General features: G+C 60.7%; 52 protein-coding genes, 2 tRNA genes and 1 riboswitch (1 of these 55 only partly in view). Of the genes, 28 read left to right on the top strand and 26 right to left on the bottom strand.

Going from position 1 to position 56,025, the window contains the following annotated elements; genetic code table 11:
* Window positions 1–525, bottom strand: partial view of an IclR family transcriptional regulator gene (locus tag Mhypo_RS05030; protein WP_119340213.1) — the 5' portion only. It extends 273 nt beyond the left edge of the window; 525 of the gene's 798 nt are visible here — the first part of the coding sequence; the start codon lies at window positions 523–525; its stop codon lies beyond the left edge, outside the window.
* Window positions 526–677: 152 nt separating this feature from the next.
* Between Mhypo_RS05030 and aceB the strand changes: the two genes are divergently transcribed.
* Window positions 678–2,252 (top strand): malate synthase A, encoded by a 1,575-nt coding sequence (aceB, locus tag Mhypo_RS05025; protein WP_186814622.1) that lies wholly within the window; start codon window positions 678–680, stop codon window positions 2,250–2,252.
* Between the two features lie 590 nt (window positions 2,253–2,842).
* Here aceB and Mhypo_RS05020 read toward each other — a convergent pair.
* Both Mhypo_RS05020 and Mhypo_RS18045 read right to left on the bottom strand, forming a co-directional pair.
* Window positions 2,843–3,580 (bottom strand): single-stranded DNA-binding protein, encoded by a 738-nt coding sequence (locus Mhypo_RS05020; protein ID WP_119340212.1) that lies wholly within the window; start codon window positions 3,578–3,580, stop codon window positions 2,843–2,845.
* Between the two features lie 146 nt (window positions 3,581–3,726).
* On the bottom strand, window positions 3,727–3,888 hold the full coding sequence (locus Mhypo_RS18045; protein ID WP_170148216.1) for a hypothetical protein: 162 nt from the start codon (window positions 3,886–3,888) through the stop codon (window positions 3,727–3,729).
* A 538-nt stretch (window positions 3,889–4,426) separates the two neighbouring features.
* Here Mhypo_RS18045 and Mhypo_RS05015 point away from each other — a divergent pair.
* Both Mhypo_RS05015 and pth read left to right on the top strand, forming a co-directional pair.
* Entirely contained in the window at window positions 4,427–5,047 is a 621-nt protein-coding gene (locus Mhypo_RS05015) for a 50S ribosomal protein L25 (protein ID WP_119340211.1), read from the top strand.
* A 68-nt stretch (window positions 5,048–5,115) separates the two neighbouring features.
* Window positions 5,116–5,724 (top strand): aminoacyl-tRNA hydrolase, encoded by a 609-nt coding sequence (gene pth / locus Mhypo_RS05010; protein ID WP_119340210.1) that lies wholly within the window; start codon window positions 5,116–5,118, stop codon window positions 5,722–5,724.
* Between the two features lie 24 nt (window positions 5,725–5,748).
* On the opposite strand, the gene pstB is transcribed toward pth, so the two are convergent.
* From pstB to Mhypo_RS04990, 4 genes are all read right to left on the bottom strand, one after another.
* A complete protein-coding gene (gene pstB, locus Mhypo_RS05005; RefSeq protein WP_119340209.1) occupies window positions 5,749–6,555 on the bottom strand; it encodes a phosphate ABC transporter ATP-binding protein PstB in 807 nt (268 codons plus the stop codon).
* 2 nt (window positions 6,556–6,557) lie between these two features.
* Window positions 6,558–7,775 (bottom strand): phosphate ABC transporter permease PstA, encoded by a 1,218-nt coding sequence (gene pstA / locus Mhypo_RS05000; protein WP_119340208.1) that lies wholly within the window; start codon window positions 7,773–7,775, stop codon window positions 6,558–6,560.
* Complete coding sequence (pstC, locus tag Mhypo_RS04995; RefSeq protein ID WP_119340207.1) at window positions 7,775–8,695, bottom strand: phosphate ABC transporter permease subunit PstC; 921 nt, start codon at window positions 8,693–8,695, stop codon at window positions 7,775–7,777. Before pstC ends, pstA begins: the two co-directional genes overlap by 1 nt.
* Window positions 8,696–8,765: 70 nt before the next feature.
* Window positions 8,766–9,737, bottom strand: a complete 972-nt coding sequence (locus Mhypo_RS04990) for a PstS family phosphate ABC transporter substrate-binding protein (RefSeq protein WP_119340206.1) — start codon at window positions 9,735–9,737, stop codon at window positions 8,766–8,768.
* Between the two features lie 337 nt (window positions 9,738–10,074).
* On the opposite strand from Mhypo_RS04990, the gene mobA reads away from it, so the two are divergent.
* From mobA to Mhypo_RS04940, 10 genes are all read left to right on the top strand, one after another.
* Entirely contained in the window at window positions 10,075–10,635 is a 561-nt protein-coding gene (mobA, locus tag Mhypo_RS04985; protein ID WP_119340205.1) for a molybdenum cofactor guanylyltransferase, read from the top strand.
* 269 nt (window positions 10,636–10,904) lie between these two features.
* The gene (mreB, locus tag Mhypo_RS04980; RefSeq protein ID WP_119340204.1) at window positions 10,905–11,951 is read left to right on the top strand and encodes a rod shape-determining protein; all 1,047 of its coding nucleotides are present in this window, start codon (window positions 10,905–10,907) and stop codon (window positions 11,949–11,951) included.
* Window positions 11,952–12,079: 128 nt separating this feature from the next.
* Window positions 12,080–13,078: a UDP-3-O-(3-hydroxymyristoyl)glucosamine N-acyltransferase gene (locus Mhypo_RS04975; RefSeq protein WP_119340203.1), complete on the top strand. Its 999-nt coding sequence runs from the start codon at window positions 12,080–12,082 to the stop codon at window positions 13,076–13,078.
* A gap of 28 nt (window positions 13,079–13,106) precedes the next feature.
* Window positions 13,107–13,859: a UDP-3-O-acyl-N-acetylglucosamine deacetylase gene (lpxC, locus tag Mhypo_RS04970; RefSeq protein ID WP_119340202.1), complete on the top strand. Its 753-nt coding sequence runs from the start codon at window positions 13,107–13,109 to the stop codon at window positions 13,857–13,859.
* A 174-nt stretch (window positions 13,860–14,033) separates the two neighbouring features.
* Complete coding sequence (locus tag Mhypo_RS04965; RefSeq protein WP_119340201.1) at window positions 14,034–14,996, top strand: Gfo/Idh/MocA family protein; 963 nt, start codon at window positions 14,034–14,036, stop codon at window positions 14,994–14,996.
* A gap of 102 nt (window positions 14,997–15,098) precedes the next feature.
* Window positions 15,099–15,542, top strand: a complete 444-nt coding sequence (gene fabZ, locus Mhypo_RS04960; protein ID WP_119340200.1) for a 3-hydroxyacyl-ACP dehydratase FabZ — start codon at window positions 15,099–15,101, stop codon at window positions 15,540–15,542.
* Window positions 15,539–16,324 carry an acyl-ACP--UDP-N-acetylglucosamine O-acyltransferase gene (lpxA, locus tag Mhypo_RS04955; protein WP_186814621.1) on the top strand — a complete coding sequence of 262 codons (786 nt, stop codon included), beginning with the start codon at window positions 15,539–15,541 and terminating at the stop codon, window positions 16,322–16,324. Before fabZ ends, lpxA begins: the two co-directional genes overlap by 4 nt.
* Before the next feature lie 99 nt (window positions 16,325–16,423).
* Entirely contained in the window at window positions 16,424–17,593 is a 1,170-nt protein-coding gene (locus Mhypo_RS04950) for a glycosyltransferase family protein (RefSeq protein WP_119340199.1), read from the top strand.
* 59 nt (window positions 17,594–17,652) lie between these two features.
* Entirely contained in the window at window positions 17,653–19,326 is a 1,674-nt protein-coding gene (locus Mhypo_RS04945) for an ABC transporter ATP-binding protein (RefSeq protein ID WP_119340198.1), read from the top strand.
* Between the two features lie 262 nt (window positions 19,327–19,588).
* The gene (locus tag Mhypo_RS04940) at window positions 19,589–20,251 is read left to right on the top strand and encodes an RNA-binding protein (protein WP_240637118.1); all 663 of its coding nucleotides are present in this window, start codon (window positions 19,589–19,591) and stop codon (window positions 20,249–20,251) included.
* A 279-nt stretch (window positions 20,252–20,530) separates the two neighbouring features.
* Here the strand turns inward: Mhypo_RS04940 and Mhypo_RS04935 are convergent, their stop codons facing one another.
* Window positions 20,531–21,229, bottom strand: a complete 699-nt coding sequence (locus tag Mhypo_RS04935) for an alpha/beta hydrolase (protein ID WP_119340196.1) — start codon at window positions 21,227–21,229, stop codon at window positions 20,531–20,533.
* Between the two features lie 182 nt (window positions 21,230–21,411).
* Between Mhypo_RS04935 and Mhypo_RS04930 the strand changes: the two genes are divergently transcribed.
* From Mhypo_RS04930 to Mhypo_RS04920, 3 genes are all read left to right on the top strand, one after another.
* Window positions 21,412–22,197, top strand: a complete 786-nt coding sequence (locus tag Mhypo_RS04930) for a DUF4388 domain-containing protein (protein WP_119340195.1) — start codon at window positions 21,412–21,414, stop codon at window positions 22,195–22,197.
* A gap of 14 nt (window positions 22,198–22,211) precedes the next feature.
* A complete protein-coding gene (locus Mhypo_RS04925; RefSeq protein ID WP_119340194.1) occupies window positions 22,212–23,588 on the top strand; it encodes an alanine/glycine:cation symporter family protein in 1,377 nt (458 codons plus the stop codon).
* 142 nt (window positions 23,589–23,730) lie between these two features.
* Window positions 23,731–24,321, top strand: a complete 591-nt coding sequence (locus Mhypo_RS04920) for a UbiX family flavin prenyltransferase (protein ID WP_119340193.1) — start codon at window positions 23,731–23,733, stop codon at window positions 24,319–24,321.
* On the opposite strand, the gene Mhypo_RS04915 is transcribed toward Mhypo_RS04920, so the two are convergent.
* Complete coding sequence (locus tag Mhypo_RS04915; RefSeq protein WP_119340221.1) at window positions 24,318–25,094, bottom strand: undecaprenyl-diphosphate phosphatase; 777 nt, start codon at window positions 25,092–25,094, stop codon at window positions 24,318–24,320. The genes Mhypo_RS04920 and Mhypo_RS04915 overlap by 4 nt on opposite strands.
* A 138-nt stretch (window positions 25,095–25,232) precedes the next feature.
* On the opposite strand from Mhypo_RS04915, the gene ispD reads away from it, so the two are divergent.
* The 5 genes from ispD to Mhypo_RS04890 all read left to right on the top strand — a co-directional run bounded on the left by ispD (window position 25,233) and on the right by Mhypo_RS04890 (window position 31,013).
* The gene (gene ispD, locus Mhypo_RS04910; RefSeq protein WP_119340192.1) at window positions 25,233–25,871 is read left to right on the top strand and encodes a 2-C-methyl-D-erythritol 4-phosphate cytidylyltransferase; all 639 of its coding nucleotides are present in this window, start codon (window positions 25,233–25,235) and stop codon (window positions 25,869–25,871) included.
* Window positions 25,859–26,686 carry a 4-(cytidine 5'-diphospho)-2-C-methyl-D-erythritol kinase gene (gene ispE / locus Mhypo_RS04905; RefSeq protein WP_119340191.1) on the top strand — a complete coding sequence of 276 codons (828 nt, stop codon included), beginning with the start codon at window positions 25,859–25,861 and terminating at the stop codon, window positions 26,684–26,686. Before ispD ends, ispE begins: the two co-directional genes overlap by 13 nt.
* A gap of 35 nt (window positions 26,687–26,721) precedes the next feature.
* Window positions 26,722–26,821, top strand: a riboswitch (TPP riboswitch).
* Window positions 26,822–26,869: 48 nt separating this feature from the next.
* Entirely contained in the window at window positions 26,870–27,925 is a 1,056-nt protein-coding gene (locus Mhypo_RS04900) for a thiamine ABC transporter substrate-binding protein (protein WP_119340190.1), read from the top strand.
* 116 nt (window positions 27,926–28,041) lie between these two features.
* Entirely contained in the window at window positions 28,042–29,592 is a 1,551-nt protein-coding gene (locus Mhypo_RS04895; protein ID WP_119340189.1) for an ABC transporter permease, read from the top strand.
* A gap of 137 nt (window positions 29,593–29,729) precedes the next feature.
* On the top strand, window positions 29,730–31,013 hold the full coding sequence (locus Mhypo_RS04890) for an NAD(P)/FAD-dependent oxidoreductase (RefSeq protein WP_119340188.1): 1,284 nt from the start codon (window positions 29,730–29,732) through the stop codon (window positions 31,011–31,013).
* A 284-nt stretch (window positions 31,014–31,297) separates the two neighbouring features.
* Here the strand turns inward: Mhypo_RS04890 and Mhypo_RS04885 are convergent, their stop codons facing one another.
* From Mhypo_RS04885 to Mhypo_RS04830, 12 genes are all read right to left on the bottom strand, one after another.
* The gene (locus tag Mhypo_RS04885) at window positions 31,298–32,365 is read right to left on the bottom strand and encodes a 3-dehydroquinate synthase (RefSeq protein ID WP_119340187.1); all 1,068 of its coding nucleotides are present in this window, start codon (window positions 32,363–32,365) and stop codon (window positions 31,298–31,300) included.
* On the bottom strand, window positions 32,346–32,891 hold the full coding sequence (locus Mhypo_RS04880) for a shikimate kinase (RefSeq protein ID WP_119340186.1): 546 nt from the start codon (window positions 32,889–32,891) through the stop codon (window positions 32,346–32,348). Before Mhypo_RS04880 ends, Mhypo_RS04885 begins: the two co-directional genes overlap by 20 nt.
* A 185-nt stretch (window positions 32,892–33,076) precedes the next feature.
* Window positions 33,077–34,228, bottom strand: a complete 1,152-nt coding sequence (aroC, locus tag Mhypo_RS04875) for a chorismate synthase (RefSeq protein ID WP_119340185.1) — start codon at window positions 34,226–34,228, stop codon at window positions 33,077–33,079.
* Between the two features lie 569 nt (window positions 34,229–34,797).
* A complete protein-coding gene (locus Mhypo_RS04870; RefSeq protein WP_119340184.1) occupies window positions 34,798–36,330 on the bottom strand; it encodes a secretin N-terminal domain-containing protein in 1,533 nt (510 codons plus the stop codon).
* Window positions 36,331–36,339: 9 nt separating this feature from the next.
* Complete coding sequence (locus Mhypo_RS04865) at window positions 36,340–37,419, bottom strand: hypothetical protein (RefSeq protein WP_119340183.1); 1,080 nt, start codon at window positions 37,417–37,419, stop codon at window positions 36,340–36,342.
* Entirely contained in the window at window positions 37,416–38,069 is a 654-nt protein-coding gene (locus Mhypo_RS04860; RefSeq protein ID WP_240637117.1) for a type IV pilus inner membrane component PilO, read from the bottom strand. The genes Mhypo_RS04865 and Mhypo_RS04860 overlap by 4 nt, the downstream gene beginning before the upstream one ends.
* Window positions 38,050–38,715 carry a flagellar protein FliT gene (locus Mhypo_RS04855; RefSeq protein WP_119340181.1) on the bottom strand — a complete coding sequence of 222 codons (666 nt, stop codon included), beginning with the start codon at window positions 38,713–38,715 and terminating at the stop codon, window positions 38,050–38,052. The genes Mhypo_RS04860 and Mhypo_RS04855 overlap by 20 nt, the downstream gene beginning before the upstream one ends.
* Window positions 38,708–39,844 (bottom strand): type IV pilus assembly protein PilM, encoded by a 1,137-nt coding sequence (gene pilM / locus Mhypo_RS04850; protein WP_119340180.1) that lies wholly within the window; start codon window positions 39,842–39,844, stop codon window positions 38,708–38,710. Before pilM ends, Mhypo_RS04855 begins: the two co-directional genes overlap by 8 nt.
* Window positions 39,845–40,084: 240 nt before the next feature.
* Window positions 40,085–41,092, bottom strand: coding sequence for an isocitrate/isopropylmalate dehydrogenase family protein (locus tag Mhypo_RS04845; protein ID WP_119340179.1), 1,008 nt, complete (start codon window positions 41,090–41,092; stop codon window positions 40,085–40,087).
* A 78-nt stretch (window positions 41,093–41,170) separates the two neighbouring features.
* The gene (locus tag Mhypo_RS04840; RefSeq protein ID WP_240637120.1) at window positions 41,171–41,626 is read right to left on the bottom strand and encodes a DUF5317 domain-containing protein; all 456 of its coding nucleotides are present in this window, start codon (window positions 41,624–41,626) and stop codon (window positions 41,171–41,173) included.
* 44 nt (window positions 41,627–41,670) lie between these two features.
* The gene (locus Mhypo_RS04835) at window positions 41,671–43,059 is read right to left on the bottom strand and encodes an HD domain-containing phosphohydrolase (RefSeq protein ID WP_119340178.1); all 1,389 of its coding nucleotides are present in this window, start codon (window positions 43,057–43,059) and stop codon (window positions 41,671–41,673) included.
* 487 nt (window positions 43,060–43,546) lie between these two features.
* Window positions 43,547–43,897 (bottom strand): hypothetical protein, encoded by a 351-nt coding sequence (locus tag Mhypo_RS04830; protein ID WP_119340177.1) that lies wholly within the window; start codon window positions 43,895–43,897, stop codon window positions 43,547–43,549.
* 149 nt (window positions 43,898–44,046) lie between these two features.
* Here Mhypo_RS04830 and Mhypo_RS04825 point away from each other — a divergent pair, with 149 nt between their 5' ends.
* Window positions 44,047–44,715, top strand: coding sequence for a sigma factor-like helix-turn-helix DNA-binding protein (locus Mhypo_RS04825; RefSeq protein ID WP_119340176.1), 669 nt, complete (start codon window positions 44,047–44,049; stop codon window positions 44,713–44,715).
* A gap of 27 nt (window positions 44,716–44,742) precedes the next feature.
* Here Mhypo_RS04825 and Mhypo_RS04820 read toward each other — a convergent pair.
* Together Mhypo_RS04820 and Mhypo_RS04815 are read right to left on the bottom strand one after the other, a co-directional pair.
* Window positions 44,743–44,819, bottom strand: a tRNA-Val gene (locus Mhypo_RS04820).
* A gap of 44 nt (window positions 44,820–44,863) precedes the next feature.
* Window positions 44,864–44,938: transfer RNA gene (locus Mhypo_RS04815), tRNA-Cys, on the bottom strand.
* Window positions 44,939–45,025: 87 nt separating this feature from the next.
* Between Mhypo_RS04815 and Mhypo_RS04810 the strand changes: the two genes are divergently transcribed.
* Window positions 45,026–46,456, top strand: coding sequence for an ATP cone domain-containing protein (locus Mhypo_RS04810; RefSeq protein ID WP_119340175.1), 1,431 nt, complete (start codon window positions 45,026–45,028; stop codon window positions 46,454–46,456).
* A gap of 130 nt (window positions 46,457–46,586) precedes the next feature.
* Window positions 46,587–47,486 carry an aldo/keto reductase gene (locus Mhypo_RS04805; RefSeq protein WP_186814641.1) on the top strand — a complete coding sequence of 300 codons (900 nt, stop codon included), beginning with the start codon at window positions 46,587–46,589 and terminating at the stop codon, window positions 47,484–47,486.
* 324 nt (window positions 47,487–47,810) lie between these two features.
* On the opposite strand, the gene Mhypo_RS04800 is transcribed toward Mhypo_RS04805, so the two are convergent.
* Both Mhypo_RS04800 and Mhypo_RS04795 read right to left on the bottom strand, forming a co-directional pair.
* Window positions 47,811–48,821 carry a S41 family peptidase gene (locus Mhypo_RS04800; protein ID WP_119340173.1) on the bottom strand — a complete coding sequence of 337 codons (1,011 nt, stop codon included), beginning with the start codon at window positions 48,819–48,821 and terminating at the stop codon, window positions 47,811–47,813.
* Between the two features lie 350 nt (window positions 48,822–49,171).
* Entirely contained in the window at window positions 49,172–51,331 is a 2,160-nt protein-coding gene (locus Mhypo_RS04795) for an AAA family ATPase (RefSeq protein WP_119340172.1), read from the bottom strand.
* Between the two features lie 186 nt (window positions 51,332–51,517).
* Here Mhypo_RS04795 and glgC point away from each other — a divergent pair, with 186 nt between their 5' ends.
* The 4 genes from glgC (at window position 51,518) to Mhypo_RS04775 (ending at window position 55,304) form a co-directional block, all read left to right on the top strand.
* Window positions 51,518–52,759: a glucose-1-phosphate adenylyltransferase gene (glgC, locus tag Mhypo_RS04790; protein ID WP_119340171.1), complete on the top strand. Its 1,242-nt coding sequence runs from the start codon at window positions 51,518–51,520 to the stop codon at window positions 52,757–52,759.
* Between the two features lie 66 nt (window positions 52,760–52,825).
* Entirely contained in the window at window positions 52,826–53,515 is a 690-nt protein-coding gene (locus tag Mhypo_RS04785; protein ID WP_119340170.1) for a SagB/ThcOx family dehydrogenase, read from the top strand.
* Between the two features lie 4 nt (window positions 53,516–53,519).
* Window positions 53,520–53,948, top strand: coding sequence for a gamma-glutamylcyclotransferase family protein (locus Mhypo_RS04780; protein WP_119340169.1), 429 nt, complete (start codon window positions 53,520–53,522; stop codon window positions 53,946–53,948).
* 15 nt (window positions 53,949–53,963) lie between these two features.
* A complete protein-coding gene (locus Mhypo_RS04775) occupies window positions 53,964–55,304 on the top strand; it encodes a glycogen synthase (protein WP_119340168.1) in 1,341 nt (446 codons plus the stop codon).
* A 9-nt stretch (window positions 55,305–55,313) separates the two neighbouring features.
* Here Mhypo_RS04775 and Mhypo_RS04770 read toward each other — a convergent pair whose 3' ends face one another.
* Window positions 55,314–55,808 (bottom strand): cupin domain-containing protein, encoded by a 495-nt coding sequence (locus Mhypo_RS04770; RefSeq protein WP_119340167.1) that lies wholly within the window; start codon window positions 55,806–55,808, stop codon window positions 55,314–55,316.
* Window positions 55,809–56,025: the final 217 nt, after the last annotated feature.

Here is a 56,025-nt window from a genome sequence, read left to right as displayed (position 1 = left end):
CTTGAATGGTCCTGCGCCCACAATGCGCCGTACCTCGGTCTCGCTGTGCTCCAGTAACAGCGCCTTGCCCACCCCGGTGCAGTAGATGGGAGCTCGGGCCCCGATGCGGGTAAACATGCGGATGAGCTGCCGTCCTTCTACCTGAGCGATGTAGATGACCTCGTGGCCGTCCAGTACCGCTAAGTTGACGGTCTCGTTGAGTTCGTCTACCAGTTTTTCCATCTCCGGGGTGGCCGCCTCGATCAGCCCGCCCCGGGTGAGAAAGGCCGAGCCCACCTGGTAGGCCCGCAGGCCCACCTTCCACAGGCCTTTGGCTTCGTCCCAGTCGGCAAAGCCCCTGCGGCGCAGGGTTTCCAGGAGCCGGTAAGCGGTGCTGGGGGAGAGGTCGGTTTTACGGGCGAGTTCCGAGAGGGAGAGGGTCTCGGCCTCGGACAACACCTCCAGCAGGTGCAGGCCGCGCTCGAGGGTACGTACCTCGCTTACTTCGGTAGAGCGGCTGCGCCCTGGGCGACGCTTGGTTTCCATGACTTTAGCTTAGGATAGTGGGAGATAATTTTCAATAGATGCAAAATAATCTCACTGGTTGACAAACTCATTTTCCAGGGGCTAGGCTTGGGCTTGGAAAGGGGCAGGGAGTTCTGTGCCCCGTTCACCTTACCCCTTATCAGGAGACCCCAATGAGCGAGATGCCCCAAGGTGTACAGATTATCGGCCCCAAACTTCCCGCCTCCAATACCGTGCTGACCCCAGAGGCCCTGGCCTTTATAGCCGGACTCCAGCGTGAATTTAACGCGGTTCGTAAAGGTTTGCTGCAGCGCCGCGCCGAAGTTGCCAGGCGCATCGAGGCAGGCGAGAAACCGGGTTTCTTACCTCATACCCGCTTCATGCGCGAAGGCGATTGGAAAGTGGCGCCTGCTCCGCCCGACCTCAACGACCGCCGGGTTGAAATTACCGGCCCCACCGAACGCAAGATGATGATCAACGCCCTCAACTCGGGGGCTAAGGTCTTCATGGCCGACTGCGAGGACTCCCTTTCGCCGACCTGGGAGAACGTGGTGCAGGGCCAGCAGAACCTGATGGATGCGGTGCGCCGCACCATTAGCCTGAGCACGCCGGAAAAGGAATACAAGCTGGGCGAGAAAATCGCTACCTTGCTGGTGCGCCCTAGGGGCTGGCACCTGGTGGAGCGACACGTGCTGGTGGATGGCGAACCCATGTCGGGGAGCCTGTTCGACTTCGGACTGTACTTTTTCCACAACGCCCACGAGCTACTGCGGCGGGGTAGCGGGCCCTACTTCTATCTGCCCAAGCTCGAGAGCCACCTCGAGGCCCGCCTTTGGAACGATGTCTTCAAGTTTGCCCAGAGCTACCTGGGCATTCCTCAGGGCACCATCCGGGCCACGGTACTGATCGAGACCATCCTGGCCGCCTTCGAGATGGAGGAAATCCTCTACGAACTGCGCGAGCACGCCGCCGGTCTTAATGCCGGGCGCTGGGACTACATCTTTAGCTGCATCAAAAAGTTTGCCACCCACGAGGTACTCTTCCCCGACCGGGCCCAGGTCACCATGACGGTGCCCTTCATGCGGGCCTACACCGAGCTGCTGGTACGCACCTGCCATAAGCGCGGCGCCCACGCCATTGGGGGTATGTCAGCCTTCATCCCCAGCCGCAAAGACCCCGAGGTCAACGCCAGGGCCATCGAGCAGGTCACCAGGGACAAAGAACGCGAATCGGGCGATGGCTTCGATGGCACCTGGGTGGCCCACCCCGATCTGGTGCCGGTGGCCCTGGCAGTTTTCGATAAGGTGCTGGGTGACAGGTCCAACCAGAAAGACCGCCTGCGCGAGGACGTGGATGGCAAGATCAAGTCCGAGCACCTGATTGACTTCAATGTGCCAGGCGGCAAGATCACCGAGGCCGGGATTCGCAACAACATCAGCGTGGAGCTTCAGTACATGGCGGCCTGGCTGGGCGGGAGCGGGGCAGTGGCTATTTTCAACCTGATGGAAGACGCCGCTACCGCCGAAATTTCTCGTTCGCAACTGTGGCAGTGGCTGCGCAAGGGGGCAAAACTAGAGGACGGGCGTACCTTCACCCCGGAGTTGTATACACAGCTCAAGCAGGAAGAGATGGCCAAGCTAGCAGGCATGAAGAACCTCGAGCAAGCCGCACAGCTCCTGGACGAACTGGTGTTGCAACCCGAGTTCAAGGAGTTCCTGACCCTGCCCGCTTACGAGCGACTGGACTGAAGTTGAGCTGTTCTGCTCCAGCGCAGATGCCCGACTGGGTGGGGGTATGAGCCGAAAGCGCAATATGGCTTATGAAGGGTGATGGTTGAAACCCCCGGTGACGACTCCCCACTCTGAAGAGCAGGGCTTCTCGGGCATGATGGAACTGTTTGCACAGCGCCCATCCCCGAAGGCTCCGTCCGAGCCCAGAAAGAACCTTGACTCCGTATCGGCAGGCGAGCGCAATGCTTCTAGCTCTGCCACGGGTGTTCGTTTGGAGTTTTACCCATCGGACTACCCGATGGAACCCCCTACTCCAAGTTTCAAGGTGCGCGGGGAACGCTGTCCCCAAGGAGATTGTACAACACATCCACCGCTCACCATGCTGTGTGCTCCCTCGGAGCACGTGGGGGAGTCCATGTATCCCCGGTTTGAAAACTGGGGGATTATAGCTCCCCCACACCCCCTCCTTTTTCTAAAGGCAAACTACTTGAGCAACTTTGAATCATCGCGGATAGATTTCACCGTTAAGCCGTCCGCAAGAAAACATAGAGGCGCACGGGTTGTGCGCCTCAACGGCCTTGACTCAGCGATGCATCTGTAGCAGCAATCTAGGCGGCTTTGGTCTTGGTTTTTACCTTGTTGCCTTTGACCATAGGGGGCTCTTCTGGGCTGCGCTCGGCGCTGCGGATGCGGGCTAGGGGGGTCACACGCTCTACTTCCAGAAGGCGCTTGTAGCGCTTGGCTTTGCTTTCTTTGTCTTCCCAGACCTCGGTTTTGAGTGAGCCTTCCAGGAGTACCTGCGAACCCTTCTTGAGATCGGCAAACTGCACCGCCAGGTCGCGCCAGGCTTCCAGCTCGATATAGTGGCTCCGGGCCTGTCCTGCCGAAGCGTCCCAGCTCGAGAAGCCCAGGCTGGCCCTGGCCACCGGGGTTTTGAGTGAGGTCTGGCGAATCTCGGGGTCGGCGGTCAGGCCGCCCGACAAAATCACCCGGTTCATGGCCCCGTATAGCACCGGGCCTTTTTCTTCCTCGCGCACGTCGGCGTTTTCCAGCTTGAAGAGTTCCTCGCCCACAATGCGCAAGCGCGAGCCCTTTACGCCGTCTGCCTCCCAGGACTCGTAAACCAGCCGGCCCATGGCCTGGTAGGCTTGTCCGTCTGCCAGTTGATCGGCCCAATGCTCGGCCAGCTTGCCATAGAAGGTGAGGTCGGCGCGGGAGAAGAGATGGTTCTCGCCGACGGCCCGCTTGCCGATGAGGGAGACCTCGAGCACCGGGGTGCCTTTGGGGGTATAGCGAAGCTCGCGCTTGCTGAGGACGCCGCTGATGAGGACTAGGTTGGTGGGCATGTTTTTCTCCTTGTGTGTTACGGTCAGATTTTGCAGGTAGTTTTTGGGGTTCTGAAGTCGGGTTTGGTGGTTCAGCGCCCTATCCGCAATGGTTTCTGGCGCTTGACCCTTGATGCTTAACTTGCTTTCTTCAGCTTGCGCTGCTTCTACAGATAGGCCCTGGCGTTGGCTGTACTGCCCTCGAGGCCATCGTCGTGCATCAGCTTTTCGTTTTCGGGTTCCCAGTAGAACACCACCTGGGGGGCATCGACGGGGTAGCCAAAGATGCTTTCCAGATAGGGGTACAGGGGGAGCTTGAGCTTTTTCATCATCCACTTCCGTTTCGGTCTGCGCCACGGGGGCGCTTCTGCTAGGGGCTTGGTGTTTCGGGCGGCTCGTTCGTGCGTTGCGGTCAGTTCTTCAGTTCGTCTACGTTTGATTCCTTCCCCCGTTTGGTTTTGTACCAACTCGGATAAGCTAAGAGTAAAACATAATTGCTCTTTTGTCTAGCCGGCTTGACCATTTCATTTATAAAAACGTTCAGAACTTGATTTTCTGCCCAACCATGTAGGGCTGCTACCCCTGGACAGGGCCTCTTGTATCACTTATAAAAAGCTGTATTCTGTTTTTATCATAAAGTCAGGCCTTGCTCAAAGCCTTGAAACGCAGCCGCCATGCCCTGCTGAACCAGGCCACAGCCCGACTGATGGCGGCACAACTACCCTAAATCCGGCTTTTCTAATGACCAGGGGTTATGGTACACTTTGAAGGCTTGTGTTTTGACCCCCACACGAATGCTGTGGTGTGACCAAAGCAAAATCCTGGACTGGCCAATGTGCAGCCAAGAGAAAGTTTCGGAGGAAGGCAATGGAATACCGCATCAAAGCTCAAAGCCGTGGGAATGAAAATCCTTCGGCACTGCGCGACGCCGGCAAACTGCCCGGTGTGGTCTACAATCGGCAAGAAAACTACAAAGTGGCGGTGGATCTCAAGGAGTTTAACAAGGTCTTCATGGCCGCAGGCATCCACCACGTGATTACCCTCGAGCTCGAGAACGGCAAAACTGTAGATACCCTGGTGCGCCAGGTTAACCTGGACAAGCGCCGTCGCCGCCCCGACCATGTAGACTTCTACGCCCTCTCGGATGAACCTGTACAGATGTGGATTCCGGTCAAGATTGTCGGTACCGCCCAGGGCGTGCGTGAAGGGGGTGTGCTCCAGCTTGTCAACAACGACATCCAGCTCAAAGTTTCGCCTAAGGCCATTCCGCCTTATATTGAGGTTGACGTCAGCAACCTGCGCATTGGCGACAGCATCCACGCCGACGAGCTAACCCTGCCCCAGGGCGTCAAGCTGGCTATGAACCCCCGCGATACCGTTGTGGCGATTGTACCGCCCGAAGATGCAGAAAAGCTGGCCGCCCAGGCCGCAGCCACCCCCGCCGAAGTGGAAGTCATCAAGAAGGGCAAGACCGAAGAGGAGAAGTAGGCCCATAACCCGGTGCCAGGGGCCGAAGGCTGCGGTTTTCCCGGCTTTCGGCCCTCGACATTTTAGACATGTTCCTGATTGTTGGACAGGGAAACCCGGGTTTGCAGTACGCTCGAACCAAGCACAATGTGGGGTTTTGGGTGCTCGACCGGCTTGCTTCGGATTTCCGGCACAAGGGCAAAGCCCTTATTGCTGAGATCGAGTTTCTGAAGGCTTCCGGAGAGCGGGTTTCAGGTCTACTGGTCAAGCCCACCACTTTCTATAACGCTACCGGGGAAGCCGTGGCACCTCTGGCCCAGTTTTACAAGATTCCGCCTGAGCGAATACTGGTTGTGCACGACGAACTGGATTTGCCGCCGGGCAGGTTGCGCTTCAAAGTGGGGGGCAGCAATGCCGGCAACTACGGTTTGGAATCTATTGCAGCCCACCTGGGTACCCGCAATTTCCACCGCCTGCGAATAGGGATTGGTAAACCTCCCACGCCCGAGGAGGGTGCAAACTGGGTACTGTCCGGTTTTCATCCAGCGCAGGCTCGATTGATGGAAAAGGTAATCAAGACCGCTGCCGAGGCTGCGCAAGCTTGGGCTATTGAGGGCATTGAGGCTTGCCAAAAAAAGTACAACGGACTCAACCTTGCTGTCGGCGAACCCACCGACTCCGAACAGGCGGGTTGTTAGCCGGGCGTTGGTGTAACGGGTGTTTTATCCGAAACGACCGGTGATGTAGGCTTCGGTGCGCTTGTCTCTGGGATTGGTGAACATTTGATTGGTAGGGCCTTCTTCAATAAGCACGCCCAGGTGCATAAAAACAGTACGATCTGCAATGCGTGCGGCCTGCTGCATGTTGTGCGTAACAATTACCAGAGAGTAATGTTGCTTGAGTTCAATCAAAAGTGACTCAATCCGCTCAGTTGCGATGGGATCGAGGGCGCTGGTAGGTTCGTCTAAAAGAAGCAGAGGCGGCTCGGTGGCAATGGCCCGCGCAATGCACAGACGTTGTTGTTGACCACCGGATAGGCGCAGAGCGATCTCACCAAGCTTGTCTTTGACCTCATCCCAAAGAGCGGCTCGCTCTAGAGCCCTTTGCGCAACCTCGTCCAGGCCTGTTTTCTGACCTTGTAGACGAAGCCCGAATACCACATTCTCGAAAATGGTTTTTGGGAACGGGTTGGGTTTTTGAAAAACCATCCCAATGTGCCGGCGCACTTCCACAGGGTCGACCTGAGTGTCGTAGATATCGACCCCTTCATAAATTACTTTGCCCTCTAAGCGCACACCTGGCACCAGGTCGTTCATGCGGTTCAAAGAGCGCAATAAAGTGGACTTTCCGCACCCGGAAGGCCCGATGATTGCCGTAATTTTGTTGCGGGGAAAATTGACAGATACGTTGTAAAGGGCCTGGTGCTTACCGTAAAAAAGGTTGAGGTTTTGCACCTGAACTACCGCATCTTCGGCGGGCACTGGCTCCCACCGTACCGTTTCGTGACCAATCGCAACTTCCTGAACCATGTCTACCACTCCACTCTATACTTGCGCCGAACCCAGAAGGCCAGGGCATATAGCCCGCCCAGCGTAAGCAACAACACCACAATCCCGGCGGCTGCAGTATTGGCAAACTCACTCAGGTTGGCAGAAATCCAGAGGTAAATTTGCACCGGGAGAACCGTATACTCGGAGAGTGGCCCTCTGGGTATGAAAGCCACATAGGCGGCTGCACCAACCATTAGCAAAGGTGCTGCTTCACCAATCGCTCGAGCGGCCGCCAGAATGACCCCGGTGGCCACACCTGGAATGGTCGCCGGAAGTACGACTTTTGAAATCATCTGCCACTTGGTGGCGCCAAGCGCATATGCTGCCAAGCGCATGGAGTCTGGAACAGACCTCAAGGCCTCCCGAGCTGCGATGGAAATGGTGGGCATGATAAGCAAAGCCATGGTCAAGGCTGCCGCCATTAGGGTTGGGCCAAGCTGCATGCCTCGAACAAATACCGCCAATCCCAACAGCCCGAACACAATACTCGGAACACCGGCCAGGTTGCGCAGGTTGACCTCGATAAACCGTGTAAGGCGGTTTTTGGGTGCGTACTCCTCGAGATAAATGGCGGTGCCCACCCCAATCGGGATGCTTATCAAAAGGGTCATGGTGAGTAACCAAATGGTGCCGAACAGCGCCACGCGAAGTCCAGCAGAGATGGGGTTGCGAGAAGGGTCACGGGTTAGAAAAGAGTAGTCGAGCCAGGGGTTGAGCCGGAGTTGCTGGTTTTCATTCAAACTCTGCTTGAGCTCGTTCCACTGACGTAAACCCTCTATTAGGCTCAAGTTTTTTATGCGGGTGTCGTCCAGGCTGCTCACTACCCAACGCAAGGGGCCATCCTGGGTTGCCCACATCAACTCAACGCGGTTGCGCAAGCGGAAAATCCGCATTTCATCAGGGTCGCTCATGAAGGCAGCAATTTCTTGCTCGGATTTGCCTTGAGCAGCGAGCTCGAGCCGGATTACCTGATCAGCGGTCAGGGCTTGACCAAGCGCGAAGCTCTTTCCACTTGTTTCGGTAACCTCTACGACCTGAACCGAGACGGTGTCGTAGAGCGTATCGAGAAGCAAGACCGCGATCAGAGCGAGAGCGATTACGGTGGGTACGACTACGGCTCGAGCGAAGACGCGATTGATGCGGTCGCGCTGCTGCTTCTGCGGATTTTGCGACGAATCTTGGATAAGGCCTCGTTGCATTATTCGTACCTCTCGCGGTAGCGCTCTACAATGCGTTGGGCGAGTATGTTGAAGCCCAGTGTGAGCAGGAAGAGGGTGGCCCCTACGGAGAAAAGGGCGCGCGAGGCCAGCGAACCTGCCGGCTGGTCGCCGGTGGCGGCCTGCACGATGTAAGAGGTCATGGTGGCAATGGTCTCGCGTGGATCCAGGGTAAGGATGGGGCGCTGCCCAGCCGCAATGGCCGCAATCATGGTTTCACCGACGGCCCGACTGGTAGCCAGGATGATGGCCGCCACAATGCCCGAAACAGCGGCAGGAAAAACCACCTTAGTGACCACTTCAAACTTGGTTGCGCCCAGCGCATAAGCGGCTTCGCGCAGGCTGCGCGGTACAGCCATCATGGCGTCGGAGGCTACGTTGGAGATATAGGGCAAAATTGCAAAACCCAAAACCAAACCGGCCGAAATGGGATTGAAGAGGTTTAGGCCGGGAATAAGGTTTTGCAGTATGGGCGTTAAGAACAGCAGGGCAAAGTAGCCAAAAACCACTGTGGGTACGCCCTCGAGCAGTTCCATGATCCCTTTGACCCTGATGCTTTGCTCATGGGGGGCGTATTCGGCAAGATAGGCAGCCGTGAGCAGACCTAGCGGAATGGCTATCACCAGACCGATGGCTGTGAATAAAAAAGTGCCGGCCAGCAATGCACCAATGCCATATCGGGGCTCGGCAAAAAGCGGGGTCCACTCCGGGGCAAACAAAAACTCGGTTAGGGGTACGCGAAGAAAAAATTGAAATGTCTCGCTAAAAAGCACCACTATCACTGCAGCGGTGGTGAGCACTGAAACCAGCGAAGTTGCAAAGAGTATAGCCTCGACCAGCCGTTCCCCAGGGCTTCGGCCCGGCTTTTTGGAAGCCCATGTCGTTGAAGTGGATGTGTTCATACAAGTCTTCTACTCTTTTAACTTTCAAAATAATACCCTGCCCTCCGCGTGGAGGGCAGGGGTAGTAAGACTACTTGGCCTCAGCCTCGAGCTTCTTCATGATTTCGACCAGGGGGGTACCGGGTTCAATACCGCTAAAAACCGTACCCTTAACCCGCTTGTCTACCAGCACCTTTCCAATGCGGTAAGCTTCATCGGGCAGAAGCACATAGCCGGTTTTGCGAATAGCGGTGCGGGCACGGCTGTTGGTCAGCAAGAAGTTCATAAAATCCTGCAGAGAGCGCTTTTCGTTGAGGCTTTTGAGGTTCACGTAGATGAACAGGGGCCGCGAAAGGGGCGCATAGGTACCGTTGTTGATGGTGGCATCGGTAGGCGCAACGCAGCCCTTGCCGTTGTCGATGGCCAGCGCTTTGAGCTTGCCCTTTTCTTCCACGTAGTAGGCGTAGCCAAAGAAGCCCATGGCATTAACGTTACCCTCGACCCCGCGCACCAGCACGTTGTCGTCTTCAGATGGGAAGAAGTCCTTGCGGATGGCCTTAGCTTTACCGTTGATGGCCTCGGTGAAGTAATCAAAGGTACCGGAGTCGGTGCCCGCACCGTACAGAACAAGCTGGCGCACAGGGAAATTGGGGCGTACCTGATTCCAGAAGGACACTTTGGAATCGGGCTCCCAGATTTTTTTCAGCTCGGCTACGGTTAAGCACTGTGCCCAGGTGTTTCGGGGGTTTACCACCACCGTGAGGCCGTCAAAGGCTACGGGAAGTTCAATGTACTCGATGCCATTTTTACGGCACTCTTCAATTTCTGCCTTGGTGATGGGTCGGCTGGCGTTTTGCAGATCGGTTTCACCTACACAAAACTTTTTGAAGCCACCCCCCGTACCCGAAAAGGCTACCGTGACCTTTACGTCGGGCCGCACGATGTTGAACTCTTCAGCCACCGATTGGGTAATCGGATACACCGTGGAAGACCCATCGGCGCGGATCTGCTGGGCTTGGGCCAGGCTAAACAGAGCTAGAACTGCAACGAGGACTTTCTTCATTCTTGCTACCTCCGACCTAAAGTATGGCTGGTGTGCGTCAAGGCCTTGTCAAACGCAAAGTTACTAGGCCTTTTCAAGCCGGGTAGGGGTATCCTGACCCCCAACCATAACAGTCGGCCAAATATGTCATGAGAATGTCAGCGCTTAAGCGAGTACCGTTCTAAATATTCGAAGCGGGGGCATGCGGTTTGATTGGCGCTGTGCCGGGCTGATAGACGCGAGGTTTTGGCTTGATTTTGTGGGCCCCCAGCAAATACTGGTGGTGGATATGGGTTGATTATGAGATGATAGCCAGGTCGGCGGGTCAGCCTGTACAGGACATTATGATGATAGCAAGATGAAACCAGCGACCTGGAGCGGGGCAGTGTTGGCGGGAGGGCTTTCCAGCCGATTTGGGCAGGATAAGGCTTTGTATGTGTACCGAGGTAAGCCCCTGATCGGATGGGTGCTGGAGTCGATGAGCGGGGCGTCGGAGGTCTTTGTGGTAGCCAACCGCCCCTACCCTGGCTTTGGGACGGTATACCAGGATCTTCGGCGGGGTGGCGATACCCTATCCGGGCTTCATGCTGCGCTAGCTCACGCCAAACACGACTGGGTGGCGGTTGCAGCCTGTGATCAGCCTTTTTTCAACGCAGACTTCTGGGATTTTATGTTGGGGCAAATAAAGCCCGGAAGCCTGGCTGTGGTGGCTGTCGAGCGTGGTTTTTTTGAGCCGCTTGGATCGCTGTATCATAAGTCCCTCGAGCCCGAGGTGTTGCGCAGGTTGGGGGCCGGGGAACTCAAAATGCAGGCGCTTTTACACAGCATTCCCCATGTGGCGCTGGACAAGGCCGAGCTAGAAGATCGTTTTGGGCGGTATTTGTTTATTAATGCCAACTACCCAGAAGACTTGCCTTGAGGGCGCTCGAGGCCACAAATACCTAATCAGCAACACTGCTTCGGTTGGGCGGATCTTGTTGCAGATTGATATCTCTTTGGCACCTGGCTTGTGGTAACGGGTTGTTCAACTATCGCGGCTCCCTCTATATTCGCTGCTAATCCTGGTGGTAAAAATTGCTTCTGTACAGTTTTTTGCGCCAGGAGATTGCTGGGTTCCTTCCCAGAACCGCTTTAGTGGCCAGGCGCTGTGTTTTGCGCTTCTAATGCAAACCTGTACAATGAAGCGCTATGGCTGGGATGTTCTCGTTTCGTGGGGAAGATGTGGGTATTGACCTGGGCACCGCCTCGGTGCTGATTTATGTGCGTGGCAAAGGTATTGTGCTGCGAGAGCCTTCGGTCATTGCGATGGTGAGCGACACCAAGGAGGTCAAAGCGGTGGGGGCCGAAGCTTACCGGATGCTGGGGCGCACGCCTGGCAACATCGTGGCGGCCCGCCCGCTCAAGGATGGTGTAATTGCTGACTATACCCTAACTGAGCGGATGCTCACCCTCTTTATCAAAAAAGTGCTGCCCCCCCTGCGTTTTTTCAGACCGCAGGTGATGGTGGGGGTGCCCTCGGGGGTAACCGAGGTGGAGCGCCGGGCGGTGGTACAGGCCATTGTGGAGGCCGGTGCCAAGCGGGCCTACCTGATCGACGAACCTCTGGCGGCGGCCATTGGGGCTGGTATCAAGATTGCTGAACCGACCGGCAGCATGGTGGTGGATATTGGGGGGGGATCCAGTGATATTGCGGTGATTTCGCTGGGTGGCATTGTGCGCGCCACGAGTCTGCGGATTGCTGGTAACGAGTTCGACGAATCCATCATTCGCTACATCCGTAATAAGTACAACTTGTTGATCGGAGAACGCACGGCGGAAGAGCTCAAGATCAAAATTGGCGCCGCCAAGCGTTCGCCTGGTGATCAGGGTGCGGTGGCCGAAGTCCGTGGTCGCGACCTGATTTCGGGCCTGCCCAAGAGCATTGAAGTGACCACCGACGATGTGGTGGATGCTTTGAAGGAACCCCTGGAGAAAATCGTCCAGGGGGTGAAGAGCGTGCTCGAGACCACCCCGCCTGAACTGGTGGCCGATATCATCGACCGGGGCATTTTGCTTACCGGTGGGGGGGCCTTGCTTCGCAACCTGGACCTGTTGCTCCAGGAGGCCACGGGGGTACCGGTGGTGGTGGCCGAAAATGCGGTGGAAGCGGTGGCGCTGGGCACGGGTAAGGCGCTGGACATGTTGCATGTGCTGCGCGATGCCCTGGTCACCTCCGACAACGTATTGAAGCGGTAATGCTGAGCCAAAAGCCGGAGGGGTCGAGCGCCTAGCGTTGAAAGTCAAAAAGGTTATGGGCTTTGCATCACTTGCTATGGACTATCGACCATTGGCCATTGATGTCCTGCAAGGCTATCGGCTAGCCTATGTTGCTCTCTGAAATTGCCCGGCAGGTTGGGGGGCACCTTGAGGGCCCCGATCTAGAAATTCAGCGCCTGGCAGCCCCCGACCGGGCCGGGCCGGGCGAGCTGGCGGTGGTGCGCGAGGCGAGGTATCTCGAGGTTGCCCTGGCCAGTGGTGCAGCTTTAATACTGGACGAAACCAGCCCTTGCCCAGATACCATCAGTCGGATTCGTGTGTCGGCGGTACATCAAGCCTGGCCGCGGGTCCTGGCCCTTTTTGATGAGCGCGAAACCTGGGCCGGTGTGGGGGTTCACCCCAGCGCCACCATCGAAGCCGGGGCTCAGGTAGACCCCACCGCCTCGGTTGGGGCGTATGTACTGGTGTGCCGGGGAGCTCGAGTGGCTGCGGGAGCGGTAATTGCACCGTACTGCTATGTGGGCGAGGGGGTGGAGGTGGGCCCCCGGACGGTGCTCGAGCCCCGGGTAACCCTCTACCGCAATACCTGGCTTGGCGCGGATTGCAAAATTGGGGCAGGTTCTGTCCTGGGGGTGGCGGGGTTTGGGTTTCAGAATGGAGAACGGCTGCCCCACACTGGCCGGGTGGTCCTGGAGGATGGGGTCGAGCTGGGGGCCAACTGCGTGGTACAGCGCAGCGTGGTAGGGGAGACCCGCATCGGGGCCCGAAGCAAAATCGGCGACCTGACCGATATCGGCCACAACGTCCAAATTGGCAAAGGTGTGGTGATGGTGGGTAGTAGCGCGATTGGTGGCAGCTCGGTCGTGGAGGACGACGTGCTGATGGGTGGGTGGGTGGTGCTCTCCGACCATGTGCGGATAGGTAAAGGAGCCAGGCTAACGGGCGGCAGCGGGATTTCGAAAGACGTACCTCCGGGCGAGACCTGGGCCGGCGGCATTCCTGCCCAGCCCCTCCGGAAGCACTGGCGGCGCCTGGCCGTGCTGGACTGGTTGGCAACGGCGGAGCGCAGTCTGCGGCAATTCTTGAAAGAGCAGCTGCAAAAATAACCTCTGACATCATTTGACTGGAACCCCAATGACGATTCGTGGCATAGGCCTCCACAGTGGCGAACCCAGCTCGGTAAGGTTTCATCCAGCCGAGGGGCCGGTGCGTTTTCGGGTGGGGGGGCTCGAGTTTCGCCCTTTGGCTTCTACTGTAATTGACACTACGCGCTGCACGGTGCTGGGCTACCAGCACCAGCGCTTGATGACGGTTGAACACCTGCTGGCAGCCTTCTACATTCGGGGCATCTGGGAGGGCCTGATGGTTGAGGTAACCGGCCCGGAGATTCCCATCCTGGATGGCAGCGCCAGGGAATGGATGACGGCCCTGGAGGGCTTTTCGGCGCTGGGCCCCCCACCGGTTTCGGTATCTGGAACCATCCGGGTGGAGGAGGGGCGCAGCAGCGTAATGGCTCAGCCGGCCGAGGGTTTTTCCCTGGCCGTCACCATTCTTTTCACCCACCCCAAAATCGGCTACCAGCAGGTAGAGTGCCCACCTACGCCGCTGGAAGAGCTGGCCTCGGCCCGCACATTTGGCTTTTTACAGGAGGTGGAGGCCATGCGGGCCCGCGGGCTCATTAAAGGAGCCTCACTGGATAACGCTCTGGTCTTTAGCGAGCACAGCTTTGTCAATACCCCCCGTATGCTGCATGAGCCGGTCTGGCACAAGGCCCTGGATTTTCTGGGCGATTTGTACCTGGCCGGTCGGCCCTACCTGGGCCGTTTCGTGGCGCACCGCAGTTCCCATCGGCTGCATGTGGAGCTGGCCAAGCTACTCCAGAGCTAATTTCTTGGCCGGATGACCCACTGCCCTCAGGGTTTGGGGGCCTTCTTTTCACAAGGCTGTGACTTTCCTGAGCCATTGCTAAAGGCCAGCCCCCCAAAAATTGGTTGTAAATAGGAGTTAAGTGTATCATCCTGCTTGGAACGCAGGGTTTGTGCATCACGTTACGAGGATTCTATGGAGCTAAATGTGGGCGTTGTGGGCGTGGGGGTGATGGGCACGTACCACGCTCAGGTCTATGCAGGGTTGCCAGGGGTTCGGCTGGTAGGGGTGGCCGACCCCGATCCTTTTCGCCAGGCCGCCATCGAGCAGGATCTGGAAGTACCGGCCTATGCCAGCCCGGAGGACCTGCTGGGCAGGGTGCAGGCGGTCTCGATTGCGTCGCCGACCTCCTTTCACTACGAGCAGGCCCGAATGTTTTTAGAGGCTGGGGTACATGTGCTGCTGGAAAAGCCCATGACCCGCACCATGCATGAGGCGCGGGAGCTGGTACGGTTGGCCGAACAGCGGGGGGTGATTTTGCAGATAGGGCATATTGTGCGCTTCTACCGAGCGGTGGGCGACCTCATGAATATGGTCAACACCCCCTGGGTGCTGGAGGCCCGCCGCATGGGCAACAACCGACGTATACGCGACATTGGGGTGGTGCTCGACCTGATGATCCACGACCTGGACCTGGTACTGTTGCTTTTGCGGGAAAAGCCGCTGCGCTACAGCGTGGTGGGACGGCAGGTAGAAGGGCTGGACGAGTTTGCCCAGGCCGTGGTGGATTTCCCTTCGGGCGCGCGGGCCCTGTTTACGGCCAGCCGTATTTCCCCTCAGGCTGAACGCTCCCTGACCATTACCCAGCCCGGCGAGGTGCTGCGGTTGGATTTTAACAGTGAGTTTACCGAACTGTCGCTGCACCGCTCGCCACCGGTACAACCCGACCCCGACCGGGTGGAGCCCAACGGGCGCACCCAGGTACAGACCGAGCGCATTGCCATCCACAACGATAATCCCTTGCGCCGCCAGCTTAAGCATTTTGTGGATAGGATTCAAAAAGGAGAGCCTTCGCTGGTCACCCTCGAGGACGACCTGCAAGCCCTCGAGCTGGCCCTCGAGCTCTCCCACGCTTTGCAACCGGTAATGACCCGCTAAAAAGCCAGCTCAGAACGCCGAAAGCCCAAAGTAAACCAAAAAACGTCATCTACTGCGGTGGGGCGGTTTTTCCCCCTCGCGCCAAACCCTTAGTATTAAGCCGTGGACATTTACGAAATCCTCAAGTTTCTGCCCCATCGCTACCCCTTCTTGCTGATAGACCGGGTTCTGGAAGCCGACGAGAAGCGCTTTCGGGCCCTTAAAAACGTGACCTTCAACGAACCCCACTATCAGGGGCACTTTCCGGGCTACCCCATCATGCCGGGGGTGCTGCTGATTGAGGCCATGGCCCAAGGCTCGGTGGCGGTGGTCACCCAGCAGCCCGAGTACCGGCCCGGGGGGCTGGTGTTTTTGGTGGGGGTTGAGGAGGCCCGTTTCAAGAAGCCGGTGATCCCAGGCGATACCCTCATCTTAGAGGGGGAACTGCTGGCCTACCGGCGGGGATTGGGCAAGGTCAGGGTTGAGGCCCGGGTGGAAGGCGAACTGCGGGCCGAGGCCACCCTGACTTTTGTGCTACGCTCCGACACAGGGGGCGCGGTCTCGTGAGCCGGCTGGCCATCCACCCCACCGCGGTGGTCTCGCCCCGGGCCCTGCTGGCCTCCGATGTGAAGGTAGGGCCCTATGCGGTGATTGAGGGGCCCTGCGAGATTGGCCCCGGGGTCGAGATTGGGGCCCATGCGGTGATCCACCCCTTTGTGCGGCTGGCGGTAGGCGTCAAGGTAGGGCCACACGCGGTGCTGGGGGGGGAGCCGCAAGACCTGAGCTTTCGCGGCCAGGAGACCTGGCTCGAGGTGGGGGCCAACACGGTCTTGCGTGAGGGGGTGATACTGCACCGTTCCACCAGAGAAGAACAGCCCACCCGTGTGGGTTCGGATTGCTACCTGATGGGCCATGTGCACGTGGGGCACGACGCCCAGGTGGGTAACGGGGTGATTTTGACTCAGAGTGTGGCCGTGGCAGGGCATGTGGAGATCGGCGATTATGCTGTGGTGGGGGGGCTGGCCGGTATCCACCAGTTTGTACGCATTGGAACCCGGGCCATGGTGGGGGCCCTCTCCAAACCCACCCGGGATGTCCTGCCGTTCTCGCTGGCGGAGGGCAGCCCGGCGCTGCATTACCGCCTGAATACGGTGGGTTTACGTCGGGCCGGGGTGAGCGGCGAGCGCTACCGGGCCCTCGAGCAAGCCTTCCGGGCGGTACGCGAAGGCAGGCCCCTCGACAACCTGCCCGATACCGAAGAGGTGCGAACCCTGAAGGCCTTTTTGGCAGCCCCTTCCAGACGCAACCTGTCGGGTTTTGTGCGGGGGGAGCCGAGTTTTGAGGGGTAATGCAGTCCAGCAAGCTGCACATAAAGTTCAAAGCTAGATGCCGATGCTTGGGCAAAAACCTGCGGCTAGATGCTGGAATGACGCCGAACCGAGCGCAACATGCTGGATGAAATCCTGCTCCTGACCAACGGCCCTGGCGAGCTTTCGACCTGGGTGCCGCCGGTGCTGTCGCGCTTGCGACGAGAAGCACCGGGAGCTCGGATTGAGCTCTTTCTGATCCGGGATCAGTTTGCCGCCGGAACGGAGCAAACCAAAGCCAAAGCGCTCGAGCTCGATGCGATCTCGGGGCGCTCGGAGCTGACCCGCAGGCTTCTGCGGGGAAAAGCCAAAGGGCGGGGGTTGGTGCTGATGCTGGGGGGCGCCCCGCGCGATGCGGTTCTGCTGAGCAGGGCTACCGGCTATCCGGCTTTTTCCTATACCTTCGATGCCAAGGCCCATCACCCCGGGCTGCGGGCAGTGCTGGTCGACTCTGAGCGCACCAAAAGCGCCATGCAAGCCCGGGGAGTAGACCCTAGCCGCGTAGTGGTGGTAGGAAATCTGGTGGTGGATGCCCTGAACCAAGCCTCCAGGCAACCCACCCAGCCCGCCGATGTGTTGCTGTTTGCGGGCAGCCGCCCTTTTGCAGCCCGCTACCTGTTGGGGTTTTTGCTGGCGGCAGCGGAACAGATGGCGAAAGAGAAGCCACAGCTTCGCTTTGCCTGGGTTAAGAGTCGCCTTTTACCAGAAGCGGTTGTGGCGGAGGCTTTGCAAGCGCATCGGGTGCAGGACATCGGGGGTGTGGGGGCTAGCTGGGAAGGGACGGGTTTGCGTACCCTGCATGGCCTCGAGGTGGCCGTGCTGGATGAACCTGAGCGCTATGCGGCCATGCGCCGGGCCTCGCTGGCCATTACCATTCCCGGCACCAACACCCTCGAGCTGGCCCTGGCCGGCCTCCCCTCGCTGGTGCTGTTACCCTTACACAAGCCGGAGATGCTGCCGCTGGAGGGTCTCTGGCACTGGCTCCTGAGCCTGCCCGGGGCCCGGCCCTTCAAGCAAAGGTTTGTGCGGGGCCTGGTCTCGCGCATTCCCCACCTGGCCTTGCCGAATCAGTGGCTGAATGAGCGGGTTTTCCCGGAGCTGCGCGGAGTCTTTAGCCCCACCGAGGTGGCGGTGGCTGGTTTGGAACTGCTAGTTCCCCAGCGGGCCCAGGAAGTTCGGGCCAAGCTAAGGCGCCTGGAAGCAGAGCCCGGAGCCGATAAGCTGGTGGCGTATGTGCTGGCCAACTCCTGAAGTCGAGTTTTTGCGCCTGAGCATTTAGCCTCCATCGCCCTGCCCCCTATCCCCTCTATATGAACCTCCTCCGACTCCTGCGCTCTTTTTGGCCACACATCCTGCTGGCGGCAGGGCTGGCGGTTTTGCCCGCTGTGGCGCAAGCCTGGCTGCCGGGCCGGGTGGTCAAGCCGCTCTTTGACCAGGTGCTGGCAGGGCAGTTTGACCGTTTGGGCGAGGTGCTCTGGGTGGGAGCGGGGCTATTGTTGCTGCTGGTGGTGAGTGGGTACGCGCTGGAAGCCTTTATGGGCTACCTTTCGGTTAAGGTTCCGGCAGTCTGGCGGGAGCGGGTCTTCGAGCACCTGCTCAAGACCCACCTGATGGCCCTGCCGACTTCGCCCGGTGGGCTGACGGGGCGCCTCATTGCCGATTTGAAGGAGCTCGAGGGTTTCCTGTTCTACAGCCTGGGGGGTCTTTTGGGGCAGGGGGTTCTGCTCCTGGCTTTGCTCTGGCAACTCCTGCTCCATTACACCGAACTCACCTTGTACCTGCTGCTCGTGCTGTTACCGATGGCGCTGCTGCTGGGCTGGATTGGAACCTGGGTGACCCATTACAGCCGGCGTACCCAGGCCGCCCTGGAGCGGTTGGCTGGCCGCATGGCCGAAGGGTTTGGGCGCCTGGAGCTGATTCGGGCCTTGCACCTCGAAGACTTCATGCGCGCCCGGTTTCGCCATAGCAACCTTCAACAATACCGCTTGGGGCGTACCCGCAGCCTGATTGCGGCCCTGAATCTGCCCCTGGGACAGCTTGCTACCACCTTGCTTTTGGGCCTGCTGCTCTTTTTGGGGGTGGGTGCGGTGCAGCGGGGGCAGATGACCCCCGGCGACCTGACCGCGTTCCTGACCTTGCTGGCCTTGGCCATTGCCCCCTTGCAAGTATTGAGCCGGGTGGGCACCGGGTTTGCCCAGGCCGAAGGGGCGGCGGCCCGTGTGGTGGACTTGCTGGGCCTTCCCTATGCGCCCCCCATGGGTGCGCTTCGCCCCGAATCCCTGGAGGGGAGGCTCGAGCTTCGCCACCTGAGCTATAGCTATCCGGACAGTACGGCCACCCTGCAAAACCTGAAACTGTGCCTGGAGCCTGGCTCCTTCACCGCTATTGTGGGGCCCTCGGGGGCGGGCAAAAGCACCCTCCTGCGGGTGCTACTGGGCCTCTACCCGCCGAGCGAAGGGCAGGTTTTGCTGGACGGACGCGACCTGCAAAGCTACGATGCCGCCTGGCTGCGTGCTCGCATGGCCTGGGTGCCCCAGGAGCCCATGCTCTTTGCCGGAACTGTACAGGAAAACCTGGCGGTGCTGGCCCCGGGCGCAAGCCCGGAGGCCATGCAAAATGCCCTGCAGACTGTGGGCCTATATCCCGAGGTAAGCCTGCAAACCCTGCTGGATGACGAAGGGGGCGGGCTCTCGGTGGGACAGCGGCAGCGCCTGGCAATTGCGGCGGCGCTCTTACGCGAGGCCAAAATTCTCCTGCTCGACGAGATTACCAGCGCCCTGGATAAGCAGAGCGAGGGGCAGGTGGTAGCGGCTTTGGAAGCCGTCCGTCGGGGTCGTACAGTGGTGGTCGTGGCCCACCGCCTTTCTACCGTGCAGCACGCCGACCAGATTGTGGTCATGGAGAATGGCCGCATTGTGGAGCTGGGCACCCACGCCGAGCTGATGGCCCTTGGGGGGGTGTACGCGGGGCTGTGGAGGGGTTGAAATAGTCGAAAGCGCAAAGAAAGATGTCTATGGTCGATGGTCTATAGCCTGTAGCCAGGGGTAAAAGTCCAGCAGTATATCGGCTCACCCGGCGGGTCGAATGCCGCTCAAGCGACCATAGACCGTTACCGCGTAACACGTGCTCGCCGTGGGGTGACAAACATATATGGGCACCTCGAGTTGAACCCCAGCCAGTTGAACTACTTTTGGACGCGATATGCGACTTTAGACCTGTGACCTGCGAAAAGCTATGGAGGAGATCATGCAGGAATACCTGAAAAAAGCCCGGGGGGGACGGGTGGTGCAGACCCCCTTTATGGAGGCCGATGCGCTGGACGAGTTGCGCCGACTGGCGAAGCAAGAGGGGGTTTGCCTCGAGACCTTTGGGGGCCTGCCGATGGCCTCCCGTCGGGTGGCGGTGCTGTTCCCCGAGCATATCCCGGCGGTGGCCGACCCTACCCTGGTGTTGCTATTGCGCTTTGAGGGCGACCTCGAGGCCCTGGAAGATAAGCTCCGGGCCCTATTGGAGCCGGGTCTGCTGGGCGACCTGGAAGAGAGCAAAGAGGGCTTTTTGCTGGCGACGCTGCTAAAAGGGCTCAAAATCCTGCAAGAGGCCGGCTTCGAGGCCCAGCTCGCTACCCCTGAGCAGTTGCCCCAGGTGCGCGAGCGCACCCGCAGCGTGGTGGTGTCCAGTCTGCGGGTGGATGTGGTGGGGGCCAAAGGCTTCGGGGTTTCGCGCACCTACTTTGCTCAGGGGGTCAAGGCGGGCAAGGTCAGGTTGCGGGGCAAAACCGCCTCGGCCAAGGACGAACTAACCGAGGGCGACACCCTGCTGGCCGAAGGGCTGGGCAGCCTGGTGGTCAAAAAGGTGCTGGGCCATACCAGGCGGGGCAACGTGAAGCTCGAGCTCGAGGTTCGCCGCTAGCCGATGGAGAAAGTCTTAACAGATGGGCTCGAGCGGGGCTTTTTATGCCGGATTCAAAAAGACAGTTTACAAAACCAAAAACACTAGAGGCTGTCTTTTTGAATCCTAGAGCACTCCCTTCGGTCGGGTTAGTTCGTCACCCTTTGGTGACGAACTAACCGAATCTGGTATTATTTTGCAGCATAGTTTGAAGCACGTTGATTGCCCATAATTGCGATGTGCGGCTCATTGAGAGGGACTGCAGTGTATACCGAAATTCCTGGTTACCAGACGGGTTTGCTATTTTTGCGCCGGGAGTTTTTCCCGTAGCCAGGCCGCAATATCGTCGGAGATTTGCTGGGCCAGGGGGTCTAAGAGCATGTCGTGCTGGCTGGGGTAGCTACGGTACTCCTTGTGCGGGCCGCCGATAAGAGCAAAATAGCGGCGCACGGCGGCCTCGGGTACCGTGTCGTCCTGGGTAGCCTCGAGCACCAAAGCAGGCGCCCAGACCCGCGGCAACAGTTCCGGCACACGCTGCTGGAGGGCAACCAACTCGGCCAGCGCCCTGGTGGGAAAGTTGGGGTAGTTGGGGCTTTTGGCTCGTCTTTTGGCCTCTTCGGTAGGGTCGGTGCTGAAGGCCCAGGGTTTGAAATAATGCAACAGGGGGGCCAGGTAGGCCATGCGGTTCTTTAGCCCCAGGGCGGGCGCCAGGGCCACCAGCGCGGTGGTTTTGTGTTCAGCGGCCAGCCAACCCGCCAGCAGGCCGCCCATGGAGAGCCCCACCACAGCCCTGGGTTCCGGCAGCGCCAGGTAGGCCTCGCGGGCGGTCTGGAGCCAGTCCTGCCAGCGTACGCCGCGCAGGTCTTCGGGCCTGGTTCCGTGGCCGGGAAGAGCGGGTTGAGCAACGTTGAAGCCGGCCTTCCGCAGCGTTTCGGGCAGCGGCCCCATGGTCAGGACGGGGTGAGAGGTAAAACCGTGCAAAACCAGAACGTTCGACATGGGCAGCTCATAGCTTATCGCAAGCCTTGTGCCAATTCCCAATGGAGGTAGTCCCGGGTAATCCTGTCCTGGACGTATACCTGGCCCATTTGAACCAGGCGATTGAGCTTCTTGCGGTTACAATAACCTTGCGCCCGATTATAGGAGCACAAGCGGGTTTTCAAGCTACGGGAGGCGAGAGAGTGTTGAGCGGTAACCTGGCGGAGTTTCCCCTTTTGCGGCTCCTGGAGACCCTTATGGGAGCGGCCAGGGGTGGGGCTTTGTTCATTGAGCACCCCAACTTCTCAGGGTGTATCTACTTGTCTGGAGGGCATCCGGTACATGCTGAAGCAGGTTCGCTGCGGGGTTTGGAGGCCCTCGAGCTTCTGGCCGGCGTTCAATCGGCGCCGTTTCGCTTCGAGTCCGAAAGGCAAACCCAGGAACGCAGCATTGAGCCCAGCCTCGAGACCCACCAGCTCATCCTGCACCAGTTTGAAGCCTGGAAGGAAATCAGCCTGCCCGAGAACTGGGGCCTGATCCTCAGGGGAAAGGGGGCACCGGAGAAGACCAAGCTAAGCCCGTTGGAGCTGGCAGTGCTCACCTACGCACAGGGGCAGAGCATTGCAAAAACCCTTATGAACCCGCGTCTTTCGCCCCTCGAGACCGCCCAGGTACTCAGCAAACTCTTGCGGCAGGGGCTGCTCGAGGCCCGGTTGCACCTGGAAATCAGACCCGAACCCCTGGTAGTACTCTCTTTATACGGCGGAGGGCAGGGGGTGGCGGTGATAGACGAAGATCTATATGCACAGTGGCAAGGTTTGCTGGGAGGCCCGTTCCGGGTGCGGCTGCGTACCAAAAGCCAGGAGACCACCCTGCGCGCCGAGCCTCGCACCAACATGAAGGGCCGGCTGGGGCTTTTTGAGCGCGACTTGCGTCAACTGCGTCTGGGTCGGGGAATACTGGTAGAAGCCTGGCCGGAGGCCAGGTAATACAAGGGCAAGCTATGGATATTCTTGCGTTCAACGATTTTGTCAACCGGGCCGTTTACGGCGAATGGATGATGCTCATCTTTATCCTGGTGGGCCTTTATCTCTCTTTTCGCACCGGCTTTCCCCAGTTCAGCCGGTTGGGTATCGCCCTGCGTGAGACGTTTGGGGCCATCCGCGAGCGCTTCCAGAGCTTCGGGGGCCAGATCACGCCCTTTCAGGCCGCTATGGTCGCTATGTCGGCCACCATCGGAACCGGCCACCTCATCGGCATGGTGGGTGCCGTGCTGATGGGCGGGCCTGGGGCGGTGCTGTGGATGTGGGTGGCCTATCTGGTGGGCATGGCCACCAAGTTCGCCGAGGCGGTGCTGGCAGTCCATTTCCGCCGCCAATTTACCGATGGTTCGGTCATGGGGGGGCCCATGCTCTACATTCGCTATGGCCTGGGCAGGCGGTTTGCCTGGTTGGCTGGGCTATTTGCCTTATTTACAGCCATAGCTGCTTTTGGTATTGGCAATCTTTCGCAAGCAGGTGCGGTGGGTGCTGCCTTCGCACAAGAGTTTAATGTACCCCCGGCCATCACCGGCTTGCTGGTAGCACTGCTGGTAGGGGTGCTGCTGGCCGGGGGCATTCGCTTGATTGCCCGCTTTGCCCAGGTGATGGTACCGCTCAAGCTGCTCCTGTTCCTGGCGGGGATTCTGCCCCTGCTTTTGATCCACCTTGGGGATATTCCTGGTGCGCTGGCCCTGATTGTCTCCTCGGCTTTTAGCTTTCAGGCTGCTGCTGGGGGCGCTGCCGGCGCTGCCGTGTCGCTGGGCTTGGCCGAAATTCTCAAAGCAGGCGTGGGGCGGGGCATTTTTGCCAACGAAGCGGGGCTGGGCTCGGCAGCCATCGCCCACGCCCAGGCCCAGGTCGACCATCCGGTGCGGCAGGGCTTCTGGGGCCTAACCGAAATGCTCGTGAGCCTGGGGGTAACCACCCTGATGGCCCTGACCTTTATTGCCAGTGGCCTCTGGCAGCGCTTTTTGGGGGGCGACCGGGTAGAAGCTGCCCGCTTCTTGTTTGCCGAGCATCCCCTGGGGGTGGCAGTGCTGGGGCTGATGCTGGCTATTTTTGCCCTGGGAACCATGGTTTCCTGGGGCTTTTATGGCGAGGAAGGGGCGGCCTATCTGTTTGGCGAGGGCATCCGCTGGCCTTACCGCCTGACCTTTGTGGCCTTTGCCTTTGTGGGGCCGCTGGGGGGGCTGGCAGCCCTGACCAGTGTGGCCGATACCCTGAACGGTCTGATGGCCATTCCCAACCTGATTGCTCTCTTGGCTTTGGGGGGACTGGTGGGTCGGCTGGTGCGGGAGTTCTTTAGCGGGATGCCCTGGCAGCCACCCGAAGAAGATTGAGAAGGGCCGGAAGCCCGCGGCTGATGGCCCAATGCTAAAGCTCAAACAAAGTGGATGGCGAGAGTAAAAGTCTCGGATTGGCCTGCATGCACCTGCGGCCCGTGCTGCATTTGCAAGCCTTGCCAGCCAGTACACTTGGCCCATGAGCGTACCCAAGCGTCTGGTGGTGGGGCTTTCGGGGGCTTCCGGGATGCCCTATGCCCTCGACCTGTTGCAAACCCTGCGCCGTATTCAGGGCCTCGAGACCCACCTGGTGATGACCCAGGGGGCCAAGCGGGTGCTGGTGGAGGAAGCCGAGCAAAGCGTGGAGGCGGTGGAAGCCCTGGCCCACGTGGTACACCGCAGCAGCGACCTGGGCGCGGCGGTGGCCTCGGGCAGTTTTCGCACTGTGGGCATGGTGATTGTGCCCTGTAGCGCGACCACCCTTTCTAAGGTGGCCTATGGCCTGGCCGACAACCTGCTGACCCGTGCGGCCTACGTTACCCTGAAGGAACGCCGCCCCCTGGTGCTGGTGCCGCGCGAGGCGCCCCTGCCTTTGCCCAGCCTCGAGGCCATGGTCAAGGCCGCCCAGGCCGGAGCCACCATTCTGCCGGCTGCACCGGGCTTTTACCACAAGCCCCGGCAAATAGACGACTTGCTGGCCTTCATCACCCAGCGCATCCTGGACTTGTTTGGGCTGGATTACCCCCGGGCGCCGCGCTGGAAGGAGATGGCCGAGCTCGAGCTCGACTAGCGCAAAAAGAACACCGCGTACACGACGCCAATCACAATGCGATACACGGCAAAGGGCACAAAGCTATTGCGGCTCACAAAGCCCAGCAACCAGCGTACCGTAAGCAGGGCCGCCACAAAAGCAGTGATGAAACCCACGGCCAGTAGACCCCAACTGTCCGCCCTGAATTCGTTCAGGTTGCGCAACAGGGAAAATCCAGTGGCCGAGAGCATGGTGGGCACGGCCAGAATGAAGGAAAACTCGGCGGCTGCCTTGCGCGAGAGCCCCAGGGTCATGCCCCCCACAATGGTGGCCCCACTGCGCGAGACCCCTGGCATCATGGCTATGGCCTGAAACAGGCCAATCAACACCGCCTGAGGCACGGGCATCTGGTTCACATCGTCGTAGCGCTTGTGGTGCTGCAGCCAGCGATCCACAAAGAGTAAAAGAACACCCACCCCAATCAGGTTCACCACCACAATCAGGTCGTTGCCCAGGAATACATTTTCAATCACATCGGCCAGCAAAAACCCCAGGATGCCGGTAGGAATGAAGGCTACGATTATGCGCTTCCACACCTCCATATCCCGCAAGAAGCGCTTGAAGTACAGCGCCAGCACGGCCAGGATGGCCCCAAGCTGAATCACAATCACAAAGCTTTTGATAAAAGGGTTGTTCTCGATGTCCAGGCCCATGAGGTGAGCCGCCAGGGTCAGGTGGCCGGTGGAAGAGATGGGTAAAAACTCGGTCAGGCCCTCCAACATCCCCAGAATGAATGCCTCAAAAAACGTCACGCCCCAGAGAATACCACGCAAGATGAAGGCCAGATGGAGATTTGGGCATTCAAGACCGAGCTGCCAACATTGACGGGAGCACCAAGCCTTTGCTGCCGGGTCGCCTGTCTCCCTGCTTTTTACGGTACGATTCCAGGCGTGAAGGTTTCGGTACTGTTGCCTGCTGCTGGCTCGGGCGAGCGAATCGGGCGGGGGCCTAAAGCGTTTTTGAAGGTGGACGAAAAAACCCTTTTGGAGTGGGTACTGGAGGGTTTTGCCTGGGCCGATGAGATCATTGTTGCTCTGCCGAAGGGGTTTGAGGACACGGGCCTATCTGTTCTGACCGTGCCGGGAGGAGCAACCCGCCAGCAAAGCGTGTGCAATCTGGTGCAGGTGGCTACGGGCGAAATTGTGTTGGTGCACGACGTGGCCCGGCCCTTTGTGGTGCGAGCCGCCGTCGAGCGCTTGCTGAGCGAGGTGCGGACATCGGGTGCAGCTACCCTGGCGGTTCCGGTGCCCGATACCCTGGTGCAGGAGCAGTCGGGTCGGTATGGAGCAGTCATTCCCCGCGAGCACCATCGGCTGGTACAGACCCCCCAGGGTTTTCGGCGCGAGGTGTTGCTGCAAGCCCATTTGAAAGCCCGGGTGGAGGGCCTCGAGTTCACCGACGATGCCCAGCTGGTGCGCTGGCAAGGCCACCCCGTAGCGCTGGTGGAGGGCGACCGTAGGATGTTCAAAATCACCTACCCTGAGGATTTGCTGCTGGCGGAAGGACTGGCGCGGGTATGGAACTCCTAGCCCCGGCCAAGGTCAACCTGGGCCTCTCGGTGTTGGGCCGGCGGGCCGATGGCTACCACGAGCTTCACACCGTGTTTGCGGCTTTGCAGGTGGCCGACCGGCTTTTTTTGGAGGCCATTCCCGAGGGGGTGGAGCTGGAAGTGCGGGGCTCTAACCTGCCGGCCAACCCCGATAACCTGGTCTACAAGGCCGTGGTGGCCTATCTCAACGCCGTGGGCTGGCCGGGCGGGGTGAAGGTGGTGCTGGAGAAGCACCTCCCCCTGGCCGCCGGGCTGGGTGGGGGCTCTTCGGATGCGGCGGCGGCATTGCGGGCGCTCTCGAAACTTTATCCAGCCCCTGTCAACCTGCCTGCCCTGGCCCTGAAGTTGGGGGCCGATGTGCCGTTTTTTCTCGAGGCCAGGTTGGCTGAAGCGCGCGGGGTGGGCGAGCAACTGAGGCCGCTGGAACCGCTCGAGGCCTCGGTGGTGGTGCTCAATCCGGGTATTGCGGTCTCGGCAGCCGAAGCCTACCGGGAGCTTCGCCCCGAGGAATGGCAGCCCGAGCTGGACGTGCCGGGCATCCTGGGTGCGATTCGCGCTGGAGAGGAGCCCCCGTACTGGAACACCCTCGAGCAGCCGGTTTTCCGGCTGGTGCCCTATTTGCAGGAACTGAAGCTCGAGCTGCGCCGAGCCGGGCTACGTGGGGTCTTGATGTCGGGGTCGGGCTCGAGCCTCTTTGGTCTGGCCCGCGATGCCGAGGAAGCCCGGTTTGTGGCCCAAAAACTGCGAACCAGGTACCCCCGCTTCTGGGTGGTGGCTACGCAAACCGTAAGCTGAGGCTTTGCAGTAGAAGAATTTGATAATATCATCAAAGTTGTCACCGGGGGTGCTTGCGCAACTGTGCAGGCTGAGAAATACCCTTGGAACCTGAATCGGCTAACACCGACGTAGGAAGCGTGACAGGGGCTAACCACCCGCCGCTCAGGTTCGTTCCCCTCCCGGTGATAGGAGGGGATTTTTATGTGGATAAAGCTGTGGATAAGTGTTTTGGTGCTGGGATTGCAGATTACGGCAGCCCAGGCCACTACCCTGACCGTCCTGACCCACGATAGCTGGGCCCTGGACAAAAACCTGATAGCCCAGTTCGAGCGCCAGTCGGGGATCCGCCTGCGCTTTCTGAAGGGGGGCGATGCCGGGGAGATGCTCAACAAGGCCATTCTGAGCAAAGGGGCGCCCATCGCGGACGTAATTTACGGCTTCGACAACACCCTGCTCTCCCGCGCCCTGCGGGCCGACATCCTCCAACCCTACCGCTCCCCCGAACTACCGGCCCTGCGCCCCGAACTCCTGCTCGACCAGACCTTCCGGGCCACCCCGGTGGACTTCGGCTACGTGGCCCTCAACTACGACCGCGATTACTTCAAGGACAAGCCCCTGCCCGAGCGCTTTGCCGACCTGGCCTCGCCCGAGTTTGCCCGCCTGCTGGTGGTGCAGAACCCCGCCAGCAGCTCCCCAGGGCTGGCCTTTTTGCTGGCCACGGTAGCCGCTTTTGGCGAAGACCGCTACCTGGGCTTCTGGGAAGACCTGCGCAAGAACGGCGTTCGTGTGGTGAGCGGCTGGAGCGATGCCTACTACACCCACTTTACCCGCGCCGGGGGCGATCGACCCCTGGTGGTCTCCTACAGCACCAGCCCGGCGGCCGAGCTTTACTACAGCGAGGCTAAACCCAAACCTGCCGAGCCCCCTACCGCCAACCTGTTTTTGCCCAAGAGCTCGTTTTTCCAGGTGGAGTATGTGGGCATCCTGAAGGGTACGCGCAACCTGGGGGCGGCCCAGCGCTTTGTGGACTGGCTGATTTCCAGGCCAGCCCAGGAGAACATCCCCACCCAGATGTGGGTCTACCCGGCCCGGCGCGAGGCCCGCTTGCCCGAGGTGTTCCGCTTCGCCGAGGTGCCTTCTGAGCCGGCCCGCCTTTCGCCCCAGCAGATCGCCCAGAACCGTGAGCGCTGGATTCGAGAGTGGACGCAGGTAGTTGTACAAGGCCAAAGCGCCGATGCGGTCAGGGCGCGGCGGTAAATTGGGCTCAGGCTCTTCACGCTAGGGGCCCCGTTGGTGGGATAACGTTAGCCCTGGGGCCAATCGAAGTGTCCCCCTGGCTATGAGCTATCGGCCATCGGCATTTCCTTTCAAGTATGCAGACCCCCAAGGGAACCTCGAGGCCCCACGCCAACCTGCACGGGTGGCTGGCCCTGCCGGTGCTGCTATTCCTGGCCCTGGCCCTTGTTTATCCACTGGGGCGCATTATGACGCTTGGCTTGGGGGAGGGGTTGCAGGTGGCTTTGGCCAACCCCTACTACGCTTCGCGGCTGGTGTGGAGCCTGGCCTACGGGCTGGGCTCGTCGCTCTTGTGCATTGGGCTGGCCCTGCCACTGGCCTATGCGTTTCGCTATCGCTTTCCTGGGCGGGAGTTTCTGCTGGGCTTTTCCACCGTGCCGTTTGTGCTGCCTACCCTGGTTGTGGCGATGGGCTTCCTGAGCCTGGTGGGGCCTAAGGGGGTGCTGGGTCTCAACCTGTATGGCACCGCCTGGGTGCTGCTGTGGGCCAGTGTGCTCTATAACCTGGGCCTGGTGCTGCGGCCCCTGGTGGCTTTGCTGCCGGCTCTGCAAACCCCCCTGGCCGCTGCCCGCACCCTGGGTGCTACGCCACTGCGGGCCTACTGGCGGGTAGGTATTCCACTGCTGGGGCCTGCCCTTTTTTCGGGGGGCAGCCTGGTGTTCCTGTACAGCTTTACCAGTTTTGGGGTGCCGCTCTTGCTGGGTGGGCCCCGCTGGGCGACGCTCGAGGTCGAAACCTATTACGCCCTGGCCCAGCGGCTGGCCTTTCCCGAGGCCACCGCCCTGGTGCTGATGCAACTGGCCGTTACCCTTGTGGTTTTGACGGGCTATCTGCGCCTGCAAGAACGGCTGGCCCTGGGCATTGGCGGCTATGGCACCCCCTTGCCGCTGGCACCCCGCAAAGCGGCGGGTCTTGCGCTCCTGGTTTGGGGGTTCTTTCTGGTGCTTTATAGCCCCCTCTGGAGCTTGCTGCTGCGGGCCCTCGAGCGACCCCAGGCCTGGGTGAGCGTGTGGCACAACCCCGACTTCACCCCTGGCATGCTGGCCCTGCTCAACACCCTGGGTTTTGCTGGCCTGGCCCTTCTGCTGGTGCTGCCCCTGGGTGTCCTGTATGCCTACGCGGTCTGGCGCGGACACCGCTTGCTGGATGGGCTGGGCCTGCTACCCCTGATGGTCTCGCCGGTAGCCATCGGACTGGGCTACCTGCTGGCCTATCCGGGGTTGCGCGGTTCGCTCCTGGTTCTGATTGCAGCCTATGCGCTGCTCAGCTACCCCTTGTTGGGGCGGGCCTTGCTGCCCGCTTTGCGGGCCATGCCCAAAGGGGTTGTGGAGGCAGCTCGGGTGCTGGGCGCGGGTCCCTGGCGTCGCTTTGTACGGGTGGAGTGGCCCCTGGTGCAAAAATCAGCGTTTTCCGGGGCGGCGCTGGCCCTGGCCGCGATTATGGGCGAGTTTGGCGCCACCCTGACCCTGCAACGCCCCGAATGGGCCACCCTTTCTCTGGCCATCTACGAGCGCCTGGGTAGGCCAGGCGCGTTGCCTTTTTATGAAGCCGTGGTCTTGGCGGTGGTGCTGATGGGTTTGTGCATGCTCTTATTGACCCTGATCGAGCGGGGTTTTCAGCAGCGCTAAACGGGCAGCTTGGGCGCAAGTGCAGGGCCACAAAATGTAAGGAAGCTTTCCTGGTGTCTTGTGAAAAGAAGTACAATCAGTCTAAAGGGACAAAAGTCCCTGGCTAAGCCCAGGGCGGTGTCCCGAGGAGGATCCAGATGAGTGGTAAACACGTGGTGGTGCTGGGAGCTGGTTTTGCTGGTTTGCACGCGGTGCGTGTGCTTTCCCGCGAACCAGGGGTGCAGGTCACGCTGGTAGACCGCAACAACTACCACCTGTTTCAGCCGCTGTTGTACCAGGTGGCCACGGCGGGCCTCGAGGCCCCCCAGATTGCCTTTCCGGTACGGGCCTTTCTGCGCAAACACAAAAACGCCCGCTTCCTGCTGGGCACAGCCGAGGGGGTAGACCCCAAAGCGCGGGTCTTGTGGGTGGAAGGTCGTCCGGTGCCCTACGACTATCTAATTGTCGGCACCGGCACCCGCACCAACGACTTTGGCTTACCGGGCGTCGCCAGGTACGGCTATGGCCTCAAAGACCTCGATGATGCCATGAAAATCCGCGACCGGATTCTCTCGGCCTGCGAAGAGGCGGTGCGTACCTCCGACCCTGAGAGGCGCAAGGCCCTGCTGACCTTTGTGGTGGTAGGCGGTGGGCCGACCGGGGTGGAGTTGGCCGGGGCGCTGGGTGAGGTGCGCCGCCATGTGATTGCCCGCGACTACCCCGACCTCGACCTCTCCGAAATCCGGGTCATCCTTATTGAAAACAGCACCCGTCTGTTGGATGCTTTTGCGCCTTCATCGGCACAGTATGCGCAGCGTTTCCTGGAAAAGCTGGGGGTGGAGCTGCGGTTTGGCGAGCGGGTGACAGAGGTGACCCCGGATGCCGTCCGGCTGCAAAGCGGATCCACCATCCCAAGCTTTACCGTGGTCTGGAGCGCAGGGGTAACCGGCCAGGCCTTGCCGGGGCTGCCCATTACCCGGGGCAACCGGGTGGCAACCACCCCCGAACTGTACGTGCCCGAGCACCCCTCCGTCTATGTGGCGGGCGACATGAACTTTTTGGAGCACAAAGACGGTCGGCCTCATCCCCAGGTAGCCCCCACTGCCATGCAGCAAGGGGCGCTGGCAGCCCAAAACATCCTGCGGGAGCTACGCGGGCAAGAGAAACAGGTCTTCCGATACAAAGACAAGGGCAGCATGGCGACCCTGGGGCGCAGCCATGCCATCGCCGAGATCGGCCACCTGAAAATGCGCGGCTTTCCGGCCTGGGGGGCCTGGCTGGCGGTACACCTTTATTACCTAATTGGTTTTCGCAACCGCATGATGGTGCTGTCCAACTGGGCCTACAGCTACTTCACCTACGACTTTGCAGTGCGCATTATGCACAACCGCCATAGCTTCCCGGTGTTGAACGAACCCGCCCAGGAGCCAGTGAAGTCGTAGGTTTCGCAAAACTCGTACCAGATTCGGATTCGCTACCGAACGGTAACGAATCAACAGGGCCGAAGTTATCCGCGTAGCGGAGGGCGATACCGCCCCTTGGAAGTTATCCGCGTAGCGGAGGGCGATACCGCCCCTTGGAAAGGAGACGCTCTCTTCGCCGACCGACAGTGAAGGGCCATCGGCCCCCGGCTAGCGCCGGTACTCAAGGGAGGGGTGTGCTCTAGGATTCAAAAAGACAGCCTCTGGTGTTTTTGGTTTTGTAAACTGTTTTTTTGAATCCGGTATCAGACCTGCTCGGTCTGGCTTTTTGGGGTGGGGCTGCTTTGCAGGGTAGACACCAGACTGAGGAACTCTTCGTAGCAGCCCAGCAGTACCTCCTGCAGTACCGGGTGAATCTCGAGCCAGCCCATGTCCTTGGGTACCACCCAGTTAAGGGCCTTGCCCACCTTTTTCTTGTCGCGGCTGAGGAAGGAGGTCAGGTCGTCCCAGCTAAAGCGGGGGGGCAGGGGCGGGGAGAGCCACCGCAAAAGCTTGAGTACGGTGGGCACCAGGTCGTTGCCGCCGTGGGCACGGCCCAGCAGGGCCGCAAAGAGCAGGCCGTAGGCCACCGCGACGCCGTGGGGCATGGTGCCAAAGGTGGCGCCCTCGAGGGCATGGGCCAAGGTGTGCCCCAGGTTTAGCTTGCGGCGCTCGTTTTGCTCGGTGGGGTCGGCCTCCACAATCTGCAACTTGACCGAGATGGCGCGGGCCAGATAGTTCTCCAAGCCCTCCCACTCCAGTGAAAGGGGCTCCACATTCACCAGCAGCTCGTCCCCGGCGATGAGGCCGTGCTTGAAGGCTTCGACCAGCCCCTGCTTGAAGGTGGGGAGAGGAAGGGTTTGAAGGGTCTCGAGATCGGCATAGACCCCCTCGGGGGCATGGAAGGCCCCCACCAGGTTTTTACCCTCCGGCAGGTTGATGCCGGTTTTGTTGCCCAGCGAGGCATCTACCATGGCCAGGGTGGTGGTGGGCAGGCTGATGTAGTTCACACCCCGCAGGTAAGTGGCCGCAATAAACCCTCCCAGGTCGGTGAGGGAACCACCGCCCACAATGTAGAGGGTGGTGTCGCGGGGGAGGGCCTGCTCTGCCAGCCAGGACAGGGCTTTTCCGTAGGTGGCCAGGCTCTTCACGCCCTCGCCGCCCGACAGGCCCAGGCCCGCTGGAATATCCAGCCGGGCGGCCAGCTTCTTGGCGTAGTCCTGTACGGCCAGGTCGAAGATCATTGCCCGGGGGCCTTCGGCCTGGGGTACCTCGAGGTCGAACCCGATATGGATCGGGTAGGGGATGGGGTGTCTAATCTTTAGCTTCCGCATAATCCCACAGTCGGTCAATAATCTCGTCTACTACGTCGGGAATCCGTCGTCCATCGGTAGAGACATGTATGGTGGCCTGGCGGTAGATAGCCTCTCGTTCGGCCAGGAGCCTCTGGATGCGCTCGAGGGGATCGGGGTTATCGAGCATCGGGCGCTGTCCGGGGCGGCGGCTGACCCGCTCGAGGATGGTCTCCGGGCTGGCCCACAGTGCCACCACCGGCCCCCGCCGCAACAGCCGCTGGCGGTTTTCTGGGTTCACAAAGGTGCCCCCTCCCAGTGAGAGTACCAGAAAATCTTTTTGGGCAAGTTCATTTACGGCCTCGGCCTCGAGCTGGCGAAAGGTGGGCTCGCCGAGGTGGCGGAAAATGTCGGCAACCGAGAGGCCCATCTCGCGTTCGATGTACCGATCCAGGTCGATAAAGTGCAGCATTAGTTCGCGGGCCAGTTCCCGCCCGATGCGGCTCTTGCCCACACCCATAAAACCCGTGAGGGCCACCCAGGTCACGGGGCGCTCAATTTCAATCATAAAAGGGGGCTGAGGGCCAGGGGTTGGGGGTTGGTGAGAGAAGATGTGCAATGCAGATGGGCGCAGACGAAGGGTTCAGTCCAAAGCCAGCGCCCCCCTTGTGTTGCTGTTTTTTGCTGTTGTTCACGAATATTTCCTTTTATACTTCCCCGATTTCTCGGGAATTGCGAGCACTCGAGCAGAACCTAGTACAACAGTACCCGCTTTTTGTATCGTTCGACCCGCTCGACCAGCTCGTCCAGGGTGTCGCCGCCAAACTTTTCCAGGTAGGCCTGGGCCAGCACGATACCCACCAGCGCTTCTAGAATTACGCTGGCTGCGGGTACGGCTGTCACGTCGGAGCGCTCGCGGGCCGCATCGGCGGGCTGGTGGCTAACCACGTCCACCGTGGGCAGCGGCTTCATCAGCGTGGCAATAGGTTTGAGGGCGGCCCGCACGACCAGTTCCTCTCCGGTGGTCATGCCGGCTTCGGTGCCGCCGGCGCGGTTGCTCTGGCGGTAGTAGCCTCGGCCCTCCTCCCAGTAGATGGGGTCGTGGACTTGCGAACCCGGTTTCATGGCGTTACCAAAGCCGGTGCCGATTTCCACCCCCTTAATGGCGGGGATGCTCATGACCATCTGGGCGATGCGCCCGTCGAGTTTGCGTTCCCAGTGCATCTGGGAACCCAGCCCCATTACCAGCCCCTTAAAGCGGGCCTCGATAATACCCCCCAGGGTGTCGCCGCCGGCCTTGGCCTCGTCCACCCGCCTGATTACCTCGGCTTCGGCCTGGGGGTCGGTCATTCGTACCGGGCTGGCTTCGACGCGTTCCTTCAGGTTCCAGTCGAACGGTACTTCACTCCAGACCCCGGCCATGCCATCTACAAAAGAGGCACTCTCTACCCCAAAAAACGATAGCAGCTTATGGGCAATAGCTCCCACCGCAACGCGCATGGCGGTTTCGCGGGCCGAGGCCCGCTCGAGCACATCGCGCAAGTCCTTGTGCCCATACTTAACCCCGCCCGCCAGGTCGGCGTGTCCGGGCCTGGCAGCGGTGAGGGCCTTCTTGCGCGGCTCATTGCCGGGGGCCGGATCCATAATCTCGAGCCAGTTGCGGTAGTCGGTGTTTTTGATTACCAGCGTCACCGGGGCGCCGGTAGTGCGCCCAGCCCGTACCCCACTGGCGAACTCCACCGTATCAGCCTCTATGACCATCCGTCGCCCACGCCCGTACCCCCCCTGGCGTTTCTTGAGCCAGGGGTTGATATCTTCTACCGTCAGGGGTAGCTGGCTGGGCAGGCCCTCCACGATGCCGGTAAGCTGCGGCCCGTGGGATTCTCCAGCAGTCAGAAAACGCATGAACAGAATCTAGCACAACCAGCCGTGATGTCCAAAATAAGAGCGTCCAGGGTCTATGGTCAATGTTCGGTGGCGCGCTTTATAGAGATACAGGTTCTGAAGAGAACTGTGGCCTCGGATGGGCGGCCATGTCTGTGAAGGGCGTTTTTTGGGGGCTGATACCAGATTCGATTGATTCGTTACCATTCGGTAACGAATCAACAGGGCCGAAGTTATCCGCGTAGCGGAGGGCGATACCGCCCCTTGGAAGTTATCCGCGTAGCGGAGGGCGATACCGCCCCTTGGAAGTTATCCGCGTAGCGGAGGGCGATACCGCCCCTTGGAAAGGAGACCCTCTCTTCGCCGACCGACAGTGAAGGGCCATCGGCCCCCGGCTAGCGCCGGTACTCAAGGGAGGGGTGTGCTCTAGGATTCAAAAAGACAGCCTCTGGTGTTTTTGGTTTTGTAAACTGTCTTTTTGAATCCGGTACGGGATAGCTCGAGGATCCAGCTCAGGGCAGTACCGGCGCGGGGCTCGAGTCAAACAAAAAAGCCGGGACAAAACCCGGCTTGTACGGCGGAGCGATGCTTTAGCGTTGGGCAGCGTCCTTGACGATGTTGCCGGTAATAATCACGATCAGCTCGTCGTCCTTAATGGAGGAGGTGCGCTGTTTGAAAAGCTCGCCCAACAGGGGAATGTCGCCCAATAGAGGAACCTTGCTCTCGGAGGTGTCGGTAACCTTTTGTATCAGGCCACCCAACACCACCGTCTGGCCGTCGCGGATGCGGAGCTTGGAGAGGGTGGATTGTTGAGGGATACGGATGCTGCCTGCGGGGCCATCGGCAGGGTCGCCGCCGGTCTGGGTGTAGACCTCGAGCAGGATATTGCCATCGGCCGAGATTTGCGGACGCACCCGCACCAGCAGCCCATAGTCGAATTCGCGTACCGAAACCTGGTCACCAATGGTAATGGGAATCAGAAGACGGCCGCCTACCTTAATCTCCGCGCCCCGCGCCCCAGTGGCCCGCAGGTCGGAGGTATCAGCCCCGTAGTTGTCTTCTACCAGCACGTTGGCATCGCTCAAGCGGCGGGAAAGCTGCTGCTTCTCCAGGGCATCCAGCACCGCCCGGATGTTGAGCGAGGCCAGGCTGCGGGTGGCATCAAAAATCAGGTTGAGGCCCGTGGAGAGGAAGCTGGCAATCAGGTTGCCCCCCGAGACGGTCTCCCATTTGATGCCGAGGTTGCGGATGACCTCGCCCGAGACGGCCTGCACCCGAATTTGCAACTGGACTTGCTGAACAGGGCGATCCAGGGTGGGAATCAGGCGCTCGGCCAGGGCAATCTGCTCGGCTGAGCCGGTCACGATAATCGTGTTGGTGCGGGGTTCGGCCACCACCGTGACCTGGGGCGCGGCAGGGGCCGCGGCCTGGGCCTGCCCTTGCGCGGGCGCAGCCTGGCCTTGGGCCTGGGCGGCAATGGCCTTGCCCAGTACATCCGCTAGCTCACTGGCGCGGGCATGGGAAAGGGCAAAGGATTTTTGTACCACAGGCACGGTGGCCACGGTGGCCCTGGGTACATCTATGCGCTGCAGGAAGTTGAGGGCATCGGTCACCTGGCGGGCGGGGCCGCTGATTGAGAGGACGTTTTGGCCGGGCACGGCGCGTACCGTAACGCCCGGGACCTCTTGTTGCACGAAGTTGGCAAGCGCAGCCGGGTCGCCCGAGCGCACCTGATAGAACTCGCGCGCAACCGGCTCGCTGGGTTGTGGGGTAGGCTGGGTGGTTTGACCACGGGCCCGATCTACTACTTCCTTCGGCCCTACCACGATGACGTTGTTCTCCAGGAGGGCGTAGGTGATGCGTCCGTCCCCGTAGGTGTTGATTAGCAGTTCCCAGACCTGACGGAAGGGCTTTTTGTCAATGTCTGCCGTGACGTTGACATTAGGCACATCGCGCAGGATGGGGGAGAGCCCCACACTGCGGGCCAGGGCGTCGAGCAAGGTGGGCAAGGGGAGGTTGGTGCCAATGTTGCTTACGGGCTGGTCGAAGCGCGCATCCCGGGGCAAAGTACCCTGGGCCAGCGCCAGACTCAACACCACCAAAAGGGCAAGAAAACGCTTCATATTCACCGCCTAGGGGTTATCCATCGTCAGGTTCAGGGTTTCCGAACCTTGTACCAAGAGGGCTTCTTTGGCGCTCAGGCTTCTGAGCAGCACATCGCTTCCGGGAAGGGTGCGGCCCACGGGCAGCACCGTAAAGCCATCTTTGCTCTGGAAAATGGCCACGCTGGTTGGGCCCAGTACCACGCCCGAGAGCTTCAGGTTTTGCTCGCGCACGAAGCGGGCCAGGTTGCTCTCCTGTACAGCTTCCTGGCCTCTGGCCAGGCTGCTGCGGGGCTCGAGCACCTGGGTCAGCCGGGCGTCAATCTCGGCCCGCGCGAAGTCCAGGTTCCCACTGCCAGCGGCAGTGGCCGCCCCAGGTTCGACATCCAGGGCCGCTGCTTCCTTGGGGGTTTCGCTCACGCTGGTGGTCAGTTCACGGTCCAGGGGCGCCAGTCGGATGGGCAGCGAACCCGAACCCAGGCTGACCAAGCCAGGCAAGCTAGCACGGGAAGTCCCCTGAGCCAGGCGAGCCTGACCGGAGGGGGGGGAGGGCGTGGTTGCGGTGGGAGGGGTCGTGACCCCAGGTGTGGGCCGGGTGCCCGGCAGGCTGGGGCGCGGCAACGGGGTGGCGGGCTGGCGCACCTGCACCCGGGCCGTCTGGCTCGGGATGGGTTGCGAAACCACCGGAGGGGTAGGGGTTGGACGGCTGACGATAGCTGGGGCCGGCCCGGTGGGCTGGGCCACGGCAGGCGGCGTGGTTTCGATGACCAGGGGTACAAAGGGGTTGGGCGGCACCGTTACCCGAGGTCGGGCCAGGGCGGCGCTGGCAGGGGTTTCGTCCCGATCAGCTGGCTCTGTGGGTCGGGTGGCTTCCGTGACCAGGAAGGGCAAGGGAAGCACCTCGAGGGGCCGGGCGGTGGTTGGAGGTGTAGGGGGGGTGGTGGCCGTGCCTGGCTCCACCGGCGCAGGTGTGGGGGTCGGGCCGGTGGGCTGCTGCGCAGTCTGGCTGGGCCGGAAAAAGCCCAGATACCAGGTCGCCACGGCCCCCACCAACAGGGCTGCCACCAGAGCCACCTTGGCCGATTGGGGCATGCGCTGGAGGAAGTTCATGGCTGACCTCCCGGCTGGCCAGGCTGACCCGGCTGTGTGGGTTGTCCACCCTGGGCCGGCTGGGCCTGCCCGGTGTAGGTGTAGACCGTCATGGTCAGGCTGGTGTTGATGGTGGGGTTGGTGGCCTGGGCCACCGTAGCGGCAGGCCCGCTCCCCCCGAGGGTCAGGTTGAGCCCCGAGACCGTAGCGAAGCGCTGAAAGCCCTCGAGGTTGCGCAAGAACACATATAACTCGGGGAAGGGAGACTCGACCTGTATGGCCAGGTTGGTAGCCCGCACGTTGGCTACGCCCTGGTTGTCGCCTGCCCCCCGGCTTAGGGTGCGCAGGATCACCCCGCTCTCGCGGGCGGTCTGGGCCAAGGAACTCAGCACCCGGCCTAGCTGCTCGGTGGGCGGCAACTCGCGCAGGAACTGCTGGCGTTCAGCGTCCAAGCGGGCGATGGTTTCGCGCAACTGAGGCAGTGCCCGTTGGGCTGCGCGACCCCGATCCCGTTCGGTGGTCAGGCGATCAACTTCGGCCTGAATCTCCGGGATGCGGCCCTGCAGGGGCTGGGTTACCAGGAAGTACCACATCAGGCCCAGCAACACGGCCGCCACAATGGCGACAATGGCCCACTCACGCTGGCCCATTCTAGCGAGAAGGGCTACCACTGCCTTCACCTCCTGTCGTGTTACTCGCGGTTGCCGGGGCTTGGCCGACCAGACCCACGGTAGCTCCAAAGGTGTATAGCTGCCTTTGCTGGTCGAGACTGGCGTTCTGGAAGTTGATGCCAAAGCGCGGCGAGGTCTCGAAAGCCTCTACGAAACGAATCAGCGCATTCTGGCCGATGGCCTCGCCCTGGAGGTTGAACTCCACATTAACCGGTTTGCCATCATAGACCCCGTTTTGTACGTTGCTCTGGGTCTCTTGTGGGGTGAGGGCTTTGGTGCCAATGCTGCGCAGGGCCACTCCAAAGCGGCGGCCCTCCCGTGGAATTTGGTTGATGACCTGGGCCAGGTTGTCCGACCAGGGCACGAAGCGTTCGCGCAACTGGTTGCGCACCGATAGCAACTGCTCGAGCTCGCGCTGTTGCTGGTTCAGGCGGTTTTGCTCGGCGATAAAAGGCCGCAGCACATCTACCTCTACCTGAAGCTGGTCGCGCTGGTTCTCCAGGGCCTGTACCCGCGAGAGGGTGGAGAAGTGGAGAAAGGCGACCGTCCCCAGCACGGCCAGCACCACCGCAGCAGCGGCAAGCCGCCACCAGCCGGGCTCGACCCGGCGGCGCAGGTTTTTAGGGAGGAGGTTGAGTTTAATCAAGCGGGTTCACCCCCCGTAGGGCCAGCCCCACCGGAACCGTGAACTCCGGCGACAGACTGCGCAGGTATTCCAGGTCGAAGCGGCTCTTATCAATCTGGATGCCCTGCCAGGGGTCGGCGATTTCCAGTGGAATGCCCAGTGTATCGGCCAGCAGGGGTACCAGGCTGCGCAGCTTGCTGCCCCCCCCGGCCACAAAGCCCTGATCTACCCCCAGGTCACCTACTTGCACCCGGAAGAACTCGAGGCTTCGGCGCAACTCGGTAGTGAGTTCGACCAGCACCGGCCGAATGGCGTCGTACATGCGGGCCGGGTTGAAGCGCTCGCGCTCGGCGTCGAAGTCCAGGAGCAGGTCTTCATCCTCGGTGGGGATGGTGGCCAGACCGTAGTTTTTCTTGGCATCCTCAGCGGCGACTGCATCGAGGTTGAAAGCCTTGGAGATGGCGGCGGTGAAGTCCTTGCCCGACAGGTTGATGACGCGGTTGAGGAGCAGCCGCTCACCCCGGGTAAGCACCAGAGCCGAGGACTCGGCGCCAATCTCAAGAAACAGGGTGATGGGCTCTCGGTCGGTAGCGACCAGCCGCCCGCTCAAGGTGCGCAGCCCGGCGAAGGGCTTTACGTCAATGATCAGGGGTTCCAGACCGGCCGCCTTGAGGGCCTCGACCAGGCTGGCTACGGTTTCTTGCCGGGCCGCCCCCACCACCACGTCCATCTGCTCGCCTTCTGGGATGCTCTCGAGGGGGTCCAGAGGCGCGTAATCTAGGACGACCTCGTCAATCGGGAAGGGGATGTAACGCTCGGCCTCCCAGCGCACCGCCTCTTCCATCTGCTTGAGGGGCATCTTGGGTACCTGCAAGGTACGGGTAATGACTGCCAGGTTGCTGGCAGCCGTGACCACGTAGCGCTTGCGGGTACGCATTTCGGTCAGCATCTCTTTGATGGCATCGGCCAGCGCACCCGGCTCGGTGATCGAACCCTCCTGAATAACCCCCAGCGGGGTGGGCCTGATGCTCAAGTTCTTCAGGCTGGGGGGAGTTCCGGACAGCTCGACCATCTTGATGTTGGCCGATCCAATCTCGAGGCCAAGTGCCTCGACCCTGGGTCTCAGCAACCCGCCAAAAAAATCACGCACGCTGCCCCCTTTCCCACATAAATCTCAAACTATGTGTCAGTATAGCACGGTAAATCTGCGTAGCAGCGCCCATATTGACCACTTTAGCCCAGTTCTCAACCTTGCGGCGGTGCATTTGAACATCGTTTCTTAACCAAAACCGGCCCGACGGTGCGCTGTGTGCCCAAAACCCGCCAGCAAAGGTTTTTTTGCTCGGCCGGGCGCCAGTAATTCAAGTGGGATGGGACGGCTTCGGGCTTCTCATAAAGCCCTGGCCACCGCCTCGGCAAACTGTAGGGTGGTCGCGTTGCCGCCCAGGTCGGGGGTGCGGGGGCCTTCTTCCAGTACCCTGTCCACCGCTGCTTCTACCCGGCGCGCGGTAGCGTGCTCGCCCAGGTGGTCCAGCATCATCACCGCCGACAGGATGGTGGCCGCCGGGTTGGCAATACCCCGCCCCGCAATGTCGGGTGCGCTGCCGTGCACCGGCTCGAAAACCGCGTGCTGGGTGCCGATGTTGCCGCTGGCCGCAATACCCAGCCCACCCACCAGCCCCGCGGTCAGGTCGGAGATGATGTCGCCAAACAGGTTGGTGGTCACGATTACGTCGAAGCGCTCGGGGTTGCGCACCAGCTGCATGGCGCAGTTGTCAATGATGATGTCCTGGGTCTTGACCTCGGGAAAGTGGGCTGCTTCGGTCAGCACGGTGTTCATGAACAGGCCCTGGGTCATGGGCAGCACGTTGGCCTTGTGGGCCACATGGAGCTGCTTGCGCGGGCGGCTCATGGCCAGCCGGGCGGCGTACTCGCCGATGCGCGCGCTGGCTTTGCGGGTGATGACCGTGTCGGCAATGGCGATCTCGCCGTCGAGATAGCTGCGCTCCTGCTCTACATACAGCCCTTCGGTATTCTCGCGCACCACCACTAAGTCTACCCCGGGCCTCGAGCCCGGCACGGGGTGGTGCTTGGCCGGGCGCACGTTGGCAAACAAGTCCAGCTTGCGCCGCATATACCGGATGGCCCCAAAAAACCCCGGCACCTTCTGGGTGGGGCTGGTGGCGGCGCCAAACAAGGTGGCGTCGGTATGCTGGACGGCCTCGAGGGTTTCCTCGGGCACCGAGATGCCTATTCGTTCAAAGGTCTCCCAGCCCGCCTGGGCCTCCACGAACTCCAGCCTGAGGCCGGTGGCCTCCAGTACCAGCCGGGCGGCAGGGATCACCTCGTGCCCGATGCCATCGCCTTCAATCAGACAAATCTTGTAGCTTTTGCTCACAGTATCACCCCCGTCATTCTAACGACCTTCAAGACACTTCTCAGGCCAGACCACAAGTTTCCACAGGAAACGACTCCCTTAGAATCTTAGATCTATTTCGAGGGGCTCTTGTGCCTTACGCTTGGCCTCCAAGGCGCCATCCAGAATGGTGAGGGCAATCCCCACCATCAAGTACACATCTCCCAGGCTTATTACGTTGGTATAGCCCAGAACCTGCACCGGAATCACATCGGCCAGGAACCACAGCCGGGAAGACTCGCTCAATAGGGTATGAACGGCGTCGTATTGCTGCTGGAGCTTGGGAATATAGGCTTCCATGCCCACCTTGTATAGCGCCTCGGCGCTCACGGGCATGTGCCCCTTGTTGGCAAAAATCACCAGCGCGTTGCAAAAGAGGCCCAGCCCCACAAACCACAACCCGCGCAGGTGGGTATTGGCCCACAGCCCATACCCCACCAGCCCCACCACCAAGGTTTTGGCAATGGGCCCGGCAATCTCGGGTGCAATCAGGCCGCGCGAAGTGGCAAAGGCCAGCCCGCCTTCCAGCAGCGCCGCCCCAATAAAAGCCCAGGCGGCCCTTAGCTCGAGGTGTGCAAGGTCGCGGAGGCTGGCCCTGAACGCGAGGGCGAGGATAATCCCGACAAGTGCGCTGGTGAGGTATAGCGTCGTAAGAATTCCTCCCGGTCTTTCCAGATGGGATCCTCGAGCCACAACGCCTCGAAGAGCTTCACGATTTGCGGGTCAAACTGCTTACCCGCAAGCATGATTATCTCATTGAGGGCTTCCTGGGGCGTCTTGGCCCGGCTATAGGCCCGGCCCGCGGTCATGGCCTCGTAGGCATCGGCCAGGGATACAATCCGAGCCCACAACGGAATCGCCTCTCCTTTAAGCTTACCAGGGTAGCCCGCTCCGTCCCAGCGCTCGTGATGGTGCATAATGACCCCCTGTACGTCTTTGGACAATCGCTGACGCATGGGTTGGAGCACCTCTAATCCCTTGCTTGCATGACTTTTAATGAGTGTAAACTCGTCCTCGCTGAGTTTGCCGGGTTTGAGCAGAATCGAGTCGGGTATGGCCACCTTGCCAATATCGTGAATACGCGCTGCGTATGTTATGCGCTTGACATCGTGCTCATCAAAGCCCATCCGCTGCGCAATGCTGGCCGCAATGGCCGCCACCCGCTCGGAGTGTAGCCGAGTAAAGGGGTCTTTGGCATCAATGGTGGATACCAGCAGCTCGATGGTCTCGTCGAAGGACTCTTCCAGCTTCACCTTTTCGTCCCAGTAGTAGCGGGAGAAGTAGAGCAACAGCATCATGAACAGCACCGTAAACCCACCCCACCCCCCAATCAGCGGAGTCTGATAGGCCTTGGCCAGCAACAACCCCACCGGCGCCTGCACCAGATAGCTAACCCATAGCCAGCTGTAGTTCTCAAACCAGATTTTGCGAATGCTGGCTCCACTGGAAAGGTGGATCACATAGGTAACGGTGCTGACATTAATTAGGAAATACACCACGGAGGCAGCTAAAACGCCAACCACCTGACCAAGATCAGGATTAAGGCTGGCTTGCTGTACCAACCACCAGACCCAGGCGGCCATTCCTGTGGCCAAGGCAGACTGGGTCCGATTGAATAGATCCTTGTACCAGGGATATTCAGGTCGGCCAAAGTCTTTGTTGAAGCCCAAAACAAACACCAAAACCGGAGCCAACCAGAGGGGGAAAAAAGTTACTGCGGCGATGTTCACCACAAAAGCATGGGACATTGAGGCATTGAAGGGTAATCGAACCTCAACTCGTCTTGCCAGCCAGATCAGGCCACCCCAAAAAATTAGGTCGAGAACGCTCGTTACATTGGTATCGCTGGCTTGACTGGACAAGAAATAAACAAGCCCACAAAAGGCCAGTAGTAGGCCCAGGAGGAAGAGCAGAACTCGAGGAGGGGGAACCGCAAGGCTCGCCTTCACGGCTCAAGTGTAAGGGTGGAAGCAAAAACAGCGGGTGCGGTATGAACACCCGCACCCGCACAAGCGTTACGTGACTTACTTCCACTGGGTGTCGGCACCCGCAGCCACAGCCAGAGCAACGAGGGCGGCAACCAGGGTCATGATTTTGAAGGCGATCTTTTTCATACTTTCCTCCTCCTAGACGGCTTGGAAGCGCTTTTATTTGTTTACTTCCAACCTTGAAGAAGACAATACGACAAGGCCTCCTGTTCCGTCAAGGGATACAGGAATACATGTACTTGATTTAGAATGTATCAAGATTACAATCCGGCCAATTTGTAGTGCCTACCGAAGTAGGACGCTTTTAGCCTAGGGGCTCCTGGGGGACCCGCCTGTGATTTTTTCACCAAAAAATGGGCGCCAGCGTTACGTGCCAGAAGGCCAGCCGTGGTTGGTGTGTGAATAAAAAAAAGCCGCTCTGAAGCGGCTTTGGGGGAGTTGATGAGCTTCAGGAGAGAGCTACTTCGAAGGTGGTTTGGTCGAGGGTGAGCTCGAGGCGGTGAGCGGCCACATCGCCTACTACCAGGCGAAAACCGGTGTTGGGCACAACTTCCTCGGTCTGGATGGGGGTGCCTTCGGGGCCTACCAGTGTCAGCTTGGCTGCACCAACGGGGGCTTCACCCTCGCACAAGAGTTGCCCCAGCAACAGGCCCTGCTGGCCATCGTGCTTGTAGCTAAGGTCGAGGTAGTAGTCCCTGGCCTGGAAAAGTTTGGTCCAGCCCGAGCTGGGGGCAGCAGAACGCAACCCTGGTCGAGGGGCCCCTTCAGATGTCATGATGAGAATGGCTTGTTCTTTCATGTCTCCCTGCCTTTGAAATGCCTTTCAAACGATGATCTCCTGCACGTGGGTATTAGCTGGGCTACAATACCATCCTGAAAGGTGTACAAGTGGGCTTGCAGCGCCCGATGAGTCATTATAATCTAAAAAATGGAGCGTTCCTAGCAGATATGCCCAAAAAAACGCCAGGACAGTATTTTTTGAGTAAAGGCATTTTGCCAAATAAGCTGACCGAACACCTCGAGAAGCTCTACCCCCTCGAGCGCGAGGTGTTGCTGGCGCGGGCATCGGGAGAGACCCTGCGGGCCATTGGGGGGCGTCTCGATCTGACCCCCGAGGGGGTGCGCCAGGTCGAGCATCGGGCGCTGAGAAAGCTCAAGGACGAGGGTTCGCCGGAGCAGGCCCAGGGTCGGCGCTTTCGCCTGGCCGTCGAGCAACGCCTGGGAATGCCGCTGGAGTCGGTGGTCAAGCACCTGACTCAACTCGAGCGCCAGGTGGTGCTGGCCTATGCCAACGGCGACTCGCTGGCCGATCTGGCCCCCGAGCTGGGCCTGAGCATCACCGAAGCTACAGTCCTGCGCGACCAGGTGGTCTCTCGTTTGTTAGGCCAGGAGCGCGGCTCCAGGGCCGGAAAGTGGGTGGAGTTAAAAGCTGCTGTGGCGGCGGCTCTGGCCCAAAGCCCGCTCACCTACGAGGAGCTCGAGGCACGTTTCCCCATGTCCCGCCGCCGGCTGATGAAACTGATGCAGGAGCTGGTGCAAGAAGGCCGGGCCGATGTGAGCGACGAGTACCCTTTCCGTTTTTTGGGCAAGGAAGAGCCTGCCGCTACCAATGGATAAAAAACCCCCTTCCTGGGGGTGGGGTTTTGGTGGGCGCGACTGGACTCGAACCAGCGACCCCTACCGTGTCAAGGTAGTGCTCTAGCCATCTGAGCTACGCGCCCGCGCGGGTTGGGTTTTGCTCCGTGTTTCTCCACTGGAGAAACATTGGAGGCGCTGACCGGATTCGAACCGGTGAATGGAGGTTTTGCAGACCTCTGCCTTACCACTTGGCTACAGCGCCGTGCTTGCCACCCTAAAGTGGTTCAGCAAACGCTAGGTTAGCATTTGCCAGAGGGTGTGTCAAACGGTTTTCGGGTACGATTGAACCGTGCGTGAAGTGTTCATCAAAACGCCAGGGGGCTTCCGCTGGCCTTTTTCCAAGGGTCTGCTGGTGGAGTCCATGATGATGGCCGGGCTGAAAATGGAGCCTGCCTTGTCGGTGGCCCACACCATTGAGGAGCAGCTAAAAACCCGCAAGAAGCCAGAAATTACGGCCCTGGCGCTCAAGAAACTCCTGATTCAGGAGGTGGAGAAAAACTTTGGTCCCGAGCTGGCCGAGCGGCTTAGAGGTCAGACCCAGGCCTTTGAGGACATTGTGGTCAGAGAGGGGTATCGCCGCCGGCCTTTTTCCAAAGGGGTGCTGGCCCGCAGCCTGGAGGACGCCGGGTTTTCCATGCGCGAGGCGCAGGCGCTGGCCCGGGCGGTGGAAAACCGCTTGCGCCGCAGTGGGGTTCGTTCGATTGATGCGGACGAACTCGAGAAACGCATCACCACCGAAATAGAGGAGCTGTTTGGCCCTGCGGCCCGAGCCCGCTATGCGGGGCGGCAGGCGCTGGCGGGGGAGATTTTTGTAGAGGAAGGCGAGGGCGAGCCCCGGGTGCCTTTCTCCAAGGGGGTGCTGGCCCAGTCGGTGATGGCGGTGGGGCTTTCGCCCGACTCGGCCTACCGCCTGGCCCGCGATGTGGAGCGGCGCTTGCGCGATGCGGGTTCGGCGGTGGTGACCCGCGACTACCTGCGCAAGGCGGTCTCGGAAGAGCTTATGGAAGAAGCGGGGGAGGAGGTGGCCCGTCGCTATCATCTGCTGCGCAGTATTCGACGGGCAGTCAAGCCGGTGCACCTGCTGATTGGGGGGGTGGCCGGGGTGGGGAAGAGCGTACTGGCCTCGGCGCTGGCCTACCGGCTGGGCATTACCCGCATGATTTCTACCGATGCGGTGCGGGAAATACTGCGGGCGACCATCCCCAAGGATCTGTTGCCTACCTTGCACACCAGCAGCTTTGACGCCTGGCGGGTGCTGGCCACACCCCACACCGCCGAGCCCAGCCCGGCGATGGTCATGCAGGGGTTCCGCGACCAGGTCTCGAGGGTAGCGGTAGGCCTCAAGGCCATTCAGGAGCGCAGCGCCCGGGAAAAAACCTCGCTGGTGGTGGAAGGGGTACACGTGGTGCCGGGTTACATGACGCACCAGTTTCAAAGTGAGGTCATCCAGATTCCCATCATGCTGGTGCTCGAGGACGAATCTCTACACCGCGACCGTTTTGCCCTGCGTGAACGCGAAACCAGGGGCTCGCGCACCAGTGGGGCCTATGCCCAGCACTTCGACCAGATTCGCCTGATTCAGCAGCATCTGGTGGAGCTGGCCCGCGGGGCGGGTATTCCACTGATTCCTGCCGAAAACCTGGACAGAGCTATTGACAAGGGCCTCGAGGTGATTGTGGATCGCTTGCAGGAAGCCTACTTCGACGTGGTGCAGGGGTAGTGGGGGGGTCGAGTGTCGAGGTTCGAGCACTGGCCTGAGCAGTTGAGCTGAACCTCCTGGCTTTGGGTGGTACCAAACAAGTGACGTTTCTGGCGCGTTGTAGCCTTGAGAGGTGAACGACTTTATCCAGATGAAAGGGCTTCCGGCCATTCCACCGCTGGGCATCGGTACCTGGCAGTGGGGAGACAGGCTGGTCTGGGGCTATGGCAAGGGCTACCAGCAAGACGATACCCAAGCGGCCTACCAGGCGGCCCTGCAAGGGGGCGTGCGGCTTTTTGATACGGCAGAGTTTTATGGCTTTGGGCTTTCGGAAAGGCTTTTGGGGCAGTATTATCATGCGCACGACGCCAAGCCCCTCATCGTGAGCAAGTTGTTTCCCTACCCCTGGCGGTTTTCCCGCAAAACGCTTTTGGGGGCGCTCAGAAAGAGCCTCGAGCGCTTGCAGATGAAGCAGCTCGACTTATATTTACTGCACTGGCCCTGGAAACCAGTTTCGCTCGAGGACTGGGCGCTTTCACTCGCCGAAGCCTATGAGCAAGGCTTGACCCGGGCGGTGGGGGTTTCCAACCACAGCCTGCCGCAGCTCGAGCGCGTGGCAAAGGTGCTGGCCAAACACAAGGTTCCCCTGGCGGCCAACCAGGTCGAGTATCATCTGCTTGAGCGCAAACCCGAGCGCTCGGGCCTGCTACAAGCCATGCAGGCCGAGGGCATTGTGCTAATGGCCTACAGCCCCCTGGCTATGGGCTGGCTCACCGGCAAGTACAGCCTGGAGAACCCCCCGCCGGGCCGCTACCGGGCGCAGCGCTATGTGACCCACAAGGCCCAAATTCCAGGGCTGCTACAAACCCTGGGCGAGATTGCCCAGAACCTTAATGCGACCCCGGCCCAGGTGGCCCTGCGCTGGTGCATCCAGAAAGGCACCCTGCCCATTCCGGGTGCCAAGAACGCACGGCAGGCCGAGGGCAACGCGGGGGCCTTACAGATTCGCCTGTCGGATGAAGAGATGACCCGCCTGGATGCCCTCACATAACTCCAAATCCACATGAACCCCTGACCTTCTCCCCGGGGGGAGAAGGTGGCGACACCCCGACCACGCTATTTACAAAAAGCGATAGGAACACGCTTGACTGCACCTGGAGTGTCGCCGGTTGAGGGAGCTTGAGACGACCCTTAAAACTAACTGCCCAAGTAAAGTTGGTATAACACATTTGAAACCAGGTTGGTATAGCGGCCGATTGTGACAGGGTTTGGCTGGTTGCCCGAATGAAGAGCTTTGTGTTTGTTACGGGAACCAGGCTGCGAAGCAGGCCCTTCATTTTTTTCGGGCCCAAAGCCTCCCGGTAGGACGAAACCGCTACCGTTGGCGCAGGATGTAGCGCAGGGCCGCCTCGAGCTGTTCTTGAGGGCTCTCCTCCACCAGGTCGGGCTCCACCCCGCGCCCTTCCCAGGTGGGGCCGCTGAAAGGGGCCAGCACGCCGTTGGCCACCAGTGCCACGCCGCCATCGGGGAAGCAGTAAGGGGTGAGAGCTTCGGTGTTGCCCGCGCTGCGGGTGCCGATCAGGTAGGCCCGCCCGGCGTTCTTGAGTGCGCCGGCCAATCCTTCGGCTGCTGAGTGGACGTTGCCATCAATCAGCACGACCAGGGGTTTTTGGGTTTGGGGACGACCAAAAAAGGGCGTGGTGGGAAAAGGAATGGCCCCAATCCCCCGACTGACGATGCGCCAGGGTACGCCCCGCATAAAAACCCCAGCCACTTCGGCCATGCGCAGCACCAGCCCGCCGGGGTTGCCGCGCAGATCGAGCACATAGCCCCTGGCCCTGGCATCGTAGCGGCGAATGGCCTCCTGCAAGGCGCTCAGCCCCGCTACATCTACCAGGTTGCTGATGCGAACCACCACCACCCCATCGGTAAAGCGCACCTGAGGGGCTTCGTAGGGCGACCTCGAGGTTTGGGTGGGCGTAGGGGCTGGTTTGGCGGGGTTGGCGCTTGGGGGGCTCTGGTTGGGGGCGGGCGGAGACTGGGTGGTGGGAAGTACGTCCTGATCCTTGAAAGGTAGGGCCAGACACTGCCCTCCGCTCAGGTAACGCCGGGCTTCGGTGGGGCTCAGCACCCTCGAGTGGTCGTCGCGCAGCTCGCCGTACATGTCGTCCAGCAACCGATAAAGCCCTTCCCAGTCGCGCACTTCGCCCAGCTTGAGTCGGTAGGTATCGCCCACCGCTTCCCAGTTCACCCCGCCAAAGCCGGTGTCGTAGTAGCGCTCCTTGACCAGCCGCCAGGCTTGCTCGAGCCGCAGGGCAAAAGCCTGATTAACCTGGGCCAGCGCCAGATTGCCCCAAACCAAGAGCCCTACCAACCACCAGCGCATAGCTGCATGATACGCGAAGGGCGTAAGGCAAAGTGTCAGGCAGGGCTGATACCAAACTTGCCTGGATGGTCATCATAGAAAGGAATTCCCAACCCCCTCATCCCAGGCGAGTCGCTTACGCGATTCTGGTGCAAGCACTTGCAAAGCCGTCACCTGGGCGTCACCCCAGACGCAGCTAGCGACGTCACTGATGTCATTCCTGCATGTCGCTGGCGGGGTGTCTCAATCTTCTCTCGCACGGGGAGAAGTTTATATAGCGGTATGAGGGCCTTTAGGTCGTTCCCACAAGGTATCGTTGGCAAACCCCAGACCTGAAACTTGTGACCCAAGATCTGCCGCTTGGAGACTTGCTAAGACTCGTTTTCTTCTTTGTGGCCTTCTTCCAACTTGGCAAACTCCTCCAGGCTGGCTTTGATACGCTCTTGCAGCCCCCGAAAGCCCTCCATGCGGGCCCCGGCCAGGAGCTCCAGGGCCTGCTCGGCGGTTTCGACAGCATAGATATGAAACTGCCCAGCCCGGACAGCCTCGAGCACCTCGGCCCGGAGGGTCAGGTTGGGGATGTTGGCCCTGGGCAGAATCACCCCCTGGCTGCCGCTCAGGCCCAGCGCCTGGCAGACCCGGAAAAAGCCCTCCACCTTGGCGTTGATGGCGCCCACCGCCAGCACCTTGCCGGTCTGGTCCACGGCCCCTGTCACGGCCAGGTCTTGCCGGAGGGGAAAGTTACCGATGGCCGACAGCACCGCGACCAGCTCGGCCAGCCCTGCGGAATCGCCGTCAATGGAGACGTAGCTTTGCTCGAAGGCCAGACTGACGGTGGCGGGGAGGGGGCCGCTCTCGATGTACCGGCCGCGAAGGTAGCCAGCCAGGGTCAGCACCGCCTTGTGGAAAATTTGCCCCCCCAGACCGGCTTCGCGGTCTATGGAGACCAGATGATCGCGGCCCGGGGCGGCCCGTGCGGTCAGTCGGGCCGGGCGGCCCCAGTAGGGCGCGGCCTCCACCACCACCAGGCTGTTGACCTCGCCCACCGCCCGTCCGGTGGTGCGGAGGCTCCAGACCCCTTCCCGTACCGCACGTAAAAACTCCTCCTCGGAGAGAAAGCTCCGATGGTCGCGGGCCAGAACGGCCTGCTCCACAGCCTCCGCGCTGAGAATGCCCTCACCCAAAACGGCGGCTTCTTCGGCTAGGGCGCGGGTTTCGATCAAGCGGGCATCCATGCGGTCGCGTTGCTCTGCGCTGCGCCGGGCTTCGTCGTAAAGCCGGATCAGGCCGCTGTGGGTCATCTGAAACCCCTGGGCCTGCAGCCAGCCCCCCAGGGCCATCATGTTTTCCGGGGTGGCGGGCAGGGTGGGGGAGAACTCCACCCGGATGCGAAATAGCTCGCTGAAGGCCGGGTCTTCCTCCAACGATTCAAAAGCCTCCTGATTGCCGACCAGCATGACCTGCATCTGGATGGGGAAGGGCTCGACCTCGAGGCTGGCCGGGGCTTGCGGTTCGGTGACCGGCTCGACCTGCCCATTGCGCAAGGCCCGCTTGAAGGCTTCCCAGGTACCCTCGCGCTTGAGGCTCAGGGCATCCAGAATCAGATACCCCCCCTGGGCGCGGTGAACCGCGCCGGGGCGAATCAGGCTGACATTGGTGCTCCAGACCCCGCGTTCTACCACGTAATCCAGCCGCCCGAACAGCCGGGGAGCGGTGGCATAGGGTTCGTAGACGATGGGGGGTGGGGAGCCGCTGCTGGAAGAGGTGAGCAGGTTGGGCCGCCACTGGGCAGGGTCGAGGGGTTCGCCGGTCTCGGCGTAGCGGGCCAGACGGCCCCGCAGGGCCTCGAGGTAGCTTCGGGCCTGAGGAAAGCGCTGAAACAAGGGCTCGAAGCGGTTGTTCAGGTAGTGCAGCGCCCAGTCGCGGCGCAGCCGCCTTAGCGCAACCTCGAGTTCGGCGGCGGCGGCCAGGCTGCCCAGCGTGACCTCCTCGAGCCGGGCGCTAAGCTCGGCGGGAACCGGGCCGGGGCCGGTAAACTCTAGCCTCTCGCCGCTTTGCGATAGGGCAAACCCGGCTTCCTGGGCTTCTTGCTGGAGCGAGGCCAGTTGTTGCTCGCGGGCCTCCTTGAAGCGGGCCTCGAGCTGGGTTTTTTCCCGCAGGAAAGAGCCCTGGCGGAACAGCTCGTCCAGCCGACTGACTTCCAGCAGCAGGTTCTCCACCGCGTCGGCCAGATGGGTCTCCTGTCCACTGGGCAGGGTCAGCACCGCCACCTTGCGCTCCGACAAGGGTACATACAGCAGGTCGGGTGGGGTCTCGACGGTCTGGGTGCTCAGATAGGCCAGCAGCGCCTCGTGCTTACCCAGGCTGGAAGGCCCCACCAGGTAGGCATGGAACCCCCCCCGAAGGGCCAGTTCCAGCGCGGCCCTGGCCCGTTCCTGCCCAAAAAAGGGGGGTGCAGGGGGAAACGACACAACGTCGCTGGAATTATCGTGCAATGTGCGCCACTCGAGCGCCTCGTAGGAAAGCTTCATGCTGGACAAGTATACCCACAGCCAGACTAGAGAATCTGGAAGCCCATCTTCTTGTCTCAGATCTCCTTCATCCTACGGCTATAGACAATCGGCCATAGACTATGGACACTGGACTTTCGACCATTAACAAGGCTTTCAGCCAGACCCCAAGCCTGTTATGCTGTTGCCAAAGGAGGCAACTTCGTCATGTCTATGCGAGTTCTGGGGATGATTCTCGCGGGGGGGCAAGGTTCAAGGCTGTTTCCCCTCACGGCCAAACGCGCCAAGCCTTCCGTGCCGTTTGGGGCACGCTACCGCATCATCGATTTTGTACTCAACAACTTCCTAAACTCAGGCATTTATGGCATTTACGTACTCACCCAGTTCAAAGCCCAGTCCCTCACCGAGCATGTGCAGCGGCACTGGCGCTTTGGGGGTTTTCTGGAAGACGCCTTTATTTTGCTGGTACCGGCCCAGATGTACCGCTATGAAGAACTAGGGCCGGTCTGGTACCGGGGCACGGCCGATGCCATCTACCAGAACCTGCACCTGATCAACAACCATAAGCCCGAGAATGTGGCGATTTTTGGCGGCGACCACATCTTCAAGATGAACATCGCCCACATGCTGGACTACCACAACGACCACCGCGCCGACCTGACCATCGCCGCTTATCCGGTGCCCATCGAGCAGGCCAGCCGCTTTGGGGTGCTCCAGGTAGACGACCAGTGGCGCATGGTGGGCTTTCAGGAAAAGCCCAAGAACCCCACCCCCATCCCCGGCAAGCCCGACCTGGCGCTGGTTTCGATGGGCAACTACATCTTCCGTACCGAGCCGCTGGTAGAGAAGCTCGAGCACGACGCCAAGGACCCCAACTCCTCGCATGATTTCGGCAAAGATGTAATTCCCCGCGCGCTGAGCGAGGGCTACCGCATCCAGGTCTACGACTTCAAACGCAATCCCATTCCCGGGCAGCAAGGCCCCAACACCTACTGGCGCGATGTGGGTACCGTTGATGCCTACTTTGAAGCCAGCATGGACCTGATTCAGGTGACCCCGGAGTTTGACCTCTACAACCCCGAATGGCCCCTGCGGGCGGCCAACTTCAACTCTCCCCCCGCCAAGTTTGTGCACGAGGCCGGCGCCCGTACCGGCCAGGCCTTCAACAGCCTGATTGCAGGGGGCTGCATCATCTCGGGCGGCACCATTCGCGAGTCGGTGATCTTTCGACGTAACCGCATCAACTCCTATGCCCTGGTCGAGCGCAGCATCCTGTTTGACGAGGTGGAGGTAGGGCGCTACGCCAAGCTGCGCAACACCATCGTAGACAAAAATGTGAGCATCCCACCCCACACCGAGATCGGCTACGACCTCGAGGCCGACCGGGCCCGGGGCTTTACCGTGACCGCGGAGGGCATCGTGGTGGTGCCCAAAAGCTACAGATTCTAAGCGATTGCTGATAGTCTATAGCCTGCAACGGCAGGTCGGGCTATAAACTATTGGCTATCGGCATTTATGGACAAGCATCCTGGTAAAGTTTTTTATCGCCTAACCCGCATTTTCCCCGGAGACCAGCTACCGGGTGGGCGGGCCCCTGCGGCCAAAGTGTATGCCAATCCGCTGGAGTCGGTGGAACTTGCTGAGCCGGCGCGCGATGGGGGCCCGGCAGTCTGGCGGGTGCTGTCCCGGGTGGCGCCTATTACCCCCAGGGTGGGTTCTTCCATCACCCAGGCCGAGCTTTCGCAGGTGCTGGCCCCGCTGGCCGTGCGCCGGGGGGGGCGGGGCTATCCTTCGGCGGGTGGGGCCTATCCCCTCGAGGTCTACCTGGCTGTGCAGCACCTGCAAGACACCTTCCAGGGCATCTACCACTATGCGGCCAAGCAGCACCAGTTGGAACAGCTTTCGGGCCGCTTCGACCTCAAAAGCTGGCAATCGGCCCTGATGGATCTGGAGGCAGTGGAAGCCTCGGCAGCGCTGGTGGTTTTTAGTGCGGTGCCGGAGCGCTCCGAAGCGGTATTTGGGTTGCGAGGGTTTCGCTATGCCCTGCTCGAGGTGGGCTATGCGGTGGGCGAGGTGATGGTGGCTGCTACCGCCCTGGGCCTGCAAGCCTACCCCGCCGCGACCTTCTACGACGAGGAAGTACGCAAACTGCTCTCGCTGCCCGATGCCGAGCATCCGGTGGTGGTGTTGTTGCTGGGGCGCTAGGGCAATGGAGCTTCCCGAAGCGGTTTTTGTCTACGGTACACTCAAGCGAGGTGAGCGCAACTTTGAGGTCTCGAGGCAAGCGGGCTGGTTACGTTCGGAACCCGCCTGCATCGAGGGTTTCCGGCTTTTCCACATTCCCAAAGGCGACCTGCGACCCTATGCCTACCCGGGGGTGGTGAAGGGAGAGGGGCGGGTATGGGGGGAGGTGCAGTGGTTTGCCAACCTCGATCGGGCGCTGGCGTTACTGGATCGGCTCGAGGACGAGGGCGGTGAGTATCTGCGAAGCCCCACCACGGCCTATCTCTTTGAGCAGGGCGGTGCGCCCTGTAGGGTCTGGGTGTATGTGTACGCTAGCCTGCCGGCTTTGGAAAGCGCAGGGGGTATCTGGTTGCCGCAAGGGGTCTGGGGTGAACAAACACAGCCAAAGGGGTAAACTGCCCGTATTCGTATGAAAATTGCCTTTGTTGCCTCCGAAGCCTTCCCCTTCGCCAAGGTGGGGGGCTTAGCCGATGTGATCGGCAGCCTGCCCCAGGCCCTCAAAAAGCAAGGCCTCGAGCCCACCATCTTTCTGCCGTGGTACTGGGGCATCCAGGGCTACTATGTGGGCGAAGCCTGGTTCAACTTTGAAGGAAACCGGGAGAAAATAGGCATCGGCCACGCCGAGCACAATGGGGTGCGCTACGTGCTGGTGGGTCTGGGGGATTTTGCCCGCGACAAACCCTACGGTTACCAGGACGACTTCCGCCGCTTTGTGCGCTTTGCCATGGCCACGGCCGAACTCCTGGGCGACTTTGACGTGGTGCACGCCCACGACTGGCAGGCGGCTCTGCTGCCCCTGCTGCGCAACCTGGGCTGGTTCCAGGCCCGCACGGTGTACACCATCCACAACCTGGCCTACCAGGGGGTCTGGGGCTCGCAGGATTTTTATGCCTGGACGCGCCTGCCGGGCGAGACCTACTACGGGGCGGGCCTCGAGCACCACGGCGCAGTCAACCTGATGAAAGCTGGGATTGTGAACGCCGATGCCGTAACCACGGTCTCGCCCCGCTACGCCTGGGAGATCACCACCCCCGAAGGCGGCGAGGGGCTAGACGGGGTGCTACGTGCCGAGCAGTGGAAGCTCCGGGGCATCCTGAATGGCCTCGATACCGACTACTGGGACCCCGCTACCGACAAGTACCTCAGGCACCACTACAACGCCAGCGACCTTTCCGGCAAGGCCCGCAACCGCGCCGAACTGCTGGCCGAGCTGGCCCTGGAAGATCGCCCCACCCTGGGGGTGGTCTCGCGCTTTGCCCACCAGAAGGGCATAGACCTGATTGCCGATGCGGTAGACGACCTGATGGGCCTGGGGGTCAACCTGGTGGTGCTGGGCAGTGGGGAGCCGGGCCTCGAGCGGACCTTCGCCTGGATGGCCTCTCATCTGCCCGGCCGTCTGGCTTACGTACAGGGCTACAACGAAGCCCTGGCCCATCGCATCTACGCCGGCTCGGATGGCTTTCTGATGCCCTCGAGGTTCGAGCCCTGCGGCCTGGCCCAACTCATTGCCATGCGCTATGGCACGCCCCCCATCGTACGGGCGGTGGGGGGCCTTCTGGACACGGTGAAGCACTGGGAAACCGGCTTCATGTTCGACTCGATGGACGCAGGGGGCATACTGCACGGAGTGCGTGAGTTCCTCAAACACCCCGATCGGGATTTGGTGGCCCGAAACGCCATGCAGCAGGACTTTTCCTGGGAGGGGCCAGCGCGCGAGTACGTGGCTCTTTACCGGCAACTGTTGGGCTGAACAGGCCTCCTACTCGGCTGGGCGGTACCGGGAGGGGTAGTTGACGATTTTGTCCCACTCGTCGGCGGTCGAGCGGGCCACAAAAACCACCAGCTCCTCCTCGCCGATGTTGAACACCTCGTGGGGTACGCCGGGCTTGATGTAGATGAAATCGCCGGCCTGGTTGATCACCTCTTTTTCCAGGTTCTCGCCAAAGGTGTGTTTGACCTTACCTTGCAGCACAAACAGCATCACCTCGAAGCCCTCGTGTATATGGGCATAGGCAATGCCCCCCGGCGGCACCGTCGCCACATTGATGGACAGGCTGGTAGACCCCACATTTTTGGCCGACATACCCTGCAAATACTGGATGCCGTTCCACGCCCGGCGGTTCCCGCCGCCGCGCATAACGCTGATACCGCCAAGGTCTTCTACGATACCCACATCTATGGGGCCGGTTCCAGGGGTTTTGGTCATGCCGTATTTTACCAGGGCCTCTGCTGCTGCCAACGCGGTCTGGGGCATGGATTGGTTTGTGTGGAGGCTGAAGTCAAACTCCGATTTATACCGGATTCAAAAAGACAGTCTACAAAACCAAAAACACCAGAGGCTGTCTTTTTGAATCCTAGAGCACACCCCTCCCTTGAGTACCGGCGCTAGCCGGGGGCCGATGGCCCTTCACTGTCGGTCGGCGAAGAAAGCGTCTCCCTTCCAAGGGGCGGTATCGCCCTCCGCTACGCGG

This window comes from Meiothermus hypogaeus, assembly GCF_003574035.1.
GTDB classification, from domain to species: Bacteria; Deinococcota; Deinococci; order Deinococcales; family Thermaceae; genus Meiothermus; species Meiothermus hypogaeus.
The sequence above is the reverse complement of the archived record's forward strand: the minus strand, read 5'-3'. Positions and strand labels throughout refer to the sequence as shown.

What these genes read in the sequence shown, in the direction of transcription:
- aceB (WP_186814622.1), top strand. Translation starts at nt 678, where the DNA reads ATGAGCGAGATGCCCCAAGGTGTACAGATTATCGGCCCCAAACTTCCC.
- Mhypo_RS05020 (WP_119340212.1), bottom strand. Translation starts at nt 3,580, where the DNA reads ATGCCCACCAACCTAGTCCTCATCAGCGGCGTCCTCAGCAAGCGCGAG.
- Mhypo_RS18045 (WP_170148216.1), bottom strand. Translation starts at nt 3,888, where the DNA reads ATGAAAAAGCTCAAGCTCCCCCTGTACCCCTATCTGGAAAGCATCTTT.
- Mhypo_RS05015 (WP_119340211.1), top strand. Translation starts at nt 4,427, where the DNA reads ATGGAATACCGCATCAAAGCTCAAAGCCGTGGGAATGAAAATCCTTCG.
- pth (WP_119340210.1), top strand. Translation starts at nt 5,116, where the DNA reads ATGTTCCTGATTGTTGGACAGGGAAACCCGGGTTTGCAGTACGCTCGA.
- pstB (WP_119340209.1), bottom strand. Translation starts at nt 6,555, where the DNA reads ATGGTTCAGGAAGTTGCGATTGGTCACGAAACGGTACGGTGGGAGCCA.
- pstA (WP_119340208.1), bottom strand. Translation starts at nt 7,775, where the DNA reads ATGCAACGAGGCCTTATCCAAGATTCGTCGCAAAATCCGCAGAAGCAG.
- pstC (WP_119340207.1), bottom strand. Translation starts at nt 8,695, where the DNA reads ATGAACACATCCACTTCAACGACATGGGCTTCCAAAAAGCCGGGCCGA.
- Mhypo_RS04990 (WP_119340206.1), bottom strand. Translation starts at nt 9,737, where the DNA reads ATGAAGAAAGTCCTCGTTGCAGTTCTAGCTCTGTTTAGCCTGGCCCAA.
- mobA (WP_119340205.1), top strand. Translation starts at nt 10,075, where the DNA reads ATGAAACCAGCGACCTGGAGCGGGGCAGTGTTGGCGGGAGGGCTTTCC.
- mreB (WP_119340204.1), top strand. Translation starts at nt 10,905, where the DNA reads ATGGCTGGGATGTTCTCGTTTCGTGGGGAAGATGTGGGTATTGACCTG.
- Mhypo_RS04975 (WP_119340203.1), top strand. Translation starts at nt 12,080, where the DNA reads ATGTTGCTCTCTGAAATTGCCCGGCAGGTTGGGGGGCACCTTGAGGGC.
- lpxC (WP_119340202.1), top strand. Translation starts at nt 13,107, where the DNA reads ATGACGATTCGTGGCATAGGCCTCCACAGTGGCGAACCCAGCTCGGTA.
- Mhypo_RS04965 (WP_119340201.1), top strand. Translation starts at nt 14,034, where the DNA reads ATGGAGCTAAATGTGGGCGTTGTGGGCGTGGGGGTGATGGGCACGTAC.
- Mhypo_RS04950 (WP_119340199.1), top strand. Translation starts at nt 16,424, where the DNA reads ATGCTGGATGAAATCCTGCTCCTGACCAACGGCCCTGGCGAGCTTTCG.
- Mhypo_RS04945 (WP_119340198.1), top strand. Translation starts at nt 17,653, where the DNA reads ATGAACCTCCTCCGACTCCTGCGCTCTTTTTGGCCACACATCCTGCTG.
- Mhypo_RS04940 (WP_240637118.1), top strand. Translation starts at nt 19,589, where the DNA reads ATGCAGGAATACCTGAAAAAAGCCCGGGGGGGACGGGTGGTGCAGACC.
- Mhypo_RS04935 (WP_119340196.1), bottom strand. Translation starts at nt 21,229, where the DNA reads ATGTCGAACGTTCTGGTTTTGCACGGTTTTACCTCTCACCCCGTCCTG.
- Mhypo_RS04925 (WP_119340194.1), top strand. Translation starts at nt 22,212, where the DNA reads ATGGATATTCTTGCGTTCAACGATTTTGTCAACCGGGCCGTTTACGGC.
- Mhypo_RS04920 (WP_119340193.1), top strand. Translation starts at nt 23,731, where the DNA reads ATGAGCGTACCCAAGCGTCTGGTGGTGGGGCTTTCGGGGGCTTCCGGG.
- ispE (WP_119340191.1), top strand. Translation starts at nt 25,859, where the DNA reads ATGGAACTCCTAGCCCCGGCCAAGGTCAACCTGGGCCTCTCGGTGTTG.
- Mhypo_RS04900 (WP_119340190.1), top strand. Translation starts at nt 26,870, where the DNA reads ATGTGGATAAAGCTGTGGATAAGTGTTTTGGTGCTGGGATTGCAGATT.
- Mhypo_RS04895 (WP_119340189.1), top strand. Translation starts at nt 28,042, where the DNA reads ATGCAGACCCCCAAGGGAACCTCGAGGCCCCACGCCAACCTGCACGGG.
- Mhypo_RS04890 (WP_119340188.1), top strand. Translation starts at nt 29,730, where the DNA reads ATGAGTGGTAAACACGTGGTGGTGCTGGGAGCTGGTTTTGCTGGTTTG.
- Mhypo_RS04885 (WP_119340187.1), bottom strand. Translation starts at nt 32,365, where the DNA reads ATGCGGAAGCTAAAGATTAGACACCCCATCCCCTACCCGATCCATATC.
- Mhypo_RS04880 (WP_119340186.1), bottom strand. Translation starts at nt 32,891, where the DNA reads ATGATTGAAATTGAGCGCCCCGTGACCTGGGTGGCCCTCACGGGTTTT.
- aroC (WP_119340185.1), bottom strand. Translation starts at nt 34,228, where the DNA reads ATGCGTTTTCTGACTGCTGGAGAATCCCACGGGCCGCAGCTTACCGGC.
- Mhypo_RS04870 (WP_119340184.1), bottom strand. Translation starts at nt 36,330, where the DNA reads ATGAAGCGTTTTCTTGCCCTTTTGGTGGTGTTGAGTCTGGCGCTGGCC.
- Mhypo_RS04865 (WP_119340183.1), bottom strand. Translation starts at nt 37,419, where the DNA reads ATGAACTTCCTCCAGCGCATGCCCCAATCGGCCAAGGTGGCTCTGGTG.
- Mhypo_RS04830 (WP_119340177.1), bottom strand. Translation starts at nt 43,897, where the DNA reads ATGAAAGAACAAGCCATTCTCATCATGACATCTGAAGGGGCCCCTCGA.
- Mhypo_RS04825 (WP_119340176.1), top strand. Translation starts at nt 44,047, where the DNA reads ATGCCCAAAAAAACGCCAGGACAGTATTTTTTGAGTAAAGGCATTTTG.
- Mhypo_RS04805 (WP_186814641.1), top strand. Translation starts at nt 46,587, where the DNA reads ATGAAAGGGCTTCCGGCCATTCCACCGCTGGGCATCGGTACCTGGCAG.
- Mhypo_RS04800 (WP_119340173.1), bottom strand. Translation starts at nt 48,821, where the DNA reads ATGCGCTGGTGGTTGGTAGGGCTCTTGGTTTGGGGCAATCTGGCGCTG.
- Mhypo_RS04795 (WP_119340172.1), bottom strand. Translation starts at nt 51,331, where the DNA reads ATGAAGCTTTCCTACGAGGCGCTCGAGTGGCGCACATTGCACGATAAT.
- glgC (WP_119340171.1), top strand. Translation starts at nt 51,518, where the DNA reads ATGTCTATGCGAGTTCTGGGGATGATTCTCGCGGGGGGGCAAGGTTCA.
- Mhypo_RS04785 (WP_119340170.1), top strand. Translation starts at nt 52,826, where the DNA reads ATGGACAAGCATCCTGGTAAAGTTTTTTATCGCCTAACCCGCATTTTC.
- Mhypo_RS04780 (WP_119340169.1), top strand. Translation starts at nt 53,520, where the DNA reads ATGGAGCTTCCCGAAGCGGTTTTTGTCTACGGTACACTCAAGCGAGGT.
- Mhypo_RS04775 (WP_119340168.1), top strand. Translation starts at nt 53,964, where the DNA reads ATGAAAATTGCCTTTGTTGCCTCCGAAGCCTTCCCCTTCGCCAAGGTG.
- Mhypo_RS04770 (WP_119340167.1), bottom strand. Translation starts at nt 55,808, where the DNA reads ATGCCCCAGACCGCGTTGGCAGCAGCAGAGGCCCTGGTAAAATACGGC.